Genomic DNA, 55,619 nt, shown 5'->3' on the forward strand with positions numbered 1-55,619 from the left:
TGTCGGCCGAGTCCATCCCGGTGCCGTCGGCGCCGCAGCCCGTCACGAGCAGTGCGGTCGTCAGCAGGGCGGCGGCCGCCGCCGCCCGTGTTCTCGCCGTGGTACGTGTGCTCCGCATCGCGTCCCCCCAAGGTGGTGGTGAGTGTTGCCACTTCGACGCCTCTTCGACGTACGACCCACTGGAACGGGTTGCCCTCCGGCGGTAGCGATGCGGTCACGGTCAGGCCTCGGAACGGGAGCGGCGGGCGATTTGAGAGAGTGGTCCCATGAACGCGGACACCACGCGATCCCAGGGATCCCATGTCGTCGTCGCCGGAGGCGGTATCGCCGGGCTCGCGGCCGCCCACCGGCTCGCCGTCGCCGGCCACCGGGTGACCCTCCTCGAAGCGGGGCCCCGGCTCGGCGGCAAACTCCTCGCCGGGGAGATCGCGGGCGCGCCCGTGGACCTCGGCGCGGAGTCGCTGCTCGCCCGCCGCCCCGAGGCGGTCGCCCTCGCCCGGGCCGTCGGCCTCGGCGACCGGCTCCAGGCCCCCGCCACCACCACCGCGTCCGTCTGGTCGCGCGGCGAGCTCGTCCCCATGCCGAAGGGCCACGTCATGGGCGTCCCCGGCGACGCCCACGCGGTCGAGGGACTCCTCTCCGAGGAGGGCCTGCGCCGGATCGGCCTCGACGGCGAGCTGCCCCCGACGGAGATCGGCGACGACATCGCCATCGGCGCGTACGTCGCCGACCGCATGGGTCACGAGGTCGTCGACCGGCTCGTGGAACCCCTCCTCGGCGGCGTGTACGCCGGTGACGCCTACCGCATCTCTATGCGGGCCGCCGTCCCCGCCCTGTTCGACGCCGCCCGCGAGCACCCCACGCTCACCGCCGCCGTCCGCGCCGTCCAGCGGGCCGGCGCCGCAGCCCCGGCCGACGCGGCGGGCGCCGCCACCGGCCTCGGCGGCTCCGTCTTCCTCGGCGTCGACGGCGGTGTCGGCACCCTGCCCGGCGCGGTCGCCGACGCGATCCGCGCCGCCGGCGGCGAGATCCTCACCGACGCCCCCGTGACCGAACTGCGCCGCACCGGGCCCACCGGCTGGCAGGTCGTGAGCGGCGACCGGGTCCTCACCGCGGACGCCGTCGTCCTCGCCACCCCCGCCGGGCCCGCCGCCGCGCTCCTCGCCGCCCACGCGCCCGCCGCGGCCGCCGAGCTCGAAGCCGTCGCGTACGCCTCCATGGCCCTGGTCACCCTCGCCTTCCGCCGCTCCGACATGCCCGCCCTGCCGGGCTCCGGGTTCCTCGTGCCGCCCGTCGACGGCCACACCATCAAGGCCTCCACCTTCTCCTCGCAGAAGTGGCGCTGGGTCACCGACGGCGCCCCCGACCTGTTCGTGCTGCGCACCTCCGTCGGCCGTTACGGCGAGGAGGACCAGGTCCACCGCGAGGACGCCGACCTCGTCGCCGCCTCCCTCAAGGACCTCGCCGCCGCCACCGGGCTCGCCGCCCGCCCCGTCGCCACCACGGTCACCCGCTGGCTCGGCGGCCTGCCCCAGTACCCCGTCGGCCACCTCGCCCGCGTCGCCCGGGTCCGCGAGGCCGTCGCCGCGCTCCCCGGACTGCGGGTCGCGGGCGCCGCGTACGACGGTGTCGGCATCCCCGCCTGCATCGCCTCCGCCCACCGCGCCGCCGACGAGATCGCGGACGAGATCGCAGGCGGGATCGCCGACGAGATCATCGCCACGTCGAAAAGGACCGACCCCGGTGCGGGGCACTCCCGGTGACGGGCGAGAATAGGCGTATGAGTGCGCCCGAAAAGATCCCGAACGCCGGTAAGAAGGCGAAGGACCTCAACGAGGTCATCCGCTACACCCTGTGGTCCGTCTTCAAGCTGCGCGACGTTCTCCCCGAGGACCGCGGCGGCTACGCCGACGAGGTCCAGGAGCTGTTCGACCAGCTCGCGGCCAAGGACATCACCGTCCGCGGTACGTACGACCTGTCCGGTCTGCGCGCCGACGCCGACGTCATGATCTGGTGGCACGCCGAGACGAGCGACGAGCTCCAGGAGGCGTACAACCTCTTCCGCCGCACCCGCCTGGGCCGCGCCCTCGTGCCGGTCTGGTCGAACATGGCGCTGCACCGCCCCGCCGAGTTCAACAAGTCGCACATCCCGGCCTTCCTGGCCGACGAGAACCCCCGCGACTACGTCTCGGTCTACCCCTTCGTGCGCTCCTACGACTGGTACCTGCTGCCGGACGAGGACCGCCGCCGGATGCTCGCCGACCACGGCAAGATGGCCCGTGGCTTCCCGGACGTCCGCGCCAACACGGTCGCCTCCTTCTCGCTCGGCGACTACGAGTGGCTCCTCGCCTTCGAGGCCGACGAGCTGCACCGCATCGTGGACCTCATGCGTCACCTGCGCGCCTCCGAGGCGCGGATGCACGTCCGCGAGGAGGTCCCCTTCTACACCGGTCGCCGCAAGAGCGTCGCCGACCTGGTGGCGGGCCTGGCCTGACGGCCGTACGAACCTGGTGGCGGCCCGGCTCCCGGCCGGGCGCGCCACCCCGACCCGGAAGATCAGACGGCAGGCGGGAACGTTGCCTGTCGGTCCAGCGACACCGGGTCCGGCTCCGGGTGCGGCGCGCGTCACGCGCGCCGCACCGGCGTCATTTCAGGAGCTGCTGGAGCTGGAGCACGAACTCCCGCCGGAACTCGAGCTGGAGCACGAGCTCCCGCCGGAGCTGGAACTTCCGCCGCCTCCGGAGCACGAGCTCCCGCCGCCTCCGGAACAGGAACTCGAGGAACACGACCCGGTTCCACCCCATCCGTCCGATCCACCGGATCCGCTGCCGCCGCCTCCGCCGCAGGAACTGTTCCCCGCGCACCACACGGCCGCCGCTCCCCAGTCGTCCATGGCCACGTGCGGAGCGGGACGCCTGCCGCGTCGCCTCGGCGGTCCGTAGAACCGGGCGGCGGCGATCAGTTGCTCCCGCAGCACCGGGTCCGGCAGCGCCCGCAGCCCGTGCCGGGCCACGAGATGGCCGGCGTCCGCGAGATGACCGTATCCCCGCCCGTACGCGAAGAGCGCGCTCCGGCCGGCCGCGGTGACCTGCCCCGCGGAGAGCAGCCCGCAGACGATGGCCGTGATCCCGCAGGCGAGCAGCGCCGGCAGCACCGCGAAGACGAACGGCACCGACACCTCGTCCGCGGTGGCGAAGTCCAGGATCGTCAGGACGATCGACAGCGGGAAGAGGACGAAGGCCGTGAAGCCGAGTGCGGCGCACCACCGGGCCGTCGTGCGCCGGGTCGCGGGGGCGACGACGAGCCCGCGCGCCGCGAGTCCGTCGCCGATCTCCTGGACCGCGGGATGCCGCATCACGGCCAGCCGCAGGTGGTGCAGGGCTCCGTGCGGGGCGGCGGCGTGCGCCTGGAGCACGGCACGCTCCACCGGGTCGTACGCGACGGGGCGGACGACGGCCACGATCCCCGGGCCGCCGACCGCCAGCCTGCCGTCCGCCTGGAGGGCGGCGAGGGCGCTGTCGACGACCCTGGCAGGGCCGCCGTTGAGGAAGGCGACCTCGAACCGGTCGTGCACGGGCCCGCCGGGCCCGCCGCGTGAGCGGACGACCCGGGTGACGACCAGCGTGATGCCGGCGGCGGCGGCGAGGTAGAAAAGGACGATCAGGACGTTCATGGGCGTCTCACCTTCCGGCCAGTGCGTGACGGGCGGCCCGTACGAGCCGGGTGGCGCGGCCCGGAGGGCGGCTGCCGGAACGGTCCTGCCACCACCGGGTCAGCCGGCGCCGGGCCTGCGGGTCCTCCGGCCGCCCCGCCACCAGCAGGTGCTCGACGAAGTCGAGCGCGTCCCGGCGGTAGCCGCCGGTCATGGGGCGGGACCTGGCGTACGCGAGGAACGCGGGCCGGAAGTCCCTGCCCAGGATCTCCGGCAGCTCGGGCGCGACCTTCGCGACGACCCCGGCCCGCTTCGCCGCGAGCGCCCGGCTCTGCACGCCGAGCCGCCGGCTGTCGAAACCCTCGGGGACGGGGGTGCCGGCGACGAGTGCGGAGAGGAGCGAGGCCTGGGCGAGGCCCAGGCGCTGGCGCGCGGTGGCGGCGGTGACAGCGGGTGCGGGTACCGACGGACGGGCGCCGCGCGCGTGGGCTGTGCCCACCCTCCCCCAGACTCCGTCCGGGGGGACCCCCATCGCCCTTGCGGAACGTATGCCCACAGCTGCTGCGATCGTCTCCAGCTCCTCCGCCAGCTCCGTCGCCGGCGGGAAGTCGTCGTCCCGCTCCAGCAGGACGCCCGGCGGGGACACCCGGGACGTGAGGTCCGTCAGGACCTCCAGGACAGCCTTCGGCACCGGGTGTGCGTGGGTGTCGTGCCAGACGCCGTCCCGCTCGACACCGCCTGCCACATGCACGTACGCGATCGCCTCGACCGGCAGTTCGGACAGCGCCCGCGCCGGGTCCTCGCCCCGGTTGACGTGGTTGGTGTGCAGGTTGGCGACGTCGATGAGGAGCCGTACCCCCGTGCGCTCCACCAGCTCCGCCAGGAACCGGCCCTCCGACATCTCCTCGCCCGGCCAGCAGACGAGCGCCGCGATGTTCTCCAGGGCGAGCGGCACGGGCAGGGCGTCCTGGGCGATCCGCACGTTCTCGACGAGCACGTCGAGGGCGTCCCGGGTCCGGGGTACCGGCAGCAGGTGGCCCGCTTCGAGCAGCGGGGTCGCCGTGAGCGGCCCCCCTGCCCGTACGAACGCGATGTGTTCCGTGACCAGCGGCGCCCCGAGCGCCACCGCCTTCTCCCCGAGTGCCGCGAGCCGCGCCGGGTCGGGCCGGTCCGCGCCCCCGAGCCCCAGCGAGACGCCGTGCGGGACGACCGTCACACCCCGTTCGCGCAGCCGGGTCAGGGAGTCGGGCAGATGGTCCGCGCAGATGTTCTCCGCGACGACCTCCACCCAGTCGACGCCGGACAGTCCCTCCACCGCCTCCGCGATCTCGGGACGCCAGCCGATGCCGATGCCGAGTTCCGTCATGTCCCCCTCCTTCGGTCCCCAGTCACCCACGTGATGGCCCTCGCGGGAACGTTCGAACCCCAGGAGGGGGACGTTCAGAGCTTCATTTGAGGTTCGGCGACACCAGGGGAGACGCCGGAGACGCCGGGAACGACGGGAACGCCGACACCACCGTGCACGAGCCCGGCGCGATCTCCGTGAACCCCGCGTCCCGCACCACCGGCAGGCCGCTCGTCGTCAGACCCGCCCACTCCCCGGCCGCCGCCGTCCGTACCGCGAGCGGGAAACCCGCCTCCCGCCAGGCCTCGCGCGCGTCCTCCGTCATCGCCCACCACAGCAGCTGCGCCCCGTGCCCGGCCTGCGCCATCGCCTTGCCCGCCGACATGTCGAGCTCGGGGCTGAACCACAGCACCGCCGCCCCTTCCGGTACGGGACCGGGCACGGCCGCGTCGTCGAGCTCCGTGCCCGACACCTGGAGCTTGGCCAGCTCCTTGGGCCAGCCGTCGAGCGGGACCGGCGGGAAGACCCGTACCTCCGCCTCCGCACCGGTGACCGTGATCCCGGGCAGCGTGCTCGCACGCCGCCACTCCGCGCCGCGCGCCCTGCGCACCACCTTCCGGATCCTGGCGTCCTGCCAGTCGGTCATGACCTGGGCCCACTCTCCTTCGCCGAGGGAACGGGCGTCGGTGAGGATCTCCAGGACGGCGCGCGCTGCGGTCTCCAGGGCGTCGGTACGGGCCGGGGGCGCGTCCCGCTCCATCCGGACGACCAGGGGGAGGACGAACTGGGGCTTCTCATCGCGGAGATCGGTATCGTTGCTGCTCACCCGGCAAGTCTGCCACTGCCGTGACGTGCCGTTCTTGTGGGAATCGTCCCTTCAGGGCCAGGATGCCCCCATGAAGAGCGATCTTTTTGCCGGCGAGCACCTCGCCGAGGCCGCCACCTTCCCGGGCATGACCTCGCAGAATCCCAGCGAGGCCACCCCGCGGAAGAACTCGTCGAGTTGAGGCTGGAGCGGGTCGGGCGCAGGCACGGTCTCCGGGGGCCGTGGGTCCTGCGTGAGGTCGGCCTCGACCTGCCCGCCGCGACGCTCGTCCGGGTCGTCGGCACGAACGGCACCGGCAAGTCCACCCTGCTGCGGCTCGTCGCCGGTGTCGACGCGCCCAGCGAGGGCCGTGTCACGGGCCGCCCGGGCCGTACCGCGTACGTCCCCGAACGCTTCCCGGTCGCCCTGCCGTTCACGGCCGCCGACTACCTGGTCCACCTGGGCCGGATCCAGGGCCTCGGCCGGGCGGCGGCGCGGGCCGGGGCGGGGGAGTGGCTGGAACGCTTCGGGGCCGCGGAGCACGCCGGTACGGACATGGCGGAGCTCTCCAAGGGCACCAGCCAGAAGATCGCCGTGGCCCAGGCGTTCCTCGCCGACCCGGCCCTGCTCGTCCTCGACGAGGCCTGGACGGGCCTGGACACGCGCGCGCGTGCGGAGCTGGACACGGCCGTCCGCGAACGCCGTGCGGCGGGCGCGACGATCGTGTTCGTCGACCACGACCCCCGACGACTCGCCGGCGCGTCGGACGCGGTGTACGCGGTGGCGTCGGGCCGGGTACGGCAGGCGGATCCGGCAGCGGAGCCGGGAGCCGGACCGGGAGCGGAATCGCCGGCGTACGGGACGGCCGCGCCGGGACACAGGGCCGCCACGCCCGGGTCCGGAGCCGGCGCCCCGGGCTCCCTCGTTCGTATCGCCGTCTCCGGTGGCCCCCGGCCGCTCCCCGCGCCGCTGCCCGGCGATCCCGCCATCGCCGCACCCGGGCCCGGCGACACCACCACCGTCCTCACCGTCGACGCCGCCCACTCCGACGCCCTGCTCGGGGCGCTCCTCGCCGCGTCCTGGCACATCCACCACCTCACCACCGAAGGCGTACGGGTATGACGGCGCTCCTGCGCTACCAGACAGGGCTGCTGCTCCGCTCGCAGCGCTGGCTCGCACCGCTCCTCCTGTACGCGGCCTTCGTCGGCGTCGGCGTCAACCCGGGCGAGCGGGTGCTCGGCGCCCTCGGTTTCACGGCCGCCGCTCTCCTGCCGGTGACCGCCTGGACCGTACGGATCTGTCTGACGCAGGAGCCGCCCGCCGCCCGGAGCGTGCTCGCGGCGGCCGCCGGCCGTGGCCGGGCGCATCTCGCGGCACTCGTCACCGGGACCGCCCTGCCCGCGCTGGTCGGCGCGGTCGCCGTGCTCGCGGTGACGGCGGTCTGCAACCGGCGCGGTGTCACGGCGCTCGCCGCCACGACCACCGGCCTCCTCGCGGCGCTGGCCTGCGGCCTCACCGGCGCCGCCGTCGGCGCGCTGACCTCACGGCCCTTCCTCCCCGCCCCCGGCTGGTCCCTCGCGGCTCTCGTCCTCGGCTCGCTGCTCGCCCTGGTGACCACGGGCTCCCCGGCGAAGCACGCGATGACCGCCCTGATCACCGGCTCCCGCACGGCGACGGCGGATCCCCCGTGGCTCGCCTGTGCCGGCGCCGTGCTCCTGGCCGCCGCGGCGGCGGTCCTCGCCTCCCGGGCCACGGCACGGCTGGAGTGAGTACGCTCGAAGACATGAGCGAGTCCATGACGTACTGCGCCCCCGAGCCCGGCCCGAAGCCCGAACCGGCGGCCGAGGGACCGTTCGCCGCGTGTGTGCTGTGCCAGGAGCCGACCGAGTACGCGGAGTCGACGAAGGGCATCACGCTGTGCCCGGTCTGTGAATGGCAGGAGGCCGAGCGCAACGCCTGCTCCGGCTGAGGCGCGGGGCGGTGCGTCGCGTCAGCGGTTCATGAGCTCGGAGACCTTCACGAAGCGGTAGCCGCGGGCCCGGAGTTCCGGGACGATCCGGCGGATCGCCCGCTCGGTGACGGGCGCGGCGCTGCGCGTGCAGTGCAGGACGACCAGGGAGCCGGGCTTCACCCCGTCGACGACCTGTTCGGCGACGGCGTCGGCGTCCTTGGCGAAGGCGTCGCCGCTGACCACGTCCCACTGGACCGCCGTCACCCCGGCGGGGGCGAGCGCGCGCAGGGCCGCGTCGTCGTAGCAGCCGCCGGGGAAGCGGAAGTACGGGACGACGTTGACGGCCCCGGCGTCGCGGAAGGCGTCGAAGGCCCGCTGGACGTCGGCCGTCATGTCGGGGCTCGCGACGGTCGGGAGGCCGTAGCAGGGGGACGCGAAGGCGTAGTGGCTGTAGGAGTGGTTGGCGATCTCGAAGAGCGGATCGCCGCCGATGGACTTCGTCTGGTCGGGGTACTCCTCCGCCCAGCGGCCCGTCATGAACACGGTCGCGTCCACCTTGAGCCGGCGCAGGGTCGCGATGAGCTCCGGATTGTCGAAGCGCTCGCCGCGTGCGGCCCGGGGCCCCTGGTCGGCCGTCATGTCGGCGTCGAACGTGAGCGCGACGACCTTCTCGGCGCCCTTCGCGCGGCGCTCGTACACGGGGGTGAGACCGCCGGGCCCCGGCGCCATGGTCGGCGGCGCGGCGGGGACGCGCGCGGGCTTCGGTCCGGCGGCCGTGGCGCCGGCCCGGGGGGACGGGCTCCCGCTGGCGGTCGGCTTCTTCGGCGGGGCGGTGTCGGCGGCGCCTCCGCCGCAACCGACAAGGACGGCGCCCAGAAGACCAAGCGTCGCCATTCTTCGTACAGAAGTGTTCACGATCGGAAGTTATCCGATCAATGTGGCTCAAGCTCGCGACGCGGCAGCAGCGCCACCCGAGTCCCTCAGGTCGCCAGGAGCCGCCGCCTGTACTCGTCCACGTCGTAGTTCCCCGGCGGGTACCTCGGGTCCAGGGCCTCCAGGTGCTCCAGGAGGAGTCGGCTGATCGCCCAGTTGCGGTACCACTTGCGGTCCGCGGGGACCACGTACCAGGGGGCCTCGTCCGTCGAGCAGCGTTCGAGGGCGATCTCGTAGGCCTCGCGGTACGCCGGCCAGAGCGCGCGTTCCTCGATGTCGCCCGGGTTGAACTTCCAGTGCTTCTCGGGGTTGTCCAGGCGCTCCAGGAGCCGCCCGCGCTGTTCCTCGTACGAGAGGTGGAGGAAGACCTTGACGACGGTCACGCCGTCCTCCGCGAGGGACCTCTCGAAGCGGTTGATCTGCTCGTAACGGCGACCGAGCTGCGCGCGGGGGACCAGCTCCCGCACGCGCGCGATGAGGACGTCCTCGTAGTGCGAGCGGTCGAAGATGCCGATCTCGCCCGGTGCGGGGAGCGCCTTCATGATCCGCCAGAGGAAGGGGTGGTTCCGTTCCTCCTGGGTCGGGGCCTTGAAGGCGTGGATGCGGCAGCCGGACGGGTTGAAGAGGCCGATCACGTGCTTGACCGTGCCGCCCTTGCCGCTGGTGTCCATGCCCTGGAGGACCAGGAGGACCCGACGGCGGTCACCGGCCGTGCTCGACGCGTACAGACGTTCCTGGAGGTCCGCGAGGCGCGGCGCGAGGGCGGCGGTCGCGGCCAGACCGGCCGCCTTGTCGGTGGGACCCGCCGGGACAGCCGAGGGGTCGTACGCGGTGAGGTCGACGCGCTCGCCCTCGGGGACGCGCAGCACCTCCCGGAGGGCCGGTTCACGTTCGGGTTCCACCTCCGGGCGCGGTCCGCGCCGCTTGCCCGGTCCGTCGTTCTTCGGCATCCCGTTCCCCTTCCGCCGCCTCGCCGCCCGTCTTCCCCCGATCCTGCGACGGAACCCGGCCGCCCGCGAGCGCGGGCGGCCGGGTCGGAAGGGCAACGGCTCAGGTCAGCACCACGGGCCCGTCACCGCGTACGTCGTCCCCGGGGTGTAGCAGTTCACGTACATCGTCTGCCGGTCGGGCGAGAAGGTGACGCCCGCGAACTCGCCCCACTCCGGGGCCTCGGGGGTGCCGATGTTCCGCGCGCCCCGGGCGAGCGCGTACACCTCGCCCTTCCTGCTCACCCCGTAGACGTGCTGCGCCCCGTCGCCGTCCTCGCACACCATCAGGCCCCCGCTCGGCGCCAGACAGATGTTGTCCGGTGACTCGCCCGGCAGCTGGATGTCGGTGCTCGGGCCGAAGACGACGACGAGCGTGAGCCGGCGCCGGTGCGGCTCGTACTTCCAGACCTGCCCGAAGTGCGTGCCGCCGGAGCCGTCCTTGACGCGCGCGAAGGAGGACACGAAGTACACGGCGTTCCCGCCCCAGTAGCAGCCCTCCAGCTTCTGCGCGTGCGTGATGCCCTTCGGGCCGAAGTCCTGGAGCCTGATGGGGGTCTCCACCGCCTGCGGATCCGGTACGGGGACCCACTCGACGCCCTCGAAGCGGGCGCCCGTCTCCTGGATCAGCGAGAGGTCCGGCACGCCCGGCACCCGCATGGCCTCCAGGGCGCCGCCCGCGCGCAGCGAGCCGGTGCCGCCGAGCGGCTTGTGGGGGAGGAAGCGGTAGAAGAGGCCGAAGGGGCGCTGGAAGGCGTCCTCCGTCTCGTACACGATGCCGCTCGACGGGTCGATCGCGATCGCCTCGTGCTGGAAGCGGCCCATCGCGGTGAGCGGGACGGCCCCGGTGCGGCGCGGGTCGGCGCCGTCGACCTCGAAGATGAAGCCGTGGTCCTTGGTGTAGCCGTTCGTCCCGGCCTTGTCCTCGTTCTCCTCGCAGGTCAGCCAGGTACGCCAGGGGGTGGGCCCGCCCGCGCAGTTGACGGCGGTGCCGGCGATGGCGACCCGCTCGCCGAGGACGTTGTTCCGGCCGTCGAGTTCGAGGGCCGTGCAGCCGCCCTTGGCGGCCGGGTCGTACGTCAGGCCGGGGACGGTCGGGACGCCCGCGGCCGCGGTGCTCCGGTTCTCGTGGTTGCGGACGAGGTGCGTACGGCCTCGGCGGCCGGCGAAGGCGGCCATGCCGTCGGGGTTGCCGGGGACGTGGCCTTCGCCGGAGCGGAGCGGTTCGCCCTGCCGGGAGAGGACCTTGTAGCGGAAGCCGGCCGGGAGGTCGAGGAGTCCGGCCGGGTCGGGGACGAGGGGGCCGTAGCCGCCCCCGTTCCCGTGGCCGCCCCCGCTCCCGGCGGCGGCCGCGCTGCCGGCGAAGAGTTCGGAGAGGGCGCCCGTGAAGGCGATACCGACGGCGGAGGCGCCGGTGCGGGACAGGATCTGACGTCGTGTCGCGGACATGAGGCAACCACTTTTCCTGTTGGCGGACAGGGGGTGTGCGGTGACGTGTGACCCGCATGTGTGTATCACGCACGGTGGTGACACGTGAACCATGCGGGCCACAACTGCCTTGTGTGGCGCCTGTTTCGATCCGCGGTGGCGATCAGGCCAGTTCGGCGGTGAGGGTGATCGTCGTGCCCGTGAGCGCCTGGCTGACCGGGCAGTTCTTCTTCGCGTCCTCCGCGAGCTGCTTGAACTGGTCCGCGTCCAGGCCCGGGACCTCGCCGCGCGTGGTCAGGTGGACGCCCGTGATGCCCTCGCCCGGCTGGAAGGTCACGTCGGCCTTGGTCTCCAGGCGGGTCGGCGCGCTGCCGGCCTTGGCCAGGATGTTGGAGAAGGCCATCGAGAAGCAGGAGGAGTGCGCGGCGGCGATGAGCTCCTCGGGGCTCGTCTTCCCGTTCGGTTCCTCGGTGCGGGCCGGCCAGGAGACGTCGTAGGAGCCGAGACCGGAGGAGTCGAGGGTGACGACCCCGGAACCCTTGAGGAGGTCGCCCTGCCAGACGGTGTGTGCGTGACGCACGGTGGCCATGTGAATCCCTTTCGATCGGGTACGGCCCCCAAGTTACTGCGCCACAAGCCCCTTCGCGTCGCGGGCGAGCGCGGTGAGCCGGGAGATCGCCCGGAAGTACTTCTTGCGGTAGCCGCCGTTCAGCATCTCGTCGCTGAACAGTTGGTCGAAGGGAAGGCCGGAGGCGAGCACGGGTATCTCGCGGTCGTAGAGCCGGTCGGCCAGGACGACGAGGCGGAGCGCCGTCGACTGGTCGGGGACGGGCTGGACGTCGGTGAGGCAGACGGCGGTGAGGTCGTCGGTGAGCGCTCCGTACCGGCTCGGGTGAACCCTGGCCAGGTGTTCGAGCAGGTGCGGGAAGTCGTCGAGGGAGGCGCCGGGCGTCGCGTACGCGGTCTCCGTGACGACCTGGTCGGAGTGGGGCGCCGGGGCCTCGGGGAGGCCGCGGTGGCGGTAGTCCTCGCCGTCGATCCGCAGGGGCTGGAAGTGGGCGGAGAGGCCCTGGATCTCGCGGAGGAAGTCGGCGGCGGCGAAGCGGCCCTCGCCGAGCTTGCCCGGCAGGGTGTTGGAGGTGGCGGCGAGCGCGACGCCGGATTCGACGAGCTTGCGGAGCAGGCTGGACACGAGGACGGTGTCGCCCGGGTCGTCGAGCTCGAACTCGTCGATGCAGAGGAGACGGTGCTCGCCGAGGGTCTTCACCGTCTGCTGGAAGCCGAGCGCGCCGACCAGGTTGGTCAGCTCGACGAAGGTGCCGAATGCCTTCAGCGCGGGCTCGGCGGGGGTCGCGTGCCACAGCGAGGCGAGCAGGTGGGTCTTGCCGACGCCGTACCCGCCGTCCAGGTAGACCCCGCGCGGCCCGGTGGGGGCGGCCGGCTTCCTGGCGAACCAGCGGCGCTTCCCGGAACCGGATGCGTGTGCTCCGCCCAGGCCCTCGGCGAAGGAGCTCAGCGCCTTGACGGCGTCCGTCTGGCTGGGCTGGTTCGGGTCCGGGAGGTACGTGTCGAACCGTACGGAGTCGAAGCGTGGCGGCGGCACCATCTCCGCGACGAGACGGTCGGCGGGGACGTGGGGCTCTCGGGAGCAGAGCGAGAGCGGGGCCGCTGGGGCGGATGCGGCTTCGGTGAGGGCACGGGTCGACACAGTTCCCCACTGTAAGCGCCATGTCAGACTGCGAGGATGCGACGCCTGTTCCCTGTGACCTACACGACAGACCCCGCGAACGCAGCGGGGGCCGAGGCCGAGACCGCCACCGGGGAGGTGTCCGCCGCCGACCGGGAGTGGTCCCTCGACGAGCTCGCCGACGCCTATGCCTATCCCGCCCCGCCCGCCGGGCAGGACGCCTGGCTGCGGGCCAACATGGTCTCCTCGCTCGACGGGGCCGGGCAGCACGACGGGCGCTCCCAGCCGCTCTCCTCCGACACCGACATGCGGATCTTCGGCACCCTGCGGGCTCTCGCCGACGTCGTCGTCGTGGGTGCGGAAACGGTACGCCTGGAGGGTTACCGCCCGGCACGCGCGCGTGAGGCCTTCGCGGACCGCCGCGCCGCCGCAGGACAGGGCCCGGCGCCCGTGATCGCCGTGGTCAGCGCCTCCCTGGACCTGGACTTCTCCCTTCCGCTTTTCACCGGGCCGCTGGTGCCGACCCTGGTCCTCACCGGGGCGGCGGCCCCCGCCGACCGGGTCGCGGCCGCCCGTGCGGCCGGCGCCGAGGTCCTGGTGGCGGGCGACGGCGCGGGGGTGGAGCCGGCCCGTGCGAGGGCGGTGCTCGCGGAGCGCGGACTCCGGCGGCAGCTGACCGAGGGCGGGCCCCGCCTGCTCGGCCAGTTCGTGGCGGCGGACGTCCTCGACGAGCTGTGTCTGACCGTCTCGCCGACGATGACGGCGGGGGGCGCCCAGAGGATCGCCGGGGGGCCCGCGGTGGCGGTCCCGACACGCTTCGCCATGGCTTCCGTGCTGGAGCAGGACGGCTTCCTCTTCACCCGATACCGTCGGATCTGACAATCGGCGGAATTTGCCGTTCCGCTTTCCGTCCGCTGGGCACACTTATGTCGCAGACCCCGTGCGGGCACGGGGAAGGATGGTTTCCGCAGAAGGGCTCCTGAGGTGTTCACAAGCGTTCTCATGATCGAGAAGCCCCTGACGTCCGTCGACGTGGAGTTCGTCACCACACTGCACGGCGACGAGGGCGTGTCCTTCATCGTTCTGATGCAGCCGCGTGGTGACCAGGCCGATGTACTCCTGCGTGCCATCGACGACGTCGCCATGGGCGAACTGAAGGAAGCCGCCCGCGAGGGCGACGAACCGGAGGGCAAGGAGGCCAGAGTCCCCGCCGAGCTGGCCCTGGAGCACTCGCTCCAGGCACTGAGAGACGCCGGCTGCGAAGCGGTCGGACAGGTCGTCGAGGACCACCCGCTCAGCAAGATGAAAGCGGTCGTCGACGAGTCGAAGGCGGACGAGGTGATCGTGCTCACCGCCCCGCACTACGTGGAGGAGTTCTTCCACCGGGACTGGGCCTCCCGGGCCCGCCACAAGGTGGGCGTCCCCGTGCTCAAGCTCTTCGCCCACAGTGAGCAGGTGGACGAGTAGGCAGCCGCCGGACACCCGGGCCCGGGTCCGCGCCCCGTTGCAGGGGGTGCGGACCCGGGCCCCGTACGGCACAGGGCCCCGCCATGGCCAGCGGGGGCCACCCGGCCCGAGCCACTAGGCTGGGGCTTCCAAGCACGACGCACCCCGGGGAGAGATCCGCATGGCACCCGCCATCCCTGCCGCCATGGAACGGCCGCACTTCATCGGCATCGGCGGTGCCGGAATGTCGGGCATCGCGAAGATCCTCGCCCAGCGCGGCGCCAAGGTCGCCGGCAGCGACGCCAAGGAGTCCGCGACCGCCGAGTCGCTGCGCGCCCTGGGCGTCACCGTGCACATCGGCCACGCCGCCGAGCACCTCGCCGACGACGCCTCCGCCGTCGTCGTCTCCAGCGCCATCCGCGCCGACAACCCCGAGCTGGCCCGCGCCGCCGAGCTCGGCATCCCCGTCGTCCACCGCTCCGACGCGCTCGCCTCCCTCATGGACGGCCTGCGCGCGATCGCCGTCGCCGGTACGCACGGCAAGACGACGACCACCTCCATGCTGGCCGTCGCCCTCACCGCGCTCGGCCTCGACCCCTCGTACGCCATCGGCGGCGACCTCGCGGGCCCCGGCACCAACGCCCTGCACGGCGACGGCGAGGTCTTCGTCGCCGAGGCCGACGAGAGCGACCGGAGCTTCCAGAAGTACGACCCCGAGGTCGCGATCGTCCTCAACGTCGAGCTGGACCACCACGCGAACTACGCCTCCATGGACGAGATCTACGAGTCCTTCGAGGCCTTCACCGCCAAGATCCGGCCCGGCGGCACCCTGGTCGTCGGCGAGCACGCGGGCGCCCGTGAGCTGGCCCGCCGGGTCGCGGACCGCGAGGGCCTGAGCGTCGTCACGGTCGGCGAGACCGAGGACTCCGACGCCCGCATCCTGAAGATCGTCCCGAACGGGATGAAGAGCGAGGTGACGGTCGCCCTCGACGGCGTCGAGCACACCTTCACCGTCTCCGTCCCCGGCCGCCACTACGCCCACAACGCCGCCGCGGCCCTCGCCGCCGGCGCCCGCGTCGGCATCGACCCGGCCGAGCTCGCCCAGGCCCTCACCGCCTACACCGGCGTCGGCCGCCGCCTCCAGCTCAAGGGCGAGGCCAAGGGCGTCCAGGTCATCGACTCGTACGCGCACCACCCCACCGAGATGACCGCCGACCTGGAGGCCATGCGCGGCGCCGCCGGAGCCTCCCGGCTCCTCGTCGTCTTCCAGCCCCACCTCTTCTCCCGCACCCAGGAGCTGGGCAAGGAGATGGGCGACGCGCTGGCCCTCGCCGACGCGTCCGTCGTCCTCGACATCTACCCGGCCCGCGAGGACCCCATCCCGGGCGTCACCAGCGAGCTGATCATCGCCGCCGCACGGAAGGCGGGCGCCGACGTGACGCCCGTACACGACAAGGACGCGGTGCCGGACGTCGTGGCGGGAATGGCCGGCCCCGGCGATCTCGTTCTGACGATGGGCGCGGGAGACGTCACGGACCTCGGTCCGCGGATCCTCGACCACCTGTCGAAGTAGCGGTCGCAACAGCAGAGGGAGCGAGCTCATGGCGTACGACGTCGAGAAGCCGGACGAGCAGTGGCGTGCGGAGCTGTCCCCGGCGGAGTACCAGGTGCTGCGCCAGGCGGGCACCGAGCCCGCCTTCCGCGGTGAGTACACCGACACCACCACCCAGGGCGTCTACTCCTGCCGGGCCTGCGGCGCGGAGCTGTTCACGTCGAACGAGAAGTTCGCGTCGCACTGCGGCTGGCCGTCCTTCTTCGACCCGAAGGACAGCTCCGCCGTCGAGCTGATCGAGGACCGCTCCCACGGCATGCTCCGCACCGAGGTCCGCTGCTCCCGCTGCGGCTCGCACCTCGGCCACGTCTTCGAGGGGGAGGGGTACCCCACTCCGACGGACCAGCGGTACTGCATCAACTCGATCTCGCTGCGGCTGGAGCCCGAAGGCAGCTGATCATTCCCGCCGATCCGGGGGACACGGTGGGCGGACTTCCCTAGGGTGTGCGGTGACACACAGGGGGAGACCGCATGGCACGCAGAGCATTACCGTCGCTTCCGACCTACCGCAAGGACGCGGTGACCCGGCAGCTGTGCGCGCACGTCCACCTCGACGAGCACTTCGCCCACGAGGTGGACACCGAGCTCACCGCGGACCGGATGACGGCACTCGGACTTCCCCTCGGGATCCACCTGATCGCCCTCGCCCGCCACGCGCGGGCGGCGGTGCGCCGCTCCGAGCGGCGCGACCGCCTCCTGTCCCGCCTCTTCCTCGCCCTCTGGGCCGGTCTCGCCGTCCTGGTGTGGGGCGTGGTGAGCGGCAACGCCGTCGGCCTGTGGGCGGGCGGTGGGATCGTCCTCGGATCCCTCGCCGGCGCCTGGTGGGCCGTACACGCCACCCTGTCGGGGGCCTGGAGCGCGGCTCAGGACGTGTACTGGGGCACCGAACGCCCCGAGACCCTCGCCGACCCCGTCGAACAGGTGGCGGAGGACCGGCTCAGGACGCTCGCCAAGGCCAACGTGGTGCCGTACGCGGCCGCCGCCGCCCGCACCCACCCCTTCGTCGGCAGCGGCACGAAGATCAAGGACGTCGTCTGGCAGCCCATCGACGTCTCGCGGCCCGCCGAGGACCCCGCCAACCCCGGACGCAAGCTGACCATCGTCCCCTTCGACGCCGTGGACCTGCACACCTACGTCGCCAAGGAGATGGCGAAGATCGCGGGCCTCGAAGGGCTCCGCGCCCGCAACCGGCTCTACGTGTGCGGCGACCACGTCCCGCTCCTCGCCGACGAGCTCCTGGAGCAACCGCAGGGCCGGCCCCTCGCCCAGATCGACACCGACCTCGTACGGACCGGACTGCTCCACCCCGGGGCCGGGATGCGCACCTTCCTCAGCCTGGAGCGCGTCAGCGACGGCGGCCGGGTCATCGTGACCATGCAGCTGCGGGCCCGGCTCCACCACCCCAGCCTCTCCTGGGAGGTGCTGGTCTTCGTCATCCCGCCCGTGGACGACGCCGTCTACAACCTCGTGGGCTCCCTGCCGTTCCGCGGCTTCGAGCGGACCTGGAAGCTGCTCTCCGCCACCCGGCGCGCCTGGTGGCCCGAGCTGCGGGGAGCCGGGAGGCGCAACTCCGAGCGGCGGCGCCGCGCCCGGGCCAGGGTCCGTGAACTCAAGCACTGGCGCAGGGAGATCTCCGAGCGGCAGCTCGTCTTCGACCACGGGGCGACCGGGAGCATCCGGGAGAGCGTCTCCTCCTGGGACCAGATGCTGCACAACGACCGCGCCGACTCCCGGGACTACCTGCACCGGCTCCAGAGCGGCGTCCTCACCGCCACCGAACGGTTCCTCAAGGACCACCGGGTGGACACCAGTTCGTACGACCAGGCGGTGCAGGTGATCAGCACCCAGACGTACAACATCTCGGGCGACATCCACGGCAGCAACGTCGGCAACCACGGCGTCGTCAACCAGCACGGGGCGGGCGGACAGCAGGGCGCGCCGGCCCAGCACGGCCACGCCACCCCCTGAGCGAGAGGAACCCATGAACACGTACAACTTCCACGGCCAGGTGTCCGGGAGCAACATCGGGGACAACGGCCGGGTGGAGATCCACCAGTACGGCACGGACCCGGCGAGCGCCGTCGCGATGGCGGCCCGGCTCGTCCAGTGGCTCCGCGACGAGGAGGCGGCCCGCACCGCCGTCGAACAGGCCGAGGCGGTGCACGGCGAACTCGTCAGCGCCCAGCGCGAGCGGCGCCCCGCCGACCAGGGCCGTATCCGGTCCGCGTTCGCCGCCATCGAACCGTACGTGACCGTCGGCAGCGGCGGTCTCGCCCTGGTCCAGGGGATCGCCGGCATCGTCGGCATGTGATCCCCTGGCGGGCTCCCCGAAGGACAGGCGCTAGCGGGCGCGCACCTCGGCCTTGGCGCCACCGTCCAGTTCCAGGGCGAGCCCGGAGCGCAACGGCACCGTCTGGCCGGGGACGACCTGCTGGGTGGTGCCGTCGGAACGGGTGCCCGTCCAGGACGTGGAGGACCGGTTGGCGAGCCCGTACCGCCCCGGCTTCTGCGGATGCTCCACGAGCTCGGCCACCAGGCTTCCCTCCGAGTAGTCGTGCCGCGAGGGTTCCGGGCTCAGATGGTGCAGGTGGATCCGGGCGGCCCGGCCGAGCATGATGTGCCGCTCCGCCCTCGGCGGCGGGGTGGTCACCACGAGCCGGGGCGGCAGGACGAGGGTGCTGCGGCAGCCGTCCTTCCAGCAGGTGCCGGGGGTGGCCGCGCCCGGCTCCGTCATGTTCTCCCGGCCGCAGTTCGCGCACTCCACCACGGCGTCACGGACGGCCCGCAGCGCGTCCCGCCACTGCGACTCGCGGACCCGGGCCGACGGCTCCCGCAGCCCGACCGTGAAGTTCTGCACGAACAGCGCCTGCACGGACGGCGGCACCAGCGGCCACAGGGCGAGCACCGTGGAGTGCTCGACGGGGTCCGGCCGGTTGTCCGTGTACTGCGGGTCGAAGACGAACAGCGGCTCGCGGCCGTACAGCTTGCGCTCCGCGTTCTCGTCCAGGCAGTGGATGGCCAGCTCGCGGGCGCCCTTGAGCGGGTGGTGGTTCATCAGGAACATGAACAGCAGGACCGAGAGCGAGTGCAGGTCGCTCTGGGTCCCCGGCTGGGCGCCGGGGTCCCCGCGGACCAGCTCGGGAGCCATGAACCCCATGGTCCCGGAGATCCCGCTCTGGTCGCCCTCCACCACCGCGTTGTCGTTGTCGCAGACCAGGACCTCACCGGTGGCCGGGTCGAAGAAGATGTTGCCCCAGGAGATGTCCCGGTAGGCGATCCCCTTGGAGTGCAGCGCCTGGTACGCCTCGACCGTGTACAGACAGGCGGTGAGCAGGGCCCGGAAGGACGTGTTCACCGTACGCCGGAACAGCTCGGGCAGACCGCGGAAGCGGTCCGGCCGGACGTCCATCAGGTAGCCGAAACGGTCGACGCCCGCGCTGACGAGGGCCGTCGGCCAGAGGAACCTGTCGTCGTCGAAGTCGCGGGTCACCAGGTCCTCGACGACCCGGCGCTGCTGCGGGGTCGCGCTGTCCGGGTAGTACCACTTGAGTGCCTTGACGCTGCCGTCGGGCAGGCCGACCCGGTACACCTCGCCCTGGCCGCCTGAGCCGAGCAGGCGGTCGACGACGATCGTCTGCCCGCTGTCGGTGATCAGTGAGTCTCCGCTGTCGAGCATGCCGCTCATGGTCGTTCTCTCTCCTCGCAGTAGGGGATCCGCGGGTCGACGGGGCTGCTTTCCTGACCCTTCGCAGCCTCTTCGGACGTGGCTTCGGCGGGGGCGGGGGCGGGGGCCTCGTCCTCGGACGTGGATTTGTCGGTGGCGGGGGCTTGGTTGCCGGGGGCTTCGACGCCGGGGGCTTGGGCGCCCGGGGCTTCGGCGCCCGGGGCTTCGGCCGGTCGGCGGGCGAGGGCCAGGGTGGTGTCGTCGCCCGAGTGCCGGGACGCCTCGGCCAGCCACCGCGGGATGTCCTCGGCGACGCCGGGCACCCCCCGCTCGGCCAGCCGCCGGTGCAGCCCGGCCGCGAACTCGGTGAAGCCCTCGTCCGAGACGAAGCTCTTCGACAGGCCGTCCGTGGACAGCGCCACCAGCCGGGGAGCCCGCTCCGGATCGGGCAGCGGCTCCCAGTGCACCCGGACCGACCGCCACGCGTGCCGCATGCACAACGAGGCCGTCTCGTCGCCGAGTTCGGCCCGTACGGGCGCCAGCGGCATCCTGACCTCGCCGTCACCGTCCACCACGGTCAGCTCGCCGTCGCCCAGCTGCCAGGCGACGAACAGGTCCGGTGTGAGGACCGCGCCGATCAGGGTCGACCCGTACAGCCGGAGGATCGGCCCGGGGGACTTCGGGTCCTCGTCCGGGGTGGGATGACGGTCCCAGTGGCCGAGGACCCTGCCCTGCCAGTCCCTGACCAGCCGCTCCGGCAGCCCGATCCGGGCGTAGTCCCGCAGCCGCCCGCGCCAGCCCGCCCGGTCGCGGTCGGCCGACTTCGCGAACTCGCGTGCCCGCTCCGCGAACAGGTCCGTCGCGAAGTGCGCGCCGAGATGGCTCCGGGGGTACGAGGCCGAGCCGTGCCCGTCGGCGACGGTGAGGATCAGCGGATCCTCGGCCGTTCCGGCGCCGAGAACCAGACAACGGTCCTGGTTCCGCACCTTGTTGACGCCCTGGATGCTCTCGTGGAAGGTCTCCCAGGCCGGTGGGGCGGTCACCACACGTCGTCTTCGTCGTCGTCGTCGGCGAGGACGGGGGGCGCGTACGGCGCCGGCTTGACGGTGGGGTCGTTCGAGCCGGCCACGGGCTGGGAGGCCGCCTTGACCGCCGCCGTCGAGGCCCAGCGGATGGCGGCGGCCAGCTGCTTGGGGCTGTTCGCGTCGAGCGGGCGCAGCTCCGGGTTGGCCAGGAACTCCTGGAGCACGCTGCGGTCGGCGTCGGAACCGATCGCGATGGCGACCCGTACCGCCTTGCGGCCCCACGGGGTGGCTTCGATCGCCTTGAGCCCGGCGCGCCAGTCGTCCGTCGGCACGCCGTCCGAGACCAGGGCGATCACCGGCTTGAGGGCCCGCTCGGGCATCGGCGGGGTACGCAGCTCCCCGGCCACCAGGTGCAGGGCCTCGCCCAGGTTGGTCGTGCCGTCGGGCTGCACGTCCTGCCAGGTGAAGTCGTCCACCGCCACGGGGTCCTTGTGGTGCCAGCGGGCGGTGGTGGAGAAGGTGATCGTACGCAGCAGCAGCTGGGCGGCCGGGTTGTCGTGCGCCACCGAGCGCATCTCCGGGATCGCCTCCCGGATCGCGTAGTTCAGCTGCCCGATCTTCTCACCGAGCATCGAGTACGAGCAGTCGAGCAGCCAGATGAAGTGCACCGGGCGGTTCGCCATGGGGCCGCCGGGGATCTCGGTCACGAGAATCCTCCTGAGGGTGGGTAGGGATCGGACGAGGGGAAGGGAAGAAGAAGCGCGGGGGAGGGAGAGGGGACGGGGGGTACGGGGGAGGAGCGGCCGACGACCGGTCACCATGTCTCCTCCCACAGCAGCCGCACCTCCTCGACGAGGCCGGGCAGGGCGTACAGGACGCCGAAGGCGGCCGCCCCGAACACCACGACACAGGCCGTCACGAACAGCGTCATGACCGCCCTGCGGGACCGCGCCACGCGCGGAGTCACCACCGTCATCCCCGTCGAACCCCCTTCACCTTCGTGTCGGTACGCCGCCGCTGCCGGGGGATCGGCCCCCGTGACTCGACCAGCGCGCCGACCCGCAGCCCCGAGCGGGCGAGCAGCCAAAGGACCGGCTCCGCCGCCCGCCGCCGCTCGGAGTCCAGCGCTCCGGTGCCGGTGGCGGCGGAGGCGCTGATCGCCCAGAAGCCCGCCGCCTTGAAATCGTGGGTGAACCCGCGGACGAGGCCGCCGAGTCCGATGGCGCCGAGCCACTCGTCGACCCGCGCCCCCGGGGTGGGCAGCGACTCGATGCGGTCGAGGACGTCCCGTTTGGTGACCACGACGGCCACGGGCAGGTCACCACGGCCGCCGGTGAGCGCGGCGAGTTCGCCGGTGAGCCCCTGGTAGGTGTCGACGGGCCCCTGGGCGGCGGGCCGTGCCCCGTCGGCGAGGGTGTCGTCGGCGTCGTGCAGGGTGCGCCGTACCGTACGGTCGGCCAGGACGTCGACGACGAAGAGGACACCGTCGGCGTGCGCGAGGTACTGCTGTTCGCGCACCCGGTCGGCCTGGTGGAGCGACTCGCCCATCGGGTCGTAGAGGTACAGGAGCCGTCGGCGCCGACCCCTGCCCACCAGGATCATCCAGGCGCGCTGGTCGCCCTGGGTCTTGTGCGCCCAGTCGTTCTGGTCGAGCTGCCGGTCGAGCGCCTCGCCGTCCTGCTGGTCGGCGTCCGACGCGAACTCCATCCGGAGGTCCCCGCGCTCCGACCAGGAGCGGAGCCCCGCCACGACGGCTGCCACGAGCATCGTCTTGCCCGAGGACGAGCCGCCGATCAGGGGCACGTGGACGACCCGGGTGGTCCCCACCGACGGCGGCAACGGCCGTGCGCAGGAGGGGCATTCGGCGGGGGTGCGGCCCCGGCCCGAGAGGAGGGAGGCGGGGAGCCGGGCTCCGCAGCGGCAGGCGTGCCGGAACACCCCGTACCGCCCGGGCCGCAGCGAGGTGTGGACCTCCTGGCACTGTGGGCACGGGTGCGCCGCGAGCGGGAAGGGCCGGTGGCAGCCGGGGTGCGGGCAGACCGTCCGCACCCCGCGCAGCAGCAGCGAGCCGCGCTCAGCGGTCCGTATGACGGCGACGGTCAGGACCCAGGCCGTCCAGACGAGCGCGACGAGTACGGAGAACACGGTGAGGACCAGGGTGTGGAGCGCGGTGGCGAGCAGCGCGGCGACGGTCCCGCCGAGCGCGGTGCCGGGCGCCACGAGCCGCATGATCAGGCGGGTGAAGGCGTTCGCGCCCCGCCTGTTCGTGCCCGGCCGGCGGCCCCGGAAGAGCCGCCCGGCGACGGTGACCATCCAGTGCGCCCGCCACAGCGTCCACAGCGCGCGGTAGGAGCGGCGTACGACGCCGGCCGTGTCGATCCACGACTGCCGGGGCCAGTACGACGGGTGGGCCGGTTCCGTGCCGATCGTGAGGACCCGCTTGTCGGACCGCCCCGGCCGGAACGGGCCGAGCGCCTTTCCGGCGCTCCGGCAGGCCGTGGCCAGGAACACCCAGAACGCGTAGGTCACGCAGACCAGGAGGGCGGTCGCGCCCGTGACCGCCACGAGTACGTCGACGGTGGTCCCGGTGAGCTCGGCACCTGTCATGTCGACCGCCCCCTCGTCGGCTCGTTCGCCGTCAGCCCTCTCGCCGTCAGCTCGCTCGCGGTCAGCCCTCTCGTCCTCAGTTCCCTTGTCCTCAGCCCGCTCGTCCTCAGCCCGCTCGTCGTCGGCTCGTTCGTCGTCATCGGCCCCGCTTCCCGTCGGGCGGCGTCACGTCGCCCCGCCAGGGGGACGTCGGCGTCGCCGGTCTGCTGCCGCGTCGCCGGAAGAAGCGGCCCAGACCGCCGGTGGGCCGCTTCCACTCCTCGAAGTCGGCCGCGCGGTTCGCCGACAGACGCCCGAGCGCCTGCTCCACCGAGAAGACCTCCCCGTCGGTGAAGCCCTGGACGACGGGCCGCAGCACCTCGTCGAGGAGCGCCCGGCGCGTCAGGTCCCACCGGGGGCTCGCCCCGGCGTGGGCGCTCCAGTCGACGAAACAGTCCGCAGCCCGGCTGGGGGTCTCGCGCAGCACGTTGCGGAAGACCGGCGTACGGGCCGCCGAAGCGTAGGCGGCGATGAGGTCGCCGTCGTCGCTGCGGGCCAGCTCGATGAGCTCATCGCCCGGCCGCTCCCGGTCGAGGAGCCGCCGGGCGAGCACGGCCGTGGCACGGTTGCGGACGTTGGGCCGCGCGGACCCGGCGAGTGCCCGGACGCGGGCCGTCCAGCCGCCGCCCTTGCGCTGCTCCATGTCGTGGACGAGCGACAGCAGCCTCAGGTCGTCGAGGATCGAACGCCCGACGGCGTCGGGCGCGGCGGCGAGGAGCTGCCGGGCGAGGAGCGGGGCCTCCTTGTCGTCGGCCGGCGCGTCGACCGCCGCGGTCACCAGGTGGTCCCAGGTCCCGGCGGCGATGTGCTGCCGGGCCCCCGTCTCGCTCAGGAGCTGGGACGCCTCGGCTGCCGTCGGCACGCGGTCGTCCCAGACCAACGCGAAGGCCGTACGCAGGACCAGGGAGTTCTCGTGATGGGGCACCCCGGCGATCCGGAGCAGTTTGTGCAGCTCGCCGTTGCGGTCACGGAACCACGCCTGCTCCCGCTCGCGCTCCCGTACCCCGGCGCCGTCGGCAGCCCGTACGCCGACGCCGACCCCCTTACCGGCCCGTACGCCGGAACCGGAGCCGGAGCCGGAGCCGGACGCGCCCCCCGCGCCGCCCGCGCCTCCCGGCCGGAGTGTCGGGGCCGCCACGCACATCCGGAGGTGGGGCAGTGCCCCGGGCGCTCCGTCGGCCGGCAGTCGGGCGTCCCGCAGGGCGCGGGAGACGCCCGGCGGATCGTCGGAGGCCCGCGCGTCGAGCAGGACGGACACCTCGTCGCGCAGGGCGCCGGACTCGGCGAGCGCGTCCCGGACCGCCTCGGCGGTGGCGGTGCCCGGCCGGCTCAGGAGACCGTCGCGGAACCGCTCGGCGAGCCCGGCCGACAGATCCTCGTGCGCCACCCCGAGCAGCCGCGCCACCCGCAGCAGTTCGATGACCCGGGTCAGCGGCGTCAGCGGATCGCGCAGCGCCCGGCGCAGTTCCTCGCCGGACTCGGCGGCCAGTTCGCCCCGGTACGGCTCGGGCAGCGCCTCCGGAGTCAGCGGCGGCAGGGCGGTCGCCCCGCGTACGGCCCGGCTGACGAGCCGCGCGGTGAGCGGGGCCGTCAGGGCGACGGAGACACGCCCCCGCAGCGCCCCCAGGAGGTCCGCCAGGGTGTCCGACGGCAGTTCGGGCGCGCCGGAGCCGACATCGCACACGGCCTTGAGGAAGCGGGTGAGCGTCGCCTCGTCGAGGGCGCCCGGGTGGGCACGTACCCACGTCACCGCGTCCGTCCGCGCGTCCTCGGGCACCGGGATGCCCCGCGCCAGCGCGATCGCGGCCAGCGGTCCCGACGCGAACGGTTCCGCTCCGGCGGTCTCGGCGGCCCGGCGGAGGAGCCGGTGCGCTCCGGCGGCCCAGACGGCCGCCGCGGTGCGCGCCCAGGCATCGGCCCCGGCGGCCGGGGCGGCCGAGGGGTCGGAGCAGTCGTGGACGCTGTACCGGTGGGGCTGCCCGGCCACGGACCTGACGTCCTCCGGGCGTACCCCGATGATCTGCTGGCGGGCCTGCTGGGGACGCCGGGTGTACGTGGTGAACGTCAGGGCGCGGGCGAAGTCCCGGGGCAGCGCGGCGTTCGCCAGCATCACCCAGTGCGCGACCCGCCGGGTGTCCTCCTCCGCGAGCACGATCTGCGGGGCGTGCGGGGTCTCGGCGAGGCGCCGCAGATCGGCCAGGACGGCCGCGAGCCGGGGCAGCCGCTCGGCCGCGAACGCCGTGAGCTCCGCCTCGAGGCCGGCCGAGAGGGCGGGGGTGAAGGCGTCGAGCGCCGGTGGCGTGCCGTCCTCGGGGTAGTGGTCGGCCCACTGCGGCGCGCCCCACGCGGCGATCGGCGGCAGGTCGCCGGGCAGCCGGTCGCCCGCGGTCAGATGGACGGCGTGGGCGTGGAAGTTGCCCCATCGTCCGCTGTAGTCGGCGCCCGTGTACACGGTACGGCTGAGCAGTCCGCTGCCGTCGGAGAGCCGGGTGTAGCTGAACATCTCGGGGAACAGGGCGAGGTCCGAGGGCGTGGGGCGCGACGGGGCGTCCCGGGGCGGCTCGTACCCGATGAGCTGCTCGGCCTCGCGGAGTACGGACGAGGGGACGCCCGGGGTGACGGCGGTGAACCGGAATCCGGAACCGTCCGGTCCGGGCGGCGCCGACGTGTAGTGCATCTGGGGCAGGCTCATGCCGCGGACTCCCCCTTGCGTCCGCCGTCGCGCGGCGGCTTGGCGACCGGGATCAGACCGCGCCGCCCGAGGAGCCACAGGAGCGGGTCCTCGACGCGGACCGGCTGCGGACCGGACTTGGGCGCGTCGGCGGGGGCGTCGGAGGGCGGCGGGGAGCCGAGCGCGGACAGACCGAAGAGCGACACCGTGGAGAAGTCCCGCTCCAACTGCCGCCAGAGCGCCCCCGAGTCCCAGCCCTCCATCAGCGACCGGGTCTCCTCGTGGACGGCGAGCCGGTCGGCCTCGTCGAACCGGCCGCCGGAGTGCGGGGTGTTGCGCAGCAGCGGGGAGTGCGGGTCGAGCAGCGACCGCAGTGTGTCCGACTTGGTGACGGCGACGGCGAGCGGGGTGTCCACCCGGCCGCGCGAGCCGCTCCGGCGGTGCGAGCGCAGCTGGGTGGCGACGTCGGCGGCGATCTGCAGGGCCGGGGTCTCGCGCGAGGGCAGCGGCGGTCCGCCGTCCTCGGGCAGCGCGTCCCGTACCGCCCCCAGCTGGAGCGGGTCGACGAGCAGGATGATGCCGTCGGCCGCGCTCAGGTACTGGGTGTAACGGGTCATCGACTCGGCCGACTTGAGGTCCTCACCGGCCGCGTCGAAGAACACGAGCGCCGTGTGCCGGCTGCCCTGGCGGCCCTGCCGCGGCAGGCTCAGCCGGTACAGCAGCGGGTCGTTGAACCCGGTCGCGGCGGGCCGGGTCGCGCCGGGCAGCCGCAGCCGCTCGTACAGGTCCTCGGCCATCTCGCGGTCGCGGCGCTGGCTCTCGTCGCCCATGGCGGCCAGCGCCGCCCCGTACGCCTGCCCGACCCGGTGCCGCAACTCGTTGACCAGGACCGACACATAGGTGCTCTTGCCGGACGCCTTCGCCCCGATCAGCGCGATGATCCGGCTGTCCTGGGCGCAGTAGTCGCTGGGCAGGTCGCTGTGGCAGGCCGCGCACGTCCTGACGGGCGTGGCCACCCCGCAGCGCGGGCACTCGGCCCGTCCGCCGCCCCCACCGCGCAGCCTGCCGAGACCGCCGCGCGCGGCGAAGACCGGGCCTCGCATGTACGCGGCGGGGGGCGCCGCGGCGCCCGTGAAGCTCGCCCACAGGTCGTCCCGTTCGGGGTCGCAGGGGGTGCCCCCGCGCAGTCCGGTACGGGACATCAGACAGCGGTACGGGAGGCGCGAGGCCTGGGACCGGTCGAAGCAGTACGGGCAGATCACCGTCGTCATGTCAGCGCACCACCAGGGTCGAGAGGGCGGGTTCTTCGAGGCGTACGGAGCCGGCGTGCTCGCCGGCGAGGAACGCGCGCAGGGCGTAGGGCGGCCGGAGCGGCCCGGCGGGCAGCGCGAGGGTCGTGCGCGCCGAGGCGGCCAGCTCGGCCCCGGTCAGCCGCACGAGGACGTCACCGTCCTCCTGATGCCGGGGCCGCGCGGTGGCGGCGTCACCGGCACGGCTGACGAGCACGAAGTCGGGGAGGGAGGGGTGGGGGGCGGGACGGGGCGGGGCGTCGACGGCGGTGACGGGGGCGGGGGAGGGGGAGGAGCCGGGGAGGGCGGCGCCGGTGGGGGCGTGGGGCAGATCCGTGCGGGCGGGGGAGCTGGGGAGGGCGGCGCCGGTGGGGGCGACGGGGAGGCCGGCGCCGGTGGGGGCGTGGGGCAGGCCCGTGCGGGCGGGGGAGCCGGGCAGGTCCGTGCCGGCGGGGGAGCCCGGTAGGCCGGCGCCGCTGCGGGAGCCGGGCAGTCGGGCGCTGCTGGGGTGGCCGGGCAGGTCGGCGCGGTTGGGGGCGCCGGGCAGGCCCGCCTCGGCGGGGTGGTCGTCGACGCCCGCTCCCGTCACCGTCACCTCGATCGCCTCGGGTGTCGCCCTGCGCGTGAGGCCCCGGCGTCGGGTCACGAGGCGGTACGAGACGACGACCTCGCCGGGGAGGTCGAGCACGGCGGGGGCGCGCCGGACGACGACGACCGTCCGGTCCACCACGTCCGTGCCGGGCGAACCGGCGAGCGGCTCGTGGCGGGAGGTCGCGCGCACGGATATCCGGGCCCCGGCCGGCCCGATCGGCAGCCGCAGCCCTTCCCGGAAGAATCCCGACCGGCTGACCCGGACCCGGTCCCGGGCGCCCCGCTGTTCCCACTCGGCCTCCACCGAACCGGCGTCGGCGGGCCAGTCGAAGGTGAGCCGGACGTGCCCGCCGGTCTCGCGCAACGCCTGGAGCCCGGTCACGGGCGCGGGGACGTCGACTCGTACCGCGGGCCCGACGAGGGCCCGTTCCCCGAGGACGGCCACCGCGACGACCAGCCCCGCGAAGGCGGAGGGCGGTTCCACGGGGTGTGACGTGCCGTACGCGGCCCAGGGGAGCGCCCCGGGCAGGGCGTCCGTACGAAGACCGGTGCCCTCGGGCGGCGCCCCTCCGGGGCCGGTCCAGGCCACGAGCCGCACCTCGGCGCCCGCCGCGCCCTGCCCGGCGAACCGGACGCCGCCCCCCGGGTCCGGCTCGGCGGTGAGCGAGGTGAGCGCCTCGGGCCACGCGTGGACGACACCGGAGGCCCGTACAGCCTCGGACTCCACCTCCCGGCCCTCGGGCGAGGGGTGGTGGCAGACGACACGGACGAGGTAGGAGCCCGGCCGGAGCCCCGTGAAGGTGTACGTGTCCACGTCGGCGCCCACGTCATGGCACGCGAGGACGCTCCCGGCGGAGGCGATGTCAGCGTCGGCCTCGGAGGACCCGGCAGCATGCAGGGTGACCGTCACGCGCGCGGTGCGGGGCGGGCGGGTCCAGCGGGCCGTGAGCCGCGCGGGCCCGTCGGTGACGGTGAGGTCCTCGACGCCGGGCGCGATGAGCAGGGGCCCCGAGACCAGCGGAGGCGCGTCGGGAACCCCGTCGCGCAGCGGGAACACCGCGTACCGCACGAGAGTTCCGCGCCGCGGATGGTGATCGACGGCGGTGCCCGGCTGCCCGGAGGCGGCCACGGGGACCACGGCCGACCGGTCCGCTCCCCGGGTGAGGCGGATCGCACGCCAACACCGCCCGTCGGCCCCCGGCCAGGAGAGCAGGACCCGGTCGCCGGAGAGCCGGGCGGCCAGCGGGGCGTCCTCGTGGCGCCGTGGCCGCCCCAGCATGATCAGGCCGCGCGTCGCCGTGTCGTCGTCGGCGGCGAGCCCGAGCGCGTCCAGATAGTGGGTACGTGCCGTCTCCGCGTCCCGGCCGGCGCGAGCGGCGGCGAGCGAACGGTCGCAGCGGCCGAGACGGCGGGCAAGCCGGGCGGCGAGGTGCGCGAGGGCGGGATCCACCCTGACCACGGCCGGGCCGAGGGTGTCGAGGGCCCGCGCGACGGCCCGTAACCGGCGCTGCTGCCAGAGCCCGCCGAGGGACTCGGCCGCCTTGCGCTGCCGGGCGTCGAGAACGGGCACGGTGGGCACGGCCTGTACGAGCACGGCCTCATCGGCCGGATCGAGACCGAGCCCGGAGACGGTGCGCCGTCCGCCGGACTCCTGGAGGAGTGCGATCAGTTGGTGGAGCAGGACGCGTCGCAGGAGGGCCGCGTCACGGGTCTGGACGTCGGCGAGGAGCCTCAGTAGAGGGCCCTGCGAAGGTGGCCGGGCGTCCGCGAGACCGCGCAGACGGGCGGCGCCGATGTGGTGCCGCCGGTTCCCGGCGCAGAGGAACAGCCCGTCCACGAAGGACAGCGTCTCCCCGTTCCCGACCAGAGCCTCACCGAAGTGCCGCAACCCCGCCGCGCGCTGATGGTCCATCAACTCGGCGTACCTGGGTGCGAGTGGTGCGAGGGGTAAGGGACCCAGCGCGCCGGGCAGCCCCAAGCGTTCTCCGAACCCCCGTCGCATCCCCGTCCCTCATGATCGTCCGGCTACCCGCCGGGGGTACATCTCAGCAGAAGTCGTGCCGCTGTGCAGGGGGTTTACCGCTATTACCACCTGTGTCGGGGCCACTGCGCAGCGTGCCGACGATGGCACGGGTTCAGTGGACGGACAAGCCGCCGTCCACGAAGAGGGACTGGCCCGTCACGTACGCGGACGAGGTGCTCGCCAGGAAGACGGCCGCGCCCGCGAAGTCCTCGGCGAGGCCGTTGCGGCCGACCATCGTGCGGGCGGCGAGGGCGGTGACCTTCTCCGGGTCTGAGGCGAGGCGCTGGTTGAGCGGGGTCAGTACGAAGCCGGGGACGAGGGTGTTGCAGGTGACGCCGTACGGGGACCAGGCCTCGGCCTGCGAACGGGCGAGCGACTCCAGGGCGCCCTTCGACACCCCGTACGCCCCGCTCTGCACGAAGGCGCGGTGCGCCTGCTGCGAGGTGATGTGGATGATCCGCCCGAACCCGCGCTCCGCCATACCGGGACCGAAACGCTGACCGAGGAGGAAGGGCGCCTCCAGGTTCACGGTCATGGTCGCGTCCCACACGTCCTCGCCCAGCTCGCCGAGCGGCGGACGGAGGTTGATACCCGCCGAGTTGACCAGGATGTCGGGCTCCCCGAAGACGGCCGCCGACTGCTCGGCCGCCGCCTTGATCCCCGTACGGGTGCTCAGGTCGCCGCTCACCCAGGCGGCCCGGCAGCCGTCTGCCGTCAGCTCGTCGACGGTCGCGACGAGCTCGGCCTCCTTGCGGGCCACGACCACGACACCCGCCCCGGCGCGGGCCAATCCGCCCGCGATCGCCCGGCCGATGCCGGAACTGCCGCCCGTGACGAGGGCGGTGCGCCCTTCGAGGGAGAAGAGGCCGGAGAGGTAGCCGGCGGGGGTGGTGCTCATGGGGTGTCGCTCCTCGCGTCGCGCGTGTACCCGCCTGCCCATGTGCGGTGGAGGGCGGATACACGCATCCTGTCAGACGCGGGTCGGGCGCGGGTCGCCCAGCCGACCTCAGCCTGTGCGTATTGTGTTCGACCGGACGGGCGGACACGAGCGCAGGGGGCGGAAGACATGGCCGAGGGAGTGCTCGGGGCGCGTGCGGGACTGTGGTTCGCGGTGGTACTCGCGCTGCTCCTGAGCGCGCTGTCGGGGTTTGTGGCGCTTCCGGTGGCCCAGCATCTCCGTACCCTCCAGGACGGCGTCCCGGCGCAGGCGACGCTGACGACGAACGCCCCCTGCATGGCGGGCGGATGCAAGGTCTCGTTCGAGGTCGACGGGCGGATCGTGTCGGCGACGCTGCCCGTGGGAAGCGGCGGCATGAACAGCTCGGCCGGCACCCCCATGGACATCCGGTACCGGGCGGACGATCCGCAGGTGGTCGCCCGTGAGGAGGATCTCGGCGGTGGCGGTGCGGCGGTCATGGGGGTGATGTCGGCTGCGAGTGCCGTGCTGTTCGCGGGGATGGCGGTCTGGATGGCGGTCCTCATGCGGCGGCAGCGGCGCACGCAGCCCTCGGCCGAGAGCCCGCAACCAGAGGCCATCTAGGCTGCCTTGTACGTGATCGACAGAATCGACGGACATCCATGAACCTCACCGACCGCCGCGTGGTCATCACCGGCGCGGGCCGCGACTTCGGCCGCGCGCTCGCCCACCACTTCGCCGCCCTCGGTGCCGAACTCTTCCTGGCCGCGCGCAGCCTGGAAGCGGCCGAACGCACCCGCGACGAGATACGCGACCGGGACCGTGATCGTGGCGGCGACCGGGACCGGGACCGCGACCGCGTGCACGCCTTCGCCTGTGACCTCGCCGACCCCGCGTCGATCCGCGCGTTCGCCGCGGCGGTCGGCCGCCGCACCGACCGCGTCGACGTCCTCGTGAACAACGGCGCACGCTGGCTGGCGGGCCCGGACCTCCTCTCGGTCTCCGACGAGGACGTGGCCGACACGCTCGCCTCGGGCAGCACCGGCACCATCCTCGTGACCAAGAACCTCCTGCCGCTGCTGCTCGCCTCCGACCGCCCCGACGTCGTCACGATGGTCTCCGTCTGCGGTGTCCCCGGCGCGTCGCACCCCGTGGCGCACGAGGCCTACTTCGCCGCCAAGCACGGGCAGAGGGGCTTCACCGAGGCGCTCTCACGGCGCCTGCGCCCCCAGGGCGTCCGCGTCATCTCCCTGTTCCCGCCGGACTTCGACAGCGGCCGTGACCCGCTGTCCCCGGAGTGGGACGCCACCCCGCGCGGAGCGCAGGACCCGCTCGCCGCGCAGTCGGTGATCGACTGCATCACCTTCGCGATCCAGCAGCCCCGCGACTGCTACATCAACGCGTTCCACTTCGAGTCCCTGCACCCCTCCGCCTCTTAGGACTTATCGCGGAACGAACCGCTCTCCGCATCGCCGCCGTGGCCCGGGCGGCGCTGGGTGAGCCCTCGTACACCGCCGAGTTCGAGAAGGGCACGGCCTTGCCCCTGGCAGACGCGGTGCGCGCAGCTGCCGCCGGAGACTGATCGCGCGGCCGGAGGCCACCCCCGTCGGAGGTCGGCCTCGCGGCCGGAGGCCACCCCCGGCGGAGACCGGCCCCCCGCCAGAGACCAGCCCCCCGCCCCCCACTCAGGTCACCGCACGCCAGACGCACGCTCCGGCGTCGGCGCGTACCCCGTCGGTCGGGTCGTGAACGTGCCCCGGCCCTGGGTGCGGCCGCGGAGGCGGGACGCGTAGCCGAAGAGTTCGGCCAGGGGGATCGTCGCCGCCACCACCGCCGTACCGGCGCGGGTCGTCTGGTCCGTGACCCGGCCCCGGCGCGCCGCGAGGTCACCGAGGACCGTCCCGACGGACTCCGCCGGAACCGTGACCGTGACCTCGGCCACCGGTTCCAGCAGCGTCATGGCGCTCGCGCGGAGCGCCTCGCGGAGCGCGAAGCGGCCCGCCGTACGGAACGCCATCTCCGAGGAGTCCTTCGGATGCGTGGCGCCGTCCGTGAGCGTGACCCGGACGCCCGTCACCGGGTGCCCGCCGAGGGGACCGTCCACGAGGGCGTCCCGGCAGCCGGCTTCGACCGCGCGGACGTACTCCTGGGGGACACGCCCGCCCGTGACCGTGGAGCGGAACTCGAACTCCGCGCCGATGGCGAGAGGTTCGAGATCGATGACGACGTGCGCGAACTGGCCCGCCCCGCCGTCCTGCTTCACATGCCGGTACAGCAGGCCCGTCACGCCCTTCGCCACCGTCTCCCGGTACGCGACCTGCGGACGGCCGACCGTGACCTCAAGGGCCCGGTCGCGCCGCAGCTTCTCCACCGCGACCTCCAGATGCAGTTCACCGAGCCCCGAGAGGACTGTCTGACCCGTCTCCGGGTCGGAGCGCACGACCAGCGACGGGTCCTCCTCCGACAGGCGGGCGAGGGCCGTCGACAGGCGGCCGGTGTCCGTGCTCCGGCGGGCCTCCACGGCGACCGAGACCACCGGGTCGGCGGTCGTCGGCGGTTCGAGGACGACCGGCGCGCCCGGGGCGCACAGCGTCGTACCGGCGCGGGCGGTCTTCGGCCCGACGACGGCGACGATGTCACCGGCGCGCGCCGCGTCGAGCTCGGTCGCCCGGTCGGCCTGGACCCGCAGGATGCGGGCGATCCGCTCGGTGCGGCCGGTGACGGCGTCGAGCACGGTGTCCCCCTTCGCGATCGTGCCCGCGTAGACGCGGACGTACGTCATACGGCCGGTGGCGGTCGCGCTCACCTTGAACGCGAGCGCGGTGAACGGCGCCTCCGGGTCCGCCGGAACCTCACCACGGACCGGCGGCATGTCCGACGGAGCCGGGAGGTACGCGACGACGGCGTCGAGGAGCGGTTCGATCCCGCGGTTGCGGTACGCCGAGCCGCAGAGGACGACCACGGCCTCCCCGCCGAGGGTGAGATCGCGGAGCGCCGCCCTCAGCGTCCCTTCGGAGAGCGCGGAATCCGCGCAGAACTCCTCAAGGGCGCCCGGATGCAGCTCCGCCACCGTCTCCTCAAGTCGTCGCCTGCGGTGCCGGGCGTCGTCGCGGAGCTCGTCGGGGACCGCCTGATCGGTGTACGTGTCGGCGCCGTCGGCCCACACGTACGCCCGCATCCGGACCAGGTCCACGACGCCGGTGAAGCCGTCCTCGCGCCCGATGGGAAGCTGCACGGGGAGCGGGACGGTGCCCAGGCGGGTACGGATCGACTCGACGGCGCTGTCGAGCTCCGCGCCCGCGCGGTCCAGCTTGTTGACGAACGCGATGCGCGGGACGCCGTGCCGGTCGGCCTGCCGCCACACCGTCTCGCTCTGCGGCTCGACGCCCGCGACGGCGTCGAAGACGGCGACGGCGCCGTCGAGGACGCGCAGCGAACGCTCGACCTCGTCGGAGAAGTCGACGTGCCCCGGGGTGTCGATCAGGTTGATCCGGTGCCCGGCCCAGTCGCAGCTGACGGCCGCGGCGAAGATCGTGATGCCCCGGTCCCGCTCCTGCGGGTCGAAGTCCGTGACGGTCGTGCCGTCGTGGACCTCGCCGCGCTTGTGGGTGGCGCCGGCGAGGTACAGGAACCGCTCGGTGACGGTGGTCTTGCCCGCGTCTACGTGGGCGAGGATGCCGAGGTTGCGGACGGTCGTGATGCTGTCAGGGGTACGCACGGTCTCGTGCCTTTCGCTGCTGCGTGGAGAACAGGGCAGCGCGATTCCCGGACGACGGTCAGGGATGTGACGTCGTCACGGGCGGCGATGGCGGGCGCGCAGCCGCCACCGCTCGGCGGAGGAGGCGAGGATCACGTCGTACCGGGCACGGGAGGAGGACACGGCGACGGCACGGTGGCTGCGCACGGTCTTCTCCCCTCGGTCGGACGGCTCGGCGGCGCACCGACCGGTGCGCGCCGAGACGTGAGTGTAGGGAGCCGGGGGTGCCGTACGACAGCGGTTTTCCCGGAGCGGAGGACCACGTACCTGGCTCGATACAGGATCTCGATACAGGATGATGAGGAGGGAATGACGGAACACGAGGTCAGGAGCTTCCATGGCGAGGCGGGTTCACCAGCCCCGTGAGGACGCGGAGTTCGATTTCATCCTCGGGATGAGCAGAGTCCCGGTCCTCGCGTACTTCGTCGGGACATGGCCCAAGGCGATCGAGCCCTGCCGGGCGATGGACCTCGTCGTGGACGGCATCGCCGACGCGTACGCGGATCGCCTGACGGCGGTCCGCACCGACATCACACGCTGTCCGGCCGCGACCGAGCGCTATGGGATCACCGGAGCCGCGTCCTACGTCCTGCTGAAGGAGGGGGAGGCGGTGGCGCACGGCACGGGGCCCCTGACCGCCGCCGAGGCCCGGGAGCTCTTGGACGGCCACCTCTGAGAGGGCGGTGCGCCTCCTAGACGGCGGGGCGTGCGCCTCCGGGACGGCGGGGCGTGCGCCTCTGAGACGGCACATGTCAGGGCTCCCGGCGTGCCCCGTGTCTCGCACGTTTGTCCGTGAGGTGGGGTGGAAGAGTTGACTCCGACGACCGGTCGGCCGAGTCGCGACCTGGGCGGCCGGGGCGGCCGGACATGCTCGACGCCATGACTCGGACGGGAGCCCTCCGTTGCGCCTCTACGCCCAGACACCCGCCCGTCGGAACCGCCAGGTGCTCGCGGACCTGATCGCCGTGGCCCTGATCGCCGCCGCGGTGTGGGCGGCCCTCGTCGTCCGCGGGACGATCATGCTGCTGGCCGAACCGGGGCGCAAGGTGGAGAGTTCCGGCGACAGCCTCGCCGAGGAGCTCGGCAACGCGGGAGACGCGGCGTCGGACGTGCCTCTCATCGGCGGCGCACTGAAGAAGCCGCTCCAGTCCGCGGCCGACGCCAGCTCCGGCTTCGCCGACGCGGGAGTGTCGCTCCAGGAGACCGTCACCCAGGTCGCCGACGTGATCACGACGGCCCTCATCGTCATCCCGGTGCTCTTCGTCCTGCTGCTGTGGCTCCCGCCGCGCCTGCTCTGGATCCGGCGCAGCAGCACCCTGCGCCGCCTCGCCGAGGCTCCCGGCGGCGCCGACCTGCTCGCTCTGCGCGCCCTCACCGGCCCTCCGGGCGCGCTGGCCGAACTGCCGGCTCCGCCCGACGGATGGGCCGACGCCTGGCGTCAGGGGGATCGGCAGGCCATCGCCGACCTCAGCACGGTCGCCCTCAAACACATCGGACTCCGGCCGTGACTCGGGGCTCCTACGCGCCCGACCTGCCCTACGCGCCCGGATCGGCCGGATCGGCCGGCTGGAGGAGGTCCCACCTGTTGCCGTACAGGTCCTCGAAGACGGCGACCGAGCCGTAGGGCTCGTGGCGCGGCTCCTCCAGGAACTTCACGCCGGCCGCCGTCATCCGGTCGTGGTCGCGGGCGAAGTCCTCGGTGTGGAGGAAGAAGCCGACGCGGCCGCCCGTCTGGTTGCCGACGGAGGCCTCCTCGGCGTCGTTCTTGGCGCGGGCCAGGAGCAGGCCGGCGTTGCCGAGGCCGCCGACCCCGGCCGCGCCGCGCGGACGCACGACGACCCAGCGGGTGCCGTTGCCCCGGTCGGTGTCCTCGACGAGGTCGAACCCGAGGGCGTCGGTGAAGAAGGCGATGGCCTCGTCGTAGTCACGGACGACGAGGGTCACGAGTGCGATGGACGGCATGGGACAAACGTAATACGTATGAATCTACCCGCGTCAACCGGCACGCCCGATGTGAGAATGCCCGACATGGACCCGCAACAATTCGAGCGCCTCGCCACGCGCGCGCGTGCCCTGGCCGAGCCGGTCCAGGGAGCGAGGACCCGCCGCGTCCTCGGCCTCGCAGGTGCGCCGGGCGCCGGGAAGTCCACGCTCGCCGCGCGGCTCGTCGACCGTCTCGACGGGCTCGCCGTCCTCGTCCCCCTGGACGGCTTCCACCTGGCCCAGGCCGAACTGGAACGCCTCGGCAGGGCCGGCAGGAAGGGCGCGCCCGACACCTTCGACGCCGCCGGGTACACCGCGCTCCTCGCCCGGCTGCGCGCCCCCGAGCCCGGCACCACCGTCTACGCGCCCGCCTTCGACCGCTCCTTGGAGGAGCCGGTCGCCGGAGCGATCCCCGTCGACCCGGGGGTCCCGCTCGTCATCACCGAGGGCAACTACCTCCTGCACGACGAGGGGGCCTGGGCCGGGGTCCTGCCCCTCCTCGACGAGGCCTGGTACGTGCACCTCGACGACCGGCACCGCGTCCCCCGGCTCATCGACCGGCACGTCCGCTTCGGCAAGACCCGCGCCCACGCCGAACGCTGGGTCCACACCTCGGACGAGGCAAACGCCCGCCTGGTCGCAAGCGGCCGCGCCCGCGCTCACCTCGACGTGCACATGAGCTAGCGCACCAGGGCCTGTCCGATGGGGGAGGGTGTCGTCGTACGGTCCCCCTCCCGCGCCGCCGCGTACGTCACCGCCGCCGCCGCGAGCGCCCGGATCAGCGGATGCGGCCGGGTGCCGTCGCCCGCGAGTTCCGGCTGGAAGAGGGTCGCCAGGAAGAACGGGTGCGACGGCAGCTCCGCGATGCGGAGCCCGCCCTCCTCGTCCGCGCCCGTGAACCGCAGCCCGTGCGCCCCCAGGGTGTCCAGGTGCCGGGTGTCGAAACCGTAGTTGCAGTGGTACCGCTCGGTGGTCCGCTCCGCGCCGAGGGCCCGCTCGGCGAGGGACCCCGGGGTGACCCGTACGACCCCCTCGTGACCCACGAGCGAGCAGGCGAGCGGCGCGATCAGCAGGTCGCCCCGGTCGGCCGCCGGATCGTTCTCGGCGTGCGCCGCCCCGGTCAGGCCGCAGACGTTCCGCGCGTACTCCAGAAGGGCGTGCTGGAAACCGCCGCAGGTGCCGAGGAACGGGACGCCGTCCTCGCGGGCGGTACGGATCGCGGCGAGCGCCCCCGTCTCGCTCGCGTACGGACTGCCCGGCAGCACCCACACCGCGTCGAAGCCCTTCACCGCGCCCGGCGCCTCCGCGTCCCCGGTGGGGATCCAGTACGCGTCGAGGGCGAGACCGTCCCGCTCCGCGAGCGCTTCCAGGAGGAGGGGGACGCGGACGTGGGAGCGGACGTGCGGCGAGCGGTCGCCGACCAGGGCGATACGAGGGGTGCGCAGGGTCCGGGGGAGTGTGTTCGTGTGCATGGCCACCATGCTGGGCGGCCGCCCCGGTTCACGTCCAACGATGATTCCTGCATCATCCATCGCGAACGCTTATGGGAAGGTGGATAGGCTGGCCGCATGACGAACGATCAGGACTGGGAGCGCCGCGTCTCCGCCCTCTGGGAGAACCTCGACGCGTACGAGCCCGCCGACTTCCGCGCCCGCGTCGCCGAACTCGCCGCCGAGCGGACCGCCGACGACGCCGCCGCCCTCTTCGAACAGGGCGCCGCCCACGACTCCACCGGGCAGCCGGAAGAAGCCGTCCGCCTCTACCGGCGGGCCCTCGACCAGGGCCTCACCGGGCTCCGCCGCCGCCGGGCCGTCATCCAGCTCGCCAGCAGCCTGCGCAACCTCGGCCGCCCCGACCGCAGCGTCGAACTCCTCACCGCGGAACGGGACATCCCCGCCGACCGGCTCGACGCCGACGAGACCGCCCTCGCCGGAGCCGTCGACGCCTTCCTCGCCCTCGCCCTCGCCGACACCGGACGCGACCGCGAGGCCGCGTCCCTCGCCCTCGGCGCCCTCGCCCCCCTCCTGCCCCGCTACAACCGCTCCCTCGCCCACTACGCCCGCACCCTCCTCACCGCCCCCGACGGGTCCTGAGCGAGCGCCGCCCCGATGGACCCGCACCTGCTCCGTACGTACGTCACCGTCGTCCGGCTCGCCTCCTTCTCCGAGGCCGCGCGCGAGCTCGGCTACACCCAGTCCGCCGTCTCCCAGCACATCGCCGCCCTGGAAGCCGACCTCGGCCTGCCCCTGCTCACCCGCCGGCCCGTCGCCCCGACCCCGGCGGGGGAGCGGCTCACCGAACACGCCGGGGCGCTGCTGCTCCGCCTCGACGCGGCCCGCGCCGACCTCGACCGGTTCGCGGCCGCGCCCCGCGCGACCCTGAGCATCGCCGCCTCCCCGCTCGCCCTCCACCCCCGCACCCTCGCCGCGCTCCCCGCCACCGGCGTCACCCTGCGCGGCCTGCCCCGCGAACGCGTGCCCGTCGCCGTCGCCACCGGCGAGGCCGACGCCGGGCTCGTCGACGGGATCGCCGCCCCCAGCGACCCGCTGCGGCTCCCCGACATCGCCCCGCTCGCCGCGACCGGCGTCTCCGAGGAACCGCTCGCCGTCCTCCTGCCCGCGGCGCACCCGCTCGCCGGACGCACAGGGCTGCGTCTCGACGACCTCGCCGACGCCCGCTGGCTCGACGCGCCCGCCGCGGGCATCCCCCTCGACCGGCTCCGAGCGGTCCACGGCGGACCCGCCGGGCGCGGCTTCCGCACCGCCCTGCGTTACGAGGGCACCGACACCCGCACCCTCGCCGCCCTGGCCGCCGCGGGCCACGGCCTCGTGCTGCTGCCCCTGCCGGTCGCGGCCAGCGTCCCCGGCGCCACCGCCGTCCCCCTGACGGCGCCCCGGCTCGTCCACCGCACCGAACTCCTCCTCCTGGCCGGAAATCACGCCGAACCGTCCGGAACTCCCGCCGGGCGGTCCCGGACCCCCGCCGAACCGTCCGGCCCGGTAGCCGAGTTCACCCGACGGCTCAAGACCTGACATCCGCAGTCGCTACCCTGGGGCGCAACGGCGACGGAAGGCGGGCAGGCGTGGGGTGGCTGCGACGAGGACCCAGGCGGGACGGCGACGACGCACCGAGGGACCCCGAGTTCGCGTACTTCTCCCAGCGCGAGGCCGCGCTCTTCCGCGGCCGGGTCCGGGAGACCTTCGCCGAACTCGGCCTCGAGGTCACCGTCTACGCCGACCACGTCATCGACGACAAGGGACGCCGCTTCGGCCTCGGCAACCTCGCCGCCGTCTGCCACCAGGACCGGCGCGGCCCCCGCGTCTGGCCCGGCATGATCGACCGGCACATCGGCCTGGTCGTGCGCGCCATGGACGGCCCCTCCGCCCTCGACACCCTGCCGCCCGAACAGATCCGCTCCCAGCTCTACCCCCGGGTCGTCAGCGGCGACGGCATCGACGCGGGCGCCTTCGGATACGCCAGGACCGTCGCCCCCGGCCTCTACGAGATCCTCGCCCTCGACCTGCCGGAGAGCGTCATGATGCTCACCGACGAGGCGCTCGAACGGCTCGGGGACCACTCCCAGCTCCGCGACCGCGCCCTGCGCAACCTGCGCGGGCTGCCCGTCGAGGAGCACGAGACCGTCCGCGACGCCGACGGCATGTGCTTCGAGATCATCCTCGGCGACTCCTTCTACACGGCGAGCCGCGTCCTCGACCTGGACGGGGTGGCCCAGCGCGTCACCGGCCTGCCCCTCGGTGAGCACGGCGCCCTGGTCGCGATGCCCTTCCGGCACCAGCTCGCCTTCCACCCCATCCGCGACACCTCGATCATCCCGGCCCTCGGCGCGATGGCCTCCTTCGCCGCCTCCGGGTACGAGGACGTGCCCGGCGCCATCAGCCCGTACGTCTTCTGGTGGCGCGGCGGCACACTCACCCAGCTCAGCGAGCACGACGAGGAACGGGGGGACCTGCGGATCGTCGTCGGCGACGACTTCCAGGAGCTCCTGGAACGCCTCATCGCCCAGGGCCCGGACCGCCGCTGAGCGGTCGCGGCGGCCCCTGCCCCCGGGCAGGATGCTGTACGTCGAGGACGCATCCGGAAGACCTCGCGGGACGACAGCCCGCGGCACGACGCCGCCGAGAAGGAGCCCCCATGCCGAGCACCGACGCCGTCGAGGAGGTCGTGCCCTTCACCGCGGCCGACTACCGGGCCCGGATGACCCGCGCCGCCGAGTCCGCCGCCGACGCCGGACTCGCGGGTGTGCTCGTCGCCCCCGGCCCCGACCTCGTCTACCTCACCGGCTACCGGCCCACCGCGATCACCGAGCGGCTCACCGTCCTCGTCCTCGCCGCCGGGCAGGAACCGGTCCTCGTCGTCCCCACCCTGGAGGCGCCCGACGCCGAGAAGGCCGCCGGGGCCGCCGCACTCACCCTGCGCGACTGGACCGACGGCAAGGACCCGTACGCCGTCACCGCGCCCCTCCTCGACGTCGACGGCCGCTTCGGCGTCAGCGACAACGCCTGGGCCATGCACCTCCTCGGCCTCCAGCAGGCCCTGCCCGGCACCTCGTACGTCTCCCTCACCGAGGCCCTGCCGATGCTCCGCGGCGTCAAGGACGCCCACGAACTGGCCAGGATCGCGGCCGCCGGAGCCGCCGCCGACCAGGCGTACGGCGAGATCCTGAAGGTCCGGTTCGCCGGCCGCGAGGAGACCGACGTCGCCGCCGACCTCGCCGCGCTGCTCCTGAACTTCGGGCACTCCCAGGTCGACTTCACCGTCGTCGGCTCGGGACCCAACGGCGCCAACCCGCACCACGAGGCCGGCGACCGGGTCATCGAGCGCGGCGACATGGTCGTCCTCGACTTCGGCGGCCTCAAGAACGGTTACGGCTCCGACACCACCCGTACCGTCCACGTCGGCGAACCCACCGACGAGGAGCGGCGCGTCCACGACCTCGTACGGGAGGCCCAGCAGGCCGGCTTCGAGGCGGTACGGCCCGGGGTGGCCTGCCAGGACGTCGACCGGGCGGCCCGCAAGGTCATCACGGACGCCGGCTACGGCGAGTACTTCATCCACCGCACCGGCCACGGCATCGGCGTCACCACGCACGAACCCCCGTACATGATCGAGGGCGAGGAACTCCCCGTCGTCCCCGGCATGTGCTTCTCCATCGAACCCGGCGTCTACCTCCCGGGCCGTTTCGGCGTCCGCATCGAGGACATCGTCACGGCGACCGAGGACGGCGGGCGGCTCCGCTTCAACAACACCCCGCACGAGATGGCGATCGTCGAGTAGCCGCCCGTACGGTCCCGGTCAGCCGTCGGTGAGGACGACCGCCGACTCGCCCGGGAGCCGCAGCGCCCCGTCCGCCGCCGGGGACTCCACCGGCTCCCAGGCAGCCAGGACCCGGTCGCGGCCGTTGGTGCCGAGCGGGATCACCGCCGGCTCCTTGCCCAGGTTGACGGCCACCCGCAGCACCCCGCGCCGGAAGACCAGCCAGCGGGCCTCCTCGTCGAAGGCCACCTTCACCCCCGCGAGGTCCGGGTCCGTCAGGTCCGGCTGGGTGCGGCGCAGCGCGATGAGCTCACGGTGCCAGGCGAGCAGCCGCTTGTGCGGGTCCCGCTCGCGCTCCGCCCGGTCGAGGACCGAGCGGTCCCGGGTCGCCGGCTCCTGCGGGTCGGGGACCTCGTTCTCGTCCCAGCCGTGCTCCGCGAACTCCCGCCGCCTGCCCCGCCGTACCGCCTCCGCGAGCTCCGGATCGGTGTGGTCGGTGAAGTACTGCCAGGGCGTCCTCGCCCCCCACTCCTCGCCCATGAAGAGCATCGGCACCGAGGGCGCCGTCAGGACGAGGGTCGCCGCGCAGGCAAGCAGACCGGGGGAGAGGGAGGCCGAGAGCCGGTCACCCAGGGCGCGGTTGCCGATCTGGTCGTGGGTCTGGGCATAGCCGAGGAAACGGTGGGCGGGGGTGCGCTCCCGGTCCACCGGACGCCCGTGGTGACGGCCGCGGAAGGCCGAGTACGTGCCGTCGTGGAAGAAGACGTGGGTCAGGGTCTTGGCGAGCGCCGCCATCGGAGCGCGCGCGAAGTCCGCGTAGTAGCCCTGCGCCTCGCCGGTCAGGGCGGTGTGCAGGGAGTGGTGGAAGTCGTCGTTCCACTGGGCGTGGACGCCCGTCCCGCCGAGCGCGCGCGGCGCGGTCGTGCGCGGGTCCGCGAGATCGGACTCGGCGATCAGGAAGTGCGTACGGCTCTGCTCCCGCGCCAGCTCGTCGACGGCCGCCGACAGCTCCTCCAGGAAGGTCAGGGCCCGGGTGTCGGCGAGCGCGTGCACGGCGTCGAGCCGCAGCCCGTCGATCCGGTAGTCCCGCAGCCAGGCGAGCGCGCTGCCCTGGAAGTACGCCCGGACCTCGTCCGAGCCCGGCGCGTCCAGGTTCACCGCCGCGCCCCACGGGGTGTGGTGGGTCTCCGTGAAGTACGGGCCGAAGGACGGGAGATGATTTCCCGAGGGCCCCAGATGGTTGTGCACCACGTCGAGGACCACGCCCATGCCGAGCCCGTGCGCGGTGTCCACGAACCGCTTCAGCGCCTCCGGGCCGCCGTACGGCTCGTGCACCGCCCACGGCGCCACCCCGTCGTACCCCCACCCCCGCACGCCGGGGAACGGGCACAGCGGCATCAGCTCCACATGGGTGATGCCGAGGCCCGCCAGCTCCCCGAGGCGCGCGGCGGCCGCGTCCAGGGTCCCCTCCGGGGTGTAGGTCCCGAGGTGCAGCTCGTACAGGACCGCGCCGCGCAGCCGCAGCCGGGGGGAGTCGTGCCGCCAGGAGTACGTGGAGTGGTCGACGACCGCGCTGAGCCCGTCGGGCCCGTCGGGCAGCCGGCGGGAGCGCGGGTCGGGCAGGACGGGCCCGCCGTCCAGGGCGAAGCCGTACCGGTCGCCCTCCTCGGCGGGCACCACACCCGTCCACCAGCCGTCCCGCTCGGCGTCCCGCTCCAGGGCATGGCCGGAGCCGTTCAGCCGCAGCGTCACCCGGTCACGGGCGTTCGGCGCCCACACCTCGAAGAGCACGGAAATCCCCTCGTCGACGGACCAGCCATGCCATGACCGGCATGACCGGCTACCCCGACCATCCTGGCAGTCAGGCGTCAGCCACGCCCGGCGCGTCCCACACGTAGTTGATCGCGCGCTCGAAGGTGACGTAGCCCGCGCGGGCGAACGACGCCGCCATCGGCACGTTCCCCAGGTCCGTCGCGGCCCGGATCCGGGGGACGTCGGCGGCGGCGAGGATCCGGGTCCCCTCCGTCAGGATGTCGTCGATGTATCCGTGCCCGCGATGGGCGGGAAGCACACCGATGTACGCGATGGTGTGGTGGTAGTTGTTGCGCGCGGGGACGACGAAGCCGACCGGCTCGCCGCTCTCCGGCAGCTGGGCCACCCGCCACCACTCGCGGGGCGAGGAGTAGTGCGCGAACTCCTCGTCGAAGTGCAGCTCGGCGGCCTCCCGCGCCGAGAGACCGGAGGCCAGGTCCGCCTGCCCGTGCGCGTCGAGGGTGCCCTCCATCACCGGTGTCATCAGCGCGACCAGGTCTTCGCGGTCCCGCACCGGGCGGAACTCGAGACGGCCCTTCGGCTCCGGTACGGGGGTGCCGGGCCGCCACTCCAGCCGGAGCCGCTCGACCAGCGGACGGGCCCCCGTGCGCTCCAGGACCGAGAAGAGGGACTCCAGGAGGGAGCGGGTCTCCGGGACCTCGCGCCAGTCCGCCGGCATGAACCGCCCGAACTCGGGCCGCTTGACGCCCGTCGGGATCACCGCGGCCGTCGCGGTCTCCAGGAGCCGAAGACCGACCTCCGCGCGGACCTCGGCGGACAGTTCGGGGGAGAGGTCGAAGAAGTCGAACGCCTGCGGCTCCGCGCCGGCCTTGTGCGTCCCCCAGGTGAGCCGGCCGAGAAGCCGGTCGCCGTCGAGTGCCACCCACATCCAGTCGGGGACCCGGCGGCCGGTGGCGAGGTCGTCGGCCAGCTCGTGGTCGAGCGAGTAGGTCAGGCGGAGGAACAGGTCGAGTTCCTCGGGTCCGGCGAGCGGACGTATGACGAGGTCGTGGGCGTGGTCGTGCGTGGTCGAAGTGGACGCGGTCACGTCGTGGTTCCCCCGGAGGATCGGCTTCTCGAAGACGGCAGACGGTAACAGCGATCTTGAACGACCGTCACGGAGTTTCGGGCCCGGGCGGGGCAGGGCAGGGCCGGGCAGGGCCGGGCACACTGGCCCACCCGCGCCCATCGGCCCAGCCGCGCACACCGGCCCGCCCGCGCCCACCGGCCCACCGCCGTGTGGGCAATCGTCCCGCAGGGCGGGACGGGTGGGCACACGGGACGGCGCCCTCGGCGGCGCCTCCGCCCCTTGTGCCCGGACCCGCACCACCAGGCGCGGCGCACACGGGGTGCGGGTTCAGGCGCGGGGAGCCTAGGCCCGGCAAGGGGCGCCGTCCGTCGTGCCCACCCTCCCCCAGACTCCGTCCGGGGGGACCCCCACGCCCCAGAGGAACAGTTGCCCACAACGAGGTGGGCGGGGCGGGTGCGGGTGGGCACCGCCCCAGCGAAACGAACGCCCACAACGGGGGCGCGCGGGGCCCCATCCGGGGCCCTTCTGGACACTTCGGGTCCGGCGGGCCGACAATCACGGGTGTGACGACCCCTTTCGAGCTTCCGGCGAACTCACCTCGGCTCACCGACGCCGAGCGGGACCGCGCGCTGGTGCTGCTCCGTGAGGGCGCCGCTCAGGGCCGCCTCTCGCACGACACGTTCCTGTTCCGGATGGAGCGCGCGCTCCAGGCCCGGCGGCCGGACGAACTCGACCTCCTCACCGCCGACCTGAAGTCCGAGGGGACCTGGACCCGGCGGGTCTTGGGCGCGGTCGAACGGATGTCCGCGTTCACGGCGAAGCTCGGGCGCGCCTGGCACGCGGAGCGGCTGCCGAAGCTGCTGCTGCCCCTGCCCGGCCCGTACCCGCTGCGGATAGGCCGCGACCCGGTCAACGGACTCCGGCTCAGCCACGAGACCACCTCCCGGATGCACGCCGAACTCTCGCTGCAGAGCGGTATGTGGGTGCTGCGCGACCTCGGCTCGACGAACGGCACGACCGTCAACGGGCGTCGGGTCACGGGCGCGGTGGTGGTGCGGGCGGGGGACGTCGTCGGCTTCGGGCAGATGTCGTTCCGGCTGTCCCACGGCTGAGCCCCTCCCCGGATCCGTTCACCCCTTCACTCCCCCTTCACCCGTTCACCCGTTCGGCGGTACGCGGCGGGCGCTGCGGCCCGCGCGGTGATGGTCTGGTCGGACGCGCGCCACGATCTCCGGCCGCGGCACCCACCGCCGACCGACAGGGGCCCGCGATGAGCGACGAGCCGAAGCACGGCATAGGGAACGACGACACGCCGGAGGTGCCGTCAGGCGACCCCTGGACGCGGCTGCCCTCCATGGCTCCGGCGAGGCCGTCGAGGCCGAAGGCCGGGACGCCCGGGCCGGAGGCCGGGACGGCAGGGTCGACCGGGACGTCGCCGTCGGAGGCCCGGACCCGCTCCGGTTCGCGTGCGTTCGCCAGGGTGCCGCGACGAGTCGGCTCGGCGTTCCTCCCCAGGCGCGTGCGAACCACGGCCGATCCGACCGCCACCGATCCGACCACGGCCGATCCGACCGCGGCCCGGCCCGGGGGGCCGGCGAGGCCCTTCCCGCCGGGGTCCAGGACCGTCGCGCCGAGCCCCCTCGACCCCGGTGCCACGCGCGACCCGCACAGGATCCATCGCACCCTGCGCGAGGAGTTCCCGCTCACCTACGACCCGCTGCTGCGCGCCTGGGTGCTCTCCCGGTACGCGGACGTGGCCACCGCCCTCACCGACAGCCGCTTCACACACGGGCACCGGCCCGGGGACCCGCCGTGCGCGCGGGCCCACGTCGACGTCGACGTGGAGGCCATGCGGTCGGTCACCGAACGCACCGCGTACGTCCTGGCCCGCCGCATCGCCGAGCGGCCCCAGGCCGACCTGGTCGCCGACTTCTGCCACTGGCTGCCCGCGGGCACCGTCGCCGCCGCCGTCGGCGTGCCCTACCGCGACATGATGCGACTCGTGCGCGGCCGGGCCGCGGGGGCGCTCGCCGGGGAGTGCGGCGCGCAGATCGCCGTACGGGAGAAGGCGCTCGCGTCCTTCCTCGGCAACGTCCTGGTGGACCCCGACCAGGTCGCTGCCCTCCGTGACGCCCCCGCCGGCCTCGTGGGGCGGGCCTGGACCGAGTCGCTGCGGCGCGACCCGCCGGTGCAGGTCGCCGTGCGCCGTACCAGCGCCGAGGTGCCGGTCAGCGGCGGCGTCGTCCCGGCGGGCGCGTCCGTCGCGCTGCTCGTCGGCTCGGCCGGCCGGGACCCGGAGCGCTTCCGCGAGCCCGACCGCTTCGACCCGCTCCGCGACGACCCGGGCCAACTCACGTACGGCTCCGGCTTCTGCCCGGCCGTCGTCCTCGCCGGTCTCGAAGCCGAGTACGCCCTGCGCGCGCTGTTCACGGCCATGCCCCGGCTCCGGCTCGCCGACGGCTTCCGCCCGACGCACACCGGCCTCATCACCCGGGCCCCGCGCAGTCTGATCGTCCGGCCCGGCGGCTGAACCGGGCCGGGGCAGGAGGGGCGGAACAGGAGTGGCGAGCGGACCCCCGACCGCTGCTAGGGTGACGTGCGCTCGTCAAGGAGCCTTATTTAGTACCACTTTCAACGGGGATTCAAACATGAAGATGCGTCATGTCCGCGCCATCGCTGTCTTCGGTATCGCGGTCGTCGCCCTGACCGGTGCCCGCGGCTCGAACGGCGGCAGCTGCGACAACAACAGCAGCTCCAGCTCCAGCTCCAGCAGCAACGGCAGCGACAACAGCACCACCTCCGGCGGCACTTCCGGCGGCTCCGTGCCCGGCGGCTCCAGCAGCGCCGACAAGGCGGCCCGCGACGTGGTCATCGACGAGTGCACGTACGACCCGGCGACCAAGAACCTCGTCGCCCGGATCACCGTCAAGAACGACGACTCGACGGACTACGACTACAACGTCACGATGAAGTTCACCGGCGCCGGCAGCGACGTCCTCCCGATGACCGCCATCGAGACCGGCATCGCCGTCGCGTCGGGCGCGTCCGCGAAGGCCGAGCTGACCACCCCGTACGCCGGAACCGGCGACGGCTCCGAGTACACCAAGTGCGAGGTCACGCGCGCCTCCCGCTTCTGACCGTCCGCAGGCCCCGGGGGACGCCCCCGGGGCCTCGCCTCAGTCGCCGAGCCGTGCGAGCAGCGCCACCGGCCGCTCCGCGAAGAGCTCCGCGAGCTTGAGCTCCGTCGCCGGACCGCCGGTGAACTCCCGTACACCGTCGAGGACATCGGCCCAGCGGCCCTCCGGAAGTACCAGCTCCGTGTCCTGCCAGCCGCCCGCCTCCCAGAGCCGCAGCGAGAGCCGGGTGACGGCGGTGACCACCTCGCCGGAGCGGGCGAAGGCCAGGCAGTGCGAGGCGGCCGGCCCCTCGGCCGTCAGCGGGGTGTACGTGCCCGCCGCGCCGAAGGCCTCCGGGCGTTCGCGGCGCAGCCCGAGAGCCGCGCGGACCAGGGCCGTACGGTCGTCGTCAGGGCCGGCCGCGAACGGGGCCCGGTTGTCCGGGTCGACGAGCGCCCGGTACTCCCGCTCCGTGTTCTGGTACAGCTCCGGCACCCCCGGCATCGTCAGCTGTGCGAGGAGCACCCCGAGCGCGTGCGCCCGGATGTGCGGCTCCAGGGCGAAGGCCGCCTCCGAGGCGGCCCGGAGCGGGATGCGGCCGGGCCCGGCCGCCGCGAACTCGGCCACCGCCCGCTCGTACTCCGTGTCGGGCTCCGTCCAGCTGGTTCGCAGACCCGCCTCGCGTACGGACTTGAGGATCGCGGGGCCCAGCCGCTCCGCGTCCGGGGTGCCGAAGCCGAAGGCGGTCTGCCAGGCCGTCCAGGCCACGTGCGGGTCGGGCGCGGGCACCCCCGCCACCTCCGTGAGGAGCTCTGCCCACACCTGCGGGCACTGGGCGAGGACCGCGATCGCCGCCCGGACGTCGGCGCTGCGCTTGGTGTCGTGCGTGGACAGCACGGTCCCGGTGCCCGGCCAGTCCCGGGCGATCCGGGCGCAGTACGCGTGGAACTCCTCCACCGGCACGGCGGGCCGGCCCGCGTCGCCGCCCACCTCGTTCGCCGAGAGCAGCGGGGTGTACCGGTAGAAGGCCGTGTCCTCCACCGACTTGGCCCGCAGTGCCGATGAGGTCTGCGCGAACCTGGCCCGGAACGCCCGGTGTTCAGGTCCTTCGCCGAGCGCGCCGAGCGCCAGACCGCGTACGACGTCGACCGCCGCGGCCTCCTCCGGCACCGCGAACGCCGCCTTCGCGCCGCGCGCCGCCTCCGGGGTCAGGACCTCCTCGCCGCCGGTCCGGTACGCGCGGTAGACGGGCGTCCGGACGAGGAGTTCACGGATCGCGGTGCGCAGCGCCCAGGGCGCGTGGTCCCGCAGTGCCGGGTCGGCGGCGCAGATCCGCTCCGCGATCCGGGTGAGGACGGCGGTCTCGGCGGCCAGGTCGTGCCCCACCACCTCGTACGCGGCGCGCCGCTCGGTCGCCTCCCACTGGCCGCCCCTGTCCCCGGACCTGCCCACGAACTCCCGGTACAGGTCCGTCAGTTCCGCCGCGCCCAGGGGGTCGGTGAACACCCCGTCGAGGTGACGCAGGGCGTCGTAGCCGGTGGTCCCCGCCACCGGCCAGGCCGTGGGCAGCGTCTCAGGACCCGTGAGGATCTTCTCGACCACCGTCCAGCACCTCCCGCCGGTCGCCGCCGCCAGGTCCTCCAGATAGCCCTGCGGGTCGGCGAGCCCGTCCGGATGGTCGATGCGCAGCCCCTCGACGACCCCGTCCCGGACCAGCTCGACGATCTTCGCGTGGGTCGCGGTGAACACCTCGGGTTCCTCCACCCGCACCCCGATGAGCTCCGAGATGGTGAAGAACCGGCGGTAGTTGAGCTCGGTGCGGGCGAGCCGCCACCAGCCGAGCCGGTACCACTGGGCGTCGAGCAGCTCGTCGAGCGGCAGCCCCTCCGTGCCGGGCCGCAGCGGGAACTCCTGCCCGTCCAGGTGCAGCGCCCCGCCGGAGACCCGCAGCCGGTCCCGTACCTCGGGGAGCCGCGCGGGCAGCACCGGGAGCAGCAGCCGGCCGTCCCCGGCCGACCGGTCGATGTCGAACCAGCGGGCGTACGGCGAGTCGGGGCCGTCGCGGAGCACGGCCCGCAGTGCCCGGTTGTGCCGCGGGGAGGCCGCCATGTGGTTGGGCACGAGGTCGACGACGAGCCCGAGCCCGTGCGCCCGCGCGGTCGCGGCGAGGGCCCGCAGCCCCTCCTCGCCGCCCAGTTCGGCCCGTACGGACCCGTGGTCGGTGACGTCGTACCCGTGGGTCGAGCCGGGGACCGCCTCCAGGACGGGGGAGAGATGGAGGTGCGAGATCCCGAGGTCGGCGAGATGGGGCACGGCCCGCTCGGCGGCGGCGAACGGGAACTCCGGCTGGAGCTGGAGCCGGTAGGTCGCGGTGGGGAGGGCGGAAAGGGCCTGGAGGGAGGTCATGCGAACGTACGTACCCCGTGCGGGGGCTTCTGTGTCATCGCCCCATGCATCCGTTCGTGTGCATCGCGTTACGTTTGTCCGATGCTCCGGATGTATCGCGACACCCTGTCGCTGCTCGGTACCGCCCTGCCGGTCGTCTCCTTCCTGGGCCGCCTGCCCACCGCCATGTGCCAGCTCGGCAGCCTGCTCCTGGTCGCCGAGACGAGCAGCTCCCTCGCCACGGCCGGCCTGACGGGCGGCGCGCTCGCCGCGGGACAGACCGTCGCGGGGCCGGTCATCGGCCGGCTCGCCGACCGGCACGGCCAGCGCGGAGTCGTCCTCGTGGCCTCCCTCGCCAACGCGGTCGCCGTCACGGCCCTCGTCCTCGCCGCGCTGGGCCACGCCGCCACCGGCCCGCTGATGCTCCTCGGTGCGGTCGCCGGAGCGACCGTCCCCCAGGTCGGGCCGCTCGCCAGGACCCGCTCGGTGGCCCTCGCCCGCCGATCCGGCGCGGACGACCGGACCGTCGGTACCGTCCTCTCCTTCGAGGGCACCCTCGACGAGGTGTCCTTCGTCCTCGGCCCGGCGCTCGTGGGCCTGGCCGCCGCCCTCGCCCATCCGGCCGCGGCCCTCCTCCTCGCGGCGCTGCTGCTCGCCGTCTGCGGGACGGCCTTCGCCCTCCACCCGACGGCGAAGGCCACCGCGCCGGACCCTTCGGCGTCCACCCGATCGGGCGAGGCCGAACGGACGCGGCTGCCGGGGTCGGCGTACGCCCTGCGCGGCGCGATGGTCCTCCAGGGCGCGATGTTCGGCGCCTCGCAGGCCGGGATCACCGCGCTCACCGAGAAGCTCGGCGCGCCCGCCCAGGCGGGGCTCGTCTATGCGGCGATGGGCGTGATGAGCGCCGCCGTCGGCCTCTCGATGGCGGCCGTGCCCGCCCGTATCGGCCTCATGACCCGCTGGCGGGCCGCGACCGCCGCGCTCGTGGTCCTCTCCGTACCGCTGCTGTTCGTCGGTTCGCTCGGGGCGCTGTACGCGGTCGTGGTCGTCCTCGGCGCGGCGTACGCCCCGCATCTGATCACGGTCTTCGGTCTCACCGAGCGGACCGTTCCCGCCGCCCGGCTCGCCGAGTCCATGGCCTTCCTGACCAGCGGGATCGTCGGCGGGCAGGCCCTCGCCCTCGCCGTCTCCGGTCGGCTCGCCGAAGGCCACGGCGCCCCCGCCGCCTTCGCGGTGGCGGTGGGGGCGGCCGTGGCCTGCGCACTGCTGTCCTGGGCGGTACGGGTGCCGGCTCCCGTACGCGAGGTCAGACCGGCCGTCTCAGAACGGTCAGGCTGAGCGGCGCGAGCGTCACCCGCTCCCCGGCCGCGAGCTCCGGGCCCTCCAGCGGCGGCATGCCCTCCGGGTCGGAGGTGTCCACCACCGTCTGCCAGCAGGCGCCGTGGCTGTCCGGCACCGCGAACTCCAGCTCCTTCGACGAGGCGTTGAACATCAGCAGGAAGGAGTCGTCGGCGATCCGCTCGCCCTGGGTGCCGGGCTCCGAGATGGCGTTGCCGTTGAGGAAGACGGTGAGCGCCTGGGCGTGCGCCGCCTGCCAGTCGCGGGACTTCATCTCCTCGCCCTCGGGCGTGAACCAGGCGATGTCCGTCAGCTCGTCGTGGGTGCCCTCCACCGGCCGTCCGTGGAAGAAGCGGCGGCGGCGGAAGACCGGATGGTCCCGGCGCAGCCGCACCATCGCCCGGGTGAACCGGAGCAGGGTGGTCTCCGCCTCGCTCTCCGGGCTGTCCGCCTTGGGCCAGCGCACCCAGGACACCTCGTTGTCCTGGCAGTACGCGTTGTTGTTGCCGCCCTGCGTCCGCCCGAACTCGTCGCCGTGGCTGAGCATCGGCACCCCCTGCGACAGCATCAGGGTGGCGAGGAAGTTGCGCGTCTGGCGGGCGCGCAGCTCCGCGATCCCGACGTCCTCGGTGTCGCCCTCGGCGCCGCAGTTCCACGAGCGGTTGTGGCTCTCGCCGTCGCGGTTGCCCTCGCCGTTCGCCTCGTTGTGCTTCTCGTTGTACGAGACGAGGTCCCGCAGGGTGAAGCCGTCGTGGCAGGTGACGAAGTTGACCGAGGCGAGCGGCCGCCGGCCGTCGTCCTGGTAGAGGTCGGACGAGCCGGTGAGCCGGGAGGCGAACTCCGCGAGGGTGCGCGGCTCGCCCCGCCACAGATCCCGTACGCAGTCCCGGTACATGCCGTTCCACTCGGTCCACAGTGGCGGGAAGTTGCCCACCTGGTAGCCGCCCTCGCCGACGTCCCAGGGCTCGGCGATCAGCTTCACCTGGCTCACCACCGGGTCCTGCTGCACCAGGTCGAAGAACGAGGACAGCCGGTCCACCTCGTGGAACTGGCGGGCCAGGGTGGCCGCCAGATCGAAGCGGAAGCCGTCCACGTGCATCTCGGTCACCCAGTACCGCAGACTGTCCATGATCATCTGGAGCACGTGCGGGGACCGCATGAGCAGCGAGTTCCCGGTGCCGGTGGTGTCCATGTAGTACTTGGGGTCGTCGGCGAGCCGGTAGTACGAGGGGTTGTCCAGGCCCCGGAAGGAGAGCGTCGGGCCCAGGTGGTTGCCCTCGGCGGTGTGGTTGTAGACCACGTCGAGGATGACCTCGATGCCCGCCTGGTGCAGCGCCCTGACCGCCGACTTGAACTCCAGGACCTGCTGGCCCCGGTCGCCCCAGGATGCGTAGGCGTTGTGCGGGGCGAAGAAACCGATCGTGTTGTAGCCCCAGTAGTTGGAGAGCCCCGCGTCCACGAGCCGGTGGTCGTTCACGAACTGGTGCACGGGCATCAGTTCGAGCGCGGTCACGCCCAGTTCCTTCAGGTGCCCGATCACCGAGGGGTGCGCGAGGCCCGCGTACGTCCCGCGCAGCTCCTCCGGAAGGTCCGGGTGGAGCATCGTCAGGCCCTTCACATGGGCCTCGTAGATCACCGTGTGGTGGTACTCGGTCCGCGGACGCCGGTCGTCACCCCAGTCGAAGTACGGGTTGACCACGACCGAGGCCATCGTGTGCGGGCCCGAGTCCAGGTCGTTGCGCGCGTCCGGCCGCCCGAAGGGGTAGCCGTACACCGACTCGCCCCACTCGATCTGCCCCGACACCGCGCGCGCGTAGGGGTCGAGGAGCAGCTTCGCCGCGTTGCACCGGAGCCCGCGCTCCGGGGCGTACGGGCCGTGCACCCGGAACCCGTACCGCTGTCCCGGCATCACGCCCGGCAGATAGGCGTGCCGCACGAACGCGTCGGTCTCGCGCAGTTCGACCGCCGTCTCCGAGCCGTCGTCGTGCAGCAGACACAGCTCGATCCTGTGGGCGGCCTCCGAGAAGACCGCGAAGTTGGTTCCCGCTCCGTCATAGGTGGCGCCCAGGGGGTACGCCTGTCCCGGCCAGACTTGCATGGATACGACTATTCCTCTTCTGTCCGGGTTTGTGGAGATGTTCTTCGGCCAGATCCTGCCCGAAAGAGGGGCAACCTCCTAGGACTTCGCTCCGTCCTACCGGGTGACCGCAGATCAAAGAGGGGGAAAGAGGGGGAAGTGTGTACGAAATAGCGCGCCGCCACCTGGGGAAGGTGGTGGCCGGAGCGGCCATGGCGGTGACGGGAACCGCCGTCGCGGTCGCGATCAGCCTGCCGGGCCAGGCGGGAGCGGGTCAAGGGGCGGAAGGTGCGCCGAGGCCGGTGGGAGGCTCCACGGTCGACGGCGCCACGGGTGGGGGCGGAGCAAGCGGGGCGGGGGACGGCGCGGCGCCCGGCGTCGCCGACCCGCGGGGGGCGGTCGCGCCCGCGCCGGCGACCGTGGCACCCCCGGCCGCCGAGGGGAAGAAGGGCGTGGGCGGCGACCCGCTCACCGACGACGAGCTCGTACGGGCCGAGAGCCTGGCGCTGACCCCGCCCGGCGCCGCCGCCCAGCAGGACGTCGACGGCGGCCGGGGGCCGCAGCACCTCGGCACCGACCTCGCGGACCCGCTGCCGCAGGACGCGACACGCCGCGCCGAGGTCCGCTTCTACGACTACGCGCGGGACGAGCTCATCACCCGGACCGTCAACCTCGACACCGGCAAGGTCGAGAATTCCGGTGCGCGGCGCGGCGTCCAGCCCTCCGCCCACCCCGAGGAGCTGCGCGAGGCCCTGGAACTGATCCTCGCGAGCCCGCTCGGCAAGGGCGTCGCGGAGGACTACAGGGACGCCACCGGCAAGGAGCTCACCTCCACCGCGCAGCTGTGGTTCAACGGCGACGTCTACCGCACCTACCGCGAGGCGAACGTGCCCGCGCAGCTCTCCCGTTGCGGGGAGCACCGGTGCGTCCGGCTCGTCACCAAGGTTCTCAACGGGGCCTGGATCGACACCCGGAACCTGATCGTCGACCTCTCCGCGAGGACCGTCACCCGCGTCGGCTGACCACCGCCGCCCCCGGTCCTCCCGCCCGATCTCCGTACGAGGGAGTACGTTCCCATGTCCACCTTGCGAAACCCGCGCACGCGCAGGCGTGCCGCCGTCCTGGCCGCGGCCGCCCTGCTCGGCACCGCCACGGCCGCCGCGGGCCCCGTCTCCGGGGCCACCGCCGCCCCCTCCCCACCGCGGCCGCCGGCCCCGAACCTTCCGGCCCCGACCCGTCCGGCGCCGGTGATCCCGGCCGACTGCTCCACCGCGTACCGCATCACCCAGAAGCTCGACGGCGGCGCGACCTGGCGCATGTGCTGGCGCTACGACACCGACGCCGGGCTCACGCTCGACAAGATCACCTACCAGCCGCCCGGCGCCGCCGCCCCCGTCAAGGTCCTCACCAGCGCCCGGCTCGCCCAGATCCACGTGCCCTATGACGACGGCGCCGCCGAGTACGACGACCTCACCGGAGCGGGCTTCGGCTGGGGCCTGCAGAATCTCAAGCCGGCCGAGTGCCCCGGCGGCACCCTCACCACCGTCAAGGTGCCCGAGGTCGGTCAGGTCAAGGGCCTGTGCACCACCACGCGGGCGCGTGGCCACGCGTACCGCATGGCCAGCGACAACGGCTCCACGGTCTGGCAGGCCCAGGCCAAGGACCTGCTCGTCTACACCGTCAACAAGGTCGGCTGGTACGAGTACATCTCCGAGTGGCGGTTCTCCGCCGACGGCACCATCGGCGCCAACGTCGGAGCCACCGGAAGCCTCTCGCCCGTCGACTACAACGCCACCGACGGCCGCGGCTGGCCCATAGGCAAGGGTGCCCGCGCCTACGCCACCAGCCACGCCCACAACGTCTTCTGGAAGCTCGACTTCGGTCTCGACGGCTCCACCAAGGACCGGATCGAGCAGTTCGACTCCACCGTCACCCCGCCCGTGGGCGACGGCGGACCGACCGTGAAGACCAAGCGGACCGTCGTCACCAAGGAGCTCGCCGGCGACGCGAAGAACATGCGCTGGTGGCGGGTGGTCAGCGGCACCGGCAAGAACGCCGACGGCCACGCCCGCTCGTACGAGATCGCGCCCGGCCACACCGACACCCACGCGGGGCGCGGTTTCACCAAGCACGACGTGTACTTCACGCAGGCGCGTGCCTGCGAGCAGTTCGCGAGC

51 protein-coding genes (2 of these 51 only partly in view) are annotated in these 55,619 nt (G+C 73.6%); 26 read left to right on the forward strand and 25 right to left on the reverse strand.

Going from position 1 to position 55,619, the window contains the following annotated elements:
• A protein-coding gene (locus ACIRB7_RS22780; RefSeq protein WP_403601551.1) for a DUF4349 domain-containing protein crosses the window boundary here: on the reverse strand, window positions 1–118 show its 5' end (the start). The gene continues 899 nt to the left of window position 1, outside the view; only the first 118 of its 1,017 coding nucleotides appear in the window; it begins with the start codon at window positions 116–118; its stop codon lies beyond the left edge, outside the window.
• Between the two features lie 148 nt (window positions 119–266).
• Here ACIRB7_RS22780 and hemG point away from each other — a divergent pair, with 148 nt between their 5' ends.
• Together hemG and hemQ are read left to right on the forward strand one after the other, a co-directional pair.
• Window positions 267–1,763, forward strand: a complete 1,497-nt coding sequence (hemG, locus tag ACIRB7_RS22785) for a protoporphyrinogen oxidase (RefSeq protein WP_403601554.1) — start codon at window positions 267–269, stop codon at window positions 1,761–1,763.
• Between the two features lie 17 nt (window positions 1,764–1,780).
• A complete protein-coding gene (gene hemQ, locus ACIRB7_RS22790) occupies window positions 1,781–2,494 on the forward strand; it encodes a hydrogen peroxide-dependent heme synthase (RefSeq protein ID WP_403601557.1) in 714 nt (237 codons plus the stop codon).
• Window positions 2,495–2,650: 156 nt separating this feature from the next.
• On the opposite strand, the gene ACIRB7_RS22795 is transcribed toward hemQ, so the two are convergent.
• The 3 genes from ACIRB7_RS22795 to ACIRB7_RS22805 form a co-directional block, all read right to left on the reverse strand.
• Complete coding sequence (locus tag ACIRB7_RS22795) at window positions 2,651–3,673, reverse strand: TIGR04222 domain-containing membrane protein (RefSeq protein ID WP_403601560.1); 1,023 nt, start codon at window positions 3,671–3,673, stop codon at window positions 2,651–2,653.
• Between the two features lie 7 nt (window positions 3,674–3,680).
• Window positions 3,681–5,018 carry a DUF692 domain-containing protein gene (locus ACIRB7_RS22800; RefSeq protein WP_403601562.1) on the reverse strand — a complete coding sequence of 446 codons (1,338 nt, stop codon included), beginning with the start codon at window positions 5,016–5,018 and terminating at the stop codon, window positions 3,681–3,683.
• Between the two features lie 82 nt (window positions 5,019–5,100).
• Complete coding sequence (locus ACIRB7_RS22805; protein ID WP_403601565.1) at window positions 5,101–5,823, reverse strand: peptidyl-tRNA hydrolase; 723 nt, start codon at window positions 5,821–5,823, stop codon at window positions 5,101–5,103.
• Between the two features lie 177 nt (window positions 5,824–6,000).
• Between ACIRB7_RS22805 and ACIRB7_RS22810 the strand changes: the two genes are divergently transcribed.
• From ACIRB7_RS22810 to ACIRB7_RS22820, 3 genes are read left to right on the forward strand one after another with little or no spacing between them, the layout of a single operon-like run.
• A complete protein-coding gene (locus tag ACIRB7_RS22810; protein WP_403601568.1) occupies window positions 6,001–6,924 on the forward strand; it encodes an ATP-binding cassette domain-containing protein in 924 nt (307 codons plus the stop codon).
• A complete protein-coding gene (locus ACIRB7_RS22815; protein WP_403601571.1) occupies window positions 6,921–7,571 on the forward strand; it encodes an ABC transporter in 651 nt (216 codons plus the stop codon). Before ACIRB7_RS22810 ends, ACIRB7_RS22815 begins: the two co-directional genes overlap by 4 nt.
• Before the next feature lie 14 nt (window positions 7,572–7,585).
• A complete protein-coding gene (locus ACIRB7_RS22820) occupies window positions 7,586–7,771 on the forward strand; it encodes a hypothetical protein (protein WP_403601574.1) in 186 nt (61 codons plus the stop codon).
• A 21-nt stretch (window positions 7,772–7,792) separates the two neighbouring features.
• On the opposite strand, the gene ACIRB7_RS22825 is transcribed toward ACIRB7_RS22820, so the two are convergent.
• The 5 genes from ACIRB7_RS22825 to zapE all read right to left on the reverse strand — a co-directional run bounded on the left by ACIRB7_RS22825 (window position 7,793) and on the right by zapE (window position 12,808).
• Window positions 7,793–8,647, reverse strand: a complete 855-nt coding sequence (locus ACIRB7_RS22825) for a polysaccharide deacetylase family protein (protein ID WP_403601577.1) — start codon at window positions 8,645–8,647, stop codon at window positions 7,793–7,795.
• Window positions 8,648–8,733: 86 nt separating this feature from the next.
• Window positions 8,734–9,636: a PPK2 family polyphosphate kinase gene (locus ACIRB7_RS22830; RefSeq protein WP_403601580.1), complete on the reverse strand. Its 903-nt coding sequence runs from the start codon at window positions 9,634–9,636 to the stop codon at window positions 8,734–8,736.
• 105 nt (window positions 9,637–9,741) lie between these two features.
• Complete coding sequence (locus ACIRB7_RS22835; protein WP_403601583.1) at window positions 9,742–11,121, reverse strand: alkaline phosphatase PhoX; 1,380 nt, start codon at window positions 11,119–11,121, stop codon at window positions 9,742–9,744.
• 142 nt (window positions 11,122–11,263) lie between these two features.
• Entirely contained in the window at window positions 11,264–11,689 is a 426-nt protein-coding gene (locus ACIRB7_RS22840) for an OsmC family protein (RefSeq protein WP_403601585.1), read from the reverse strand.
• 33 nt (window positions 11,690–11,722) lie between these two features.
• The gene (zapE, locus tag ACIRB7_RS22845) at window positions 11,723–12,808 is read right to left on the reverse strand and encodes a cell division protein ZapE (protein ID WP_403601588.1); all 1,086 of its coding nucleotides are present in this window, start codon (window positions 12,806–12,808) and stop codon (window positions 11,723–11,725) included.
• A gap of 36 nt (window positions 12,809–12,844) precedes the next feature.
• Here zapE and ACIRB7_RS22850 point away from each other — a divergent pair, with 36 nt between their 5' ends.
• From ACIRB7_RS22850 to ACIRB7_RS22875, 6 genes are all read left to right on the forward strand, one after another.
• Window positions 12,845–13,666 (forward strand): pyrimidine reductase family protein, encoded by an 822-nt coding sequence (locus tag ACIRB7_RS22850; protein WP_403601591.1) that lies wholly within the window; start codon window positions 12,845–12,847, stop codon window positions 13,664–13,666.
• Window positions 13,667–13,771: 105 nt separating this feature from the next.
• Window positions 13,772–14,254, forward strand: coding sequence for an indole-3-glycerol phosphate synthase (locus ACIRB7_RS22855; RefSeq protein WP_403601594.1), 483 nt, complete (start codon window positions 13,772–13,774; stop codon window positions 14,252–14,254).
• Between the two features lie 160 nt (window positions 14,255–14,414).
• Window positions 14,415–15,806, forward strand: a complete 1,392-nt coding sequence (gene murC, locus ACIRB7_RS22860) for a UDP-N-acetylmuramate--L-alanine ligase (protein WP_403601596.1) — start codon at window positions 14,415–14,417, stop codon at window positions 15,804–15,806.
• A gap of 28 nt (window positions 15,807–15,834) precedes the next feature.
• The gene (msrB, locus tag ACIRB7_RS22865) at window positions 15,835–16,242 is read left to right on the forward strand and encodes a peptide-methionine (R)-S-oxide reductase MsrB (protein WP_403601599.1); all 408 of its coding nucleotides are present in this window, start codon (window positions 15,835–15,837) and stop codon (window positions 16,240–16,242) included.
• A 74-nt stretch (window positions 16,243–16,316) separates the two neighbouring features.
• Window positions 16,317–17,813, forward strand: coding sequence for a hypothetical protein (locus tag ACIRB7_RS22870; RefSeq protein ID WP_403601602.1), 1,497 nt, complete (start codon window positions 16,317–16,319; stop codon window positions 17,811–17,813).
• 13 nt (window positions 17,814–17,826) lie between these two features.
• Entirely contained in the window at window positions 17,827–18,156 is a 330-nt protein-coding gene (locus ACIRB7_RS22875; RefSeq protein ID WP_403601605.1) for a hypothetical protein, read from the forward strand.
• A gap of 30 nt (window positions 18,157–18,186) precedes the next feature.
• Here ACIRB7_RS22875 and ACIRB7_RS22880 read toward each other — a convergent pair whose 3' ends face one another.
• The 9 genes from ACIRB7_RS22880 to ACIRB7_RS22920 all read right to left on the reverse strand — a co-directional run bounded on the left by ACIRB7_RS22880 (window position 18,187) and on the right by ACIRB7_RS22920 (window position 30,652).
• Window positions 18,187–19,530 (reverse strand): protein kinase, encoded by a 1,344-nt coding sequence (locus tag ACIRB7_RS22880; protein WP_403601608.1) that lies wholly within the window; start codon window positions 19,528–19,530, stop codon window positions 18,187–18,189.
• Complete coding sequence (locus ACIRB7_RS22885) at window positions 19,527–20,555, reverse strand: PP2C family serine/threonine-protein phosphatase (RefSeq protein WP_403601610.1); 1,029 nt, start codon at window positions 20,553–20,555, stop codon at window positions 19,527–19,529. The genes ACIRB7_RS22880 and ACIRB7_RS22885 overlap by 4 nt, the downstream gene beginning before the upstream one ends.
• A complete protein-coding gene (locus ACIRB7_RS22890) occupies window positions 20,549–21,217 on the reverse strand; it encodes a tellurium resistance protein (protein WP_403601845.1) in 669 nt (222 codons plus the stop codon). Before ACIRB7_RS22890 ends, ACIRB7_RS22885 begins: the two co-directional genes overlap by 7 nt.
• Before the next feature lie 131 nt (window positions 21,218–21,348).
• Window positions 21,349–21,510 carry a hypothetical protein gene (locus ACIRB7_RS22895; protein ID WP_403601613.1) on the reverse strand — a complete coding sequence of 54 codons (162 nt, stop codon included), beginning with the start codon at window positions 21,508–21,510 and terminating at the stop codon, window positions 21,349–21,351.
• Window positions 21,507–23,141: a hypothetical protein gene (locus ACIRB7_RS22900; protein ID WP_403601616.1), complete on the reverse strand. Its 1,635-nt coding sequence runs from the start codon at window positions 23,139–23,141 to the stop codon at window positions 21,507–21,509. Before ACIRB7_RS22900 ends, ACIRB7_RS22895 begins: the two co-directional genes overlap by 4 nt.
• 136 nt (window positions 23,142–23,277) lie before the next feature.
• The gene (locus ACIRB7_RS22905; RefSeq protein ID WP_403601619.1) at window positions 23,278–25,872 is read right to left on the reverse strand and encodes a GTPase-associated protein 1-related protein; all 2,595 of its coding nucleotides are present in this window, start codon (window positions 25,870–25,872) and stop codon (window positions 23,278–23,280) included.
• Window positions 25,869–27,122 carry a hypothetical protein gene (locus ACIRB7_RS22910; protein ID WP_403601622.1) on the reverse strand — a complete coding sequence of 418 codons (1,254 nt, stop codon included), beginning with the start codon at window positions 27,120–27,122 and terminating at the stop codon, window positions 25,869–25,871. Before ACIRB7_RS22910 ends, ACIRB7_RS22905 begins: the two co-directional genes overlap by 4 nt.
• 1 nt (window position 27,123) lies before the next feature.
• Window positions 27,124–29,643 carry a hypothetical protein gene (locus ACIRB7_RS22915; protein WP_403601625.1) on the reverse strand — a complete coding sequence of 840 codons (2,520 nt, stop codon included), beginning with the start codon at window positions 29,641–29,643 and terminating at the stop codon, window positions 27,124–27,126.
• 223 nt (window positions 29,644–29,866) lie between these two features.
• Window positions 29,867–30,652, reverse strand: a complete 786-nt coding sequence (locus ACIRB7_RS22920) for an SDR family NAD(P)-dependent oxidoreductase (RefSeq protein ID WP_403601627.1) — start codon at window positions 30,650–30,652, stop codon at window positions 29,867–29,869.
• A 168-nt stretch (window positions 30,653–30,820) separates the two neighbouring features.
• Here ACIRB7_RS22920 and ACIRB7_RS22925 point away from each other — a divergent pair, with 168 nt between their 5' ends.
• Complete coding sequence (locus ACIRB7_RS22925) at window positions 30,821–31,294, forward strand: hypothetical protein (RefSeq protein ID WP_403601630.1); 474 nt, start codon at window positions 30,821–30,823, stop codon at window positions 31,292–31,294.
• A gap of 38 nt (window positions 31,295–31,332) precedes the next feature.
• The gene (locus tag ACIRB7_RS22930; protein WP_403601632.1) at window positions 31,333–32,109 is read left to right on the forward strand and encodes an SDR family oxidoreductase; all 777 of its coding nucleotides are present in this window, start codon (window positions 31,333–31,335) and stop codon (window positions 32,107–32,109) included.
• 251 nt (window positions 32,110–32,360) lie between these two features.
• Here the strand turns inward: ACIRB7_RS22930 and fusA are convergent, their stop codons facing one another.
• The gene (gene fusA / locus ACIRB7_RS22935; protein WP_403601635.1) at window positions 32,361–34,388 is read right to left on the reverse strand and encodes an elongation factor G; all 2,028 of its coding nucleotides are present in this window, start codon (window positions 34,386–34,388) and stop codon (window positions 32,361–32,363) included.
• Between the two features lie 376 nt (window positions 34,389–34,764).
• Between fusA and ACIRB7_RS22940 the strand changes: the two genes are divergently transcribed.
• On the forward strand, window positions 34,765–35,103 hold the full coding sequence (locus tag ACIRB7_RS22940; RefSeq protein WP_403601636.1) for a thioredoxin family protein: 339 nt from the start codon (window positions 34,765–34,767) through the stop codon (window positions 35,101–35,103).
• Window positions 35,104–35,329: 226 nt separating this feature from the next.
• A complete protein-coding gene (locus tag ACIRB7_RS22945) occupies window positions 35,330–35,935 on the forward strand; it encodes a hypothetical protein (RefSeq protein WP_403601639.1) in 606 nt (201 codons plus the stop codon).
• Window positions 35,936–35,963: 28 nt separating this feature from the next.
• On the opposite strand, the gene ACIRB7_RS22950 is transcribed toward ACIRB7_RS22945, so the two are convergent.
• Window positions 35,964–36,389, reverse strand: a complete 426-nt coding sequence (locus tag ACIRB7_RS22950) for a VOC family protein (protein WP_403601641.1) — start codon at window positions 36,387–36,389, stop codon at window positions 35,964–35,966.
• Between the two features lie 66 nt (window positions 36,390–36,455).
• Here ACIRB7_RS22950 and ACIRB7_RS22955 point away from each other — a divergent pair, with 66 nt between their 5' ends.
• The gene (locus ACIRB7_RS22955) at window positions 36,456–37,094 is read left to right on the forward strand and encodes a nucleoside/nucleotide kinase family protein (protein ID WP_403601643.1); all 639 of its coding nucleotides are present in this window, start codon (window positions 36,456–36,458) and stop codon (window positions 37,092–37,094) included.
• Here ACIRB7_RS22955 and ACIRB7_RS22960 read toward each other — a convergent pair.
• A complete protein-coding gene (locus tag ACIRB7_RS22960) occupies window positions 37,091–37,882 on the reverse strand; it encodes a hypothetical protein (RefSeq protein ID WP_403601647.1) in 792 nt (263 codons plus the stop codon). The genes ACIRB7_RS22955 and ACIRB7_RS22960 overlap by 4 nt on opposite strands.
• Before the next feature lie 96 nt (window positions 37,883–37,978).
• On the opposite strand from ACIRB7_RS22960, the gene ACIRB7_RS22965 reads away from it, so the two are divergent.
• From ACIRB7_RS22965 to ACIRB7_RS22980, 4 genes are all read left to right on the forward strand, one after another.
• The gene (locus ACIRB7_RS22965) at window positions 37,979–38,503 is read left to right on the forward strand and encodes a tetratricopeptide repeat protein (protein ID WP_403601650.1); all 525 of its coding nucleotides are present in this window, start codon (window positions 37,979–37,981) and stop codon (window positions 38,501–38,503) included.
• 15 nt (window positions 38,504–38,518) lie between these two features.
• On the forward strand, window positions 38,519–39,442 hold the full coding sequence (locus ACIRB7_RS22970; RefSeq protein WP_403601653.1) for a LysR family transcriptional regulator: 924 nt from the start codon (window positions 38,519–38,521) through the stop codon (window positions 39,440–39,442).
• Window positions 39,443–39,492: 50 nt separating this feature from the next.
• Complete coding sequence (locus tag ACIRB7_RS22975) at window positions 39,493–40,452, forward strand: hypothetical protein (RefSeq protein ID WP_403601655.1); 960 nt, start codon at window positions 39,493–39,495, stop codon at window positions 40,450–40,452.
• 110 nt (window positions 40,453–40,562) lie between these two features.
• Window positions 40,563–41,705, forward strand: coding sequence for an aminopeptidase P family protein (locus ACIRB7_RS22980; RefSeq protein WP_403601657.1), 1,143 nt, complete (start codon window positions 40,563–40,565; stop codon window positions 41,703–41,705).
• Between the two features lie 18 nt (window positions 41,706–41,723).
• Here ACIRB7_RS22980 and treZ read toward each other — a convergent pair whose 3' ends face one another.
• Window positions 41,724–43,475 (reverse strand): malto-oligosyltrehalose trehalohydrolase, encoded by a 1,752-nt coding sequence (gene treZ, locus ACIRB7_RS22985; protein WP_403601659.1) that lies wholly within the window; start codon window positions 43,473–43,475, stop codon window positions 41,724–41,726.
• A gap of 70 nt (window positions 43,476–43,545) precedes the next feature.
• Window positions 43,546–44,544 carry a GNAT family N-acetyltransferase gene (locus ACIRB7_RS22990; protein ID WP_403601662.1) on the reverse strand — a complete coding sequence of 333 codons (999 nt, stop codon included), beginning with the start codon at window positions 44,542–44,544 and terminating at the stop codon, window positions 43,546–43,548.
• A 545-nt stretch (window positions 44,545–45,089) separates the two neighbouring features.
• Between ACIRB7_RS22990 and ACIRB7_RS22995 the strand changes: the two genes are divergently transcribed.
• From ACIRB7_RS22995 to ACIRB7_RS23005, 3 genes are all read left to right on the forward strand, one after another.
• Window positions 45,090–45,638, forward strand: coding sequence for an FHA domain-containing protein (locus tag ACIRB7_RS22995; protein ID WP_403601665.1), 549 nt, complete (start codon window positions 45,090–45,092; stop codon window positions 45,636–45,638).
• Window positions 45,639–46,045: 407 nt separating this feature from the next.
• Window positions 46,046–47,056, forward strand: a complete 1,011-nt coding sequence (locus ACIRB7_RS23000; protein ID WP_403601848.1) for a cytochrome P450 — start codon at window positions 46,046–46,048, stop codon at window positions 47,054–47,056.
• A 118-nt stretch (window positions 47,057–47,174) separates the two neighbouring features.
• Window positions 47,175–47,663 carry a hypothetical protein gene (locus ACIRB7_RS23005; RefSeq protein WP_403601667.1) on the forward strand — a complete coding sequence of 163 codons (489 nt, stop codon included), beginning with the start codon at window positions 47,175–47,177 and terminating at the stop codon, window positions 47,661–47,663.
• A gap of 39 nt (window positions 47,664–47,702) precedes the next feature.
• On the opposite strand, the gene treY is transcribed toward ACIRB7_RS23005, so the two are convergent.
• A complete protein-coding gene (treY, locus tag ACIRB7_RS23010; protein WP_403601670.1) occupies window positions 47,703–50,048 on the reverse strand; it encodes a malto-oligosyltrehalose synthase in 2,346 nt (781 codons plus the stop codon).
• Window positions 50,049–50,138: 90 nt separating this feature from the next.
• On the opposite strand from treY, the gene ACIRB7_RS23015 reads away from it, so the two are divergent.
• Window positions 50,139–51,365, forward strand: coding sequence for an MFS transporter (locus tag ACIRB7_RS23015; protein WP_403601851.1), 1,227 nt, complete (start codon window positions 50,139–50,141; stop codon window positions 51,363–51,365).
• On the opposite strand, the gene glgX is transcribed toward ACIRB7_RS23015, so the two are convergent.
• A complete protein-coding gene (glgX, locus tag ACIRB7_RS23020) occupies window positions 51,334–53,463 on the reverse strand; it encodes a glycogen debranching protein GlgX (protein ID WP_403601673.1) in 2,130 nt (709 codons plus the stop codon). The two genes, ACIRB7_RS23015 and glgX, sit on opposite strands and share 32 nt — an antisense overlap.
• Before the next feature lie 140 nt (window positions 53,464–53,603).
• On the opposite strand from glgX, the gene ACIRB7_RS23025 reads away from it, so the two are divergent.
• On the forward strand, window positions 53,604–54,464 hold the full coding sequence (locus ACIRB7_RS23025; RefSeq protein ID WP_403601676.1) for a Tat pathway signal sequence domain protein: 861 nt from the start codon (window positions 53,604–53,606) through the stop codon (window positions 54,462–54,464).
• Window positions 54,465–54,518: 54 nt separating this feature from the next.
• Window positions 54,519–55,619 carry the 5' portion of a copper amine oxidase gene (locus tag ACIRB7_RS23030; protein WP_403601679.1) on the forward strand. The gene runs 249 nt beyond the window's last position, so 1,101 of the gene's 1,350 nt are visible here — the first part of the coding sequence; its start codon is at window positions 54,519–54,521; the stop codon falls past the right edge of the window.

The sequence above is a fragment of the Streptomyces sp. NPDC093795 genome, assembly GCF_044764665.1.
Lineage (GTDB): Bacteria > Actinomycetota > Actinomycetes > Streptomycetales > Streptomycetaceae > Streptomyces.

What these genes read in the sequence shown, in the direction of transcription:
- hemG (WP_403601554.1), top strand. Translation starts at nt 267, where the DNA reads ATGAACGCGGACACCACGCGATCCCAGGGATCCCATGTCGTCGTCGCC.
- hemQ (WP_403601557.1), top strand. Translation starts at nt 1,781, where the DNA reads ATGAGTGCGCCCGAAAAGATCCCGAACGCCGGTAAGAAGGCGAAGGAC.
- ACIRB7_RS22795 (WP_403601560.1), bottom strand. Translation starts at nt 3,673, where the DNA reads ATGAACGTCCTGATCGTCCTTTTCTACCTCGCCGCCGCCGCCGGCATC.
- ACIRB7_RS22800 (WP_403601562.1), bottom strand. Translation starts at nt 5,018, where the DNA reads ATGACGGAACTCGGCATCGGCATCGGCTGGCGTCCCGAGATCGCGGAG.
- ACIRB7_RS22815 (WP_403601571.1), top strand. Translation starts at nt 6,921, where the DNA reads ATGACGGCGCTCCTGCGCTACCAGACAGGGCTGCTGCTCCGCTCGCAG.
- ACIRB7_RS22820 (WP_403601574.1), top strand. Translation starts at nt 7,586, where the DNA reads ATGAGCGAGTCCATGACGTACTGCGCCCCCGAGCCCGGCCCGAAGCCC.
- ACIRB7_RS22825 (WP_403601577.1), bottom strand. Translation starts at nt 8,647, where the DNA reads ATGGCGACGCTTGGTCTTCTGGGCGCCGTCCTTGTCGGTTGCGGCGGA.
- ACIRB7_RS22830 (WP_403601580.1), bottom strand. Translation starts at nt 9,636, where the DNA reads ATGCCGAAGAACGACGGACCGGGCAAGCGGCGCGGACCGCGCCCGGAG.
- ACIRB7_RS22835 (WP_403601583.1), bottom strand. Translation starts at nt 11,121, where the DNA reads ATGTCCGCGACACGACGTCAGATCCTGTCCCGCACCGGCGCCTCCGCC.
- ACIRB7_RS22840 (WP_403601585.1), bottom strand. Translation starts at nt 11,689, where the DNA reads ATGGCCACCGTGCGTCACGCACACACCGTCTGGCAGGGCGACCTCCTC.
- ACIRB7_RS22850 (WP_403601591.1), top strand. Translation starts at nt 12,845, where the DNA reads ATGCGACGCCTGTTCCCTGTGACCTACACGACAGACCCCGCGAACGCA.
- murC (WP_403601596.1), top strand. Translation starts at nt 14,415, where the DNA reads ATGGCACCCGCCATCCCTGCCGCCATGGAACGGCCGCACTTCATCGGC.
- msrB (WP_403601599.1), top strand. Translation starts at nt 15,835, where the DNA reads ATGGCGTACGACGTCGAGAAGCCGGACGAGCAGTGGCGTGCGGAGCTG.
- ACIRB7_RS22870 (WP_403601602.1), top strand. Translation starts at nt 16,317, where the DNA reads ATGGCACGCAGAGCATTACCGTCGCTTCCGACCTACCGCAAGGACGCG.
- ACIRB7_RS22875 (WP_403601605.1), top strand. Translation starts at nt 17,827, where the DNA reads ATGAACACGTACAACTTCCACGGCCAGGTGTCCGGGAGCAACATCGGG.
- ACIRB7_RS22880 (WP_403601608.1), bottom strand. Translation starts at nt 19,530, where the DNA reads ATGAGCGGCATGCTCGACAGCGGAGACTCACTGATCACCGACAGCGGG.
- ACIRB7_RS22890 (WP_403601845.1), bottom strand. Translation starts at nt 21,217, where the DNA reads ATGGCGAACCGCCCGGTGCACTTCATCTGGCTGCTCGACTGCTCGTAC.
- ACIRB7_RS22895 (WP_403601613.1), bottom strand. Translation starts at nt 21,510, where the DNA reads ATGACGGTGGTGACTCCGCGCGTGGCGCGGTCCCGCAGGGCGGTCATG.
- ACIRB7_RS22900 (WP_403601616.1), bottom strand. Translation starts at nt 23,141, where the DNA reads ATGACAGGTGCCGAGCTCACCGGGACCACCGTCGACGTACTCGTGGCG.
- ACIRB7_RS22905 (WP_403601619.1), bottom strand. Translation starts at nt 25,872, where the DNA reads ATGAGCCTGCCCCAGATGCACTACACGTCGGCGCCGCCCGGACCGGAC.
- ACIRB7_RS22910 (WP_403601622.1), bottom strand. Translation starts at nt 27,122, where the DNA reads ATGACGACGGTGATCTGCCCGTACTGCTTCGACCGGTCCCAGGCCTCG.
- ACIRB7_RS22915 (WP_403601625.1), bottom strand. Translation starts at nt 29,643, where the DNA reads ATGGACCATCAGCGCGCGGCGGGGTTGCGGCACTTCGGTGAGGCTCTG.
- ACIRB7_RS22920 (WP_403601627.1), bottom strand. Translation starts at nt 30,652, where the DNA reads ATGAGCACCACCCCCGCCGGCTACCTCTCCGGCCTCTTCTCCCTCGAA.
- ACIRB7_RS22925 (WP_403601630.1), top strand. Translation starts at nt 30,821, where the DNA reads ATGGCCGAGGGAGTGCTCGGGGCGCGTGCGGGACTGTGGTTCGCGGTG.
- ACIRB7_RS22930 (WP_403601632.1), top strand. Translation starts at nt 31,333, where the DNA reads ATGAACCTCACCGACCGCCGCGTGGTCATCACCGGCGCGGGCCGCGAC.
- ACIRB7_RS22940 (WP_403601636.1), top strand. Translation starts at nt 34,765, where the DNA reads ATGGCGAGGCGGGTTCACCAGCCCCGTGAGGACGCGGAGTTCGATTTC.
- ACIRB7_RS22950 (WP_403601641.1), bottom strand. Translation starts at nt 36,389, where the DNA reads ATGCCGTCCATCGCACTCGTGACCCTCGTCGTCCGTGACTACGACGAG.
- ACIRB7_RS22955 (WP_403601643.1), top strand. Translation starts at nt 36,456, where the DNA reads ATGGACCCGCAACAATTCGAGCGCCTCGCCACGCGCGCGCGTGCCCTG.
- ACIRB7_RS22960 (WP_403601647.1), bottom strand. Translation starts at nt 37,882, where the DNA reads ATGCACACGAACACACTCCCCCGGACCCTGCGCACCCCTCGTATCGCC.
- ACIRB7_RS22965 (WP_403601650.1), top strand. Translation starts at nt 37,979, where the DNA reads ATGACGAACGATCAGGACTGGGAGCGCCGCGTCTCCGCCCTCTGGGAG.
- ACIRB7_RS22970 (WP_403601653.1), top strand. Translation starts at nt 38,519, where the DNA reads ATGGACCCGCACCTGCTCCGTACGTACGTCACCGTCGTCCGGCTCGCC.
- ACIRB7_RS22980 (WP_403601657.1), top strand. Translation starts at nt 40,563, where the DNA reads ATGCCGAGCACCGACGCCGTCGAGGAGGTCGTGCCCTTCACCGCGGCC.
- ACIRB7_RS23005 (WP_403601667.1), top strand. Translation starts at nt 47,175, where the DNA reads ATGAAGATGCGTCATGTCCGCGCCATCGCTGTCTTCGGTATCGCGGTC.
- treY (WP_403601670.1), bottom strand. Translation starts at nt 50,048, where the DNA reads ATGACCTCCCTCCAGGCCCTTTCCGCCCTCCCCACCGCGACCTACCGG.
- ACIRB7_RS23015 (WP_403601851.1), top strand. Translation starts at nt 50,139, where the DNA reads ATGTATCGCGACACCCTGTCGCTGCTCGGTACCGCCCTGCCGGTCGTC.
- glgX (WP_403601673.1), bottom strand. Translation starts at nt 53,463, where the DNA reads ATGCAAGTCTGGCCGGGACAGGCGTACCCCCTGGGCGCCACCTATGAC.